Below are 54,203 nucleotides of genomic sequence, written 5' to 3' on the forward strand. Positions count from 1 at the left end.
CAACTGCCCGCCGCCGTCCAGGTGCCGGCCGGCCACACGGTCGCCATGGAAACCGTGGGCGTGGGCGAGATCACCTACCAGTGCAGCCCCAAAAAAGACATGGCCGGCCAGTTTGAATGGGTGTTTGTAGGCCCCGACGCCAGGCTGAACGACCGCGGCGGCAAACAGGTCGGCAAGTACTACGGCCCGCCCGCCACCTGGGAAAGCCTGGACGGCTCCAGAATCACCGCCACCCAGCTCGCCGTGGCTCCCAACGGCGCCGGCAACATCCCCACCCAGCTCGTCAAGGCCAACCCGGCCATGGGCAGCGGCGCCATGAGCGGCGTCAGCTACATCCAGCGCGTGGACACCCGCGGCGGCGTCGCCCCTGCCATGCCCTGCGCTGCCGGCAATGCGGGCGCCAGACAGGTGGTGCAGTACCAGGCCGACTACATCTTCTACAAGGCGATGTAAGGCGGACACCTCCGATACGAGCGTAAGCAAGCAACCGGCCCTGAACGTCAGGCGGGGCTGGTTTTTTCAGTCCCACAGGCTGGCCCTGTGGGCTTTTTTGCGCCCGCCCGCACCGCTTCCGCCGCGCCTTCAGGCCCTGCGGGAACGCGCTGGCAACAAGCCTGCGCGGCGTCCTACAGCACTTGCACACACCCCGCGTTTTACTGGCAAGCGACAACGACACAACAAGCGGAGGATATTCATGAAAAGCACGCACAACATCCTGTGGGCCTATAGCAAAAGCGCAGCCGTCACCGTGGCCATGGTCACCGGCACCGCCGCGCTCATGGTCGCCTGCTCCGGCGTCGCGCCCCTGCCCAAGGAATACAGCCAGGACCAGCTTGACGCCACCATCACGGTCCCGCCCGGCAACGTCGTCGCGCTGGAAACCACCGCCAGCGGCCTGCTGCACTACGAGTGCAAGGCCAATGCCACCACCGCCGGCACCATAGGCTGGGTGCTGGTGCGGCCTGAAGCCGAGCTGCTGGACCGCACAGGCAAGACCGTTGCCCGCTACTCCGGCCCGCCCGCCACCTGGACGCATATTGACGGCTCCAGCGTCGTCGGCACCCAGGTCGCGCTGGCCCCGCGCGTGGGCGCCACCAACCTGCCGCAGCAGCTGTCCACCGGCGCACCCGGCGCCGCGCCCGGCGTGCTGCAGAACATCACCTATATCCAGCGCATCAAGACCAAGGGCGGCCAGGACCTCAGCAAGGCCTGCACCCAGGCCGATATCGGCGACAAGCTCACCAACTCCTACCAGGCCGATTACATTTTCTGGAAAGCTGCTTAAGGCAGCCCCTCCGGGCACGCCTGTGAAGGCGCGCCTCTCCGTAGTGGCCAAGCCGCCACGGAGTCCAAGCCCGCAGGCTTCCCGGCCTGCGGGCTTTTCTGTTTTTGCCGGTGTTTCCCCGCACACGCTCCCTCTGGCCGCCTACAGACGGCCCGCCGCGCCGGGGATTTACTGGGGTGTGACATCACCGTCCGCCGCCACTGGAGCCTGCCGTGAAAATCCCCATCAACGCCTCTCGCCCCTTCCCCGGCCTGCTGCGAAGCACGCTGCTGCTGGCTGCCGTCGCTGCGCTGGGCGGCTGCGCCCTGCGCCAGGCCAATCCCTACCTCGCCCAGGAAGCCATGCCGGAAACCTTGCGTGTACCCGCGGGCTACGCCGCAGTGCTCGAAGCGCAAGGCCGCGGTGAGCTGCTCTACGAATGCCAGGCCGTCAAACGTGCGCCCTATGAATACGCCTGGCTGCTGCTGTCCCGCGGCATCCGCCTGGCGGACGGCGCAGGCAGCACCGTGACCTACTACCCCGGCGCCCGCGCACGCTGGGAGCACAGCGACGGCTCCAAAGTGAGCGCGCAGGAACTCATCGAAGTGCCCGGCGACCCCCGGAACCTGCCCCTGCAGCGCGCCATGGTCGGCCCCTCCGACACCCCGGGCGCGCTCGCCAACATCCGCTACATCCAGGGCCGCCGCACCGTCGCCGGTGTGGTGGCCAACCCGCCCTGCACCTCCGCCACCCTGGGCATGCGCGTCTCCGTGCCCTATGAGGCCGACTACGTCTTCTGGCGGCCGGCCGCCTGAACTTTCAGGCCACCATCAAAAAAGCCCGCGAGAAGCGGGCTTTTTGTTGCCTCAGGCGGGCTTAGCGGTGGTAATAAACCGGTGCGGCGCGGTAGCCGGGGCCATAACCATAAGCGGGCGCCTGCACGTAGTAGCCGCCATGGTGCCTGTGGCGCGGGCCGTAGTACACGGGCTGCGGGTAATAAACCGGTGCCGGCTGCACATACACAGGGCGGGGTTGGTAATAAACCGGTGCCGGCTGCACATAAACCGGAGCGGGCTGGACATACACGGGTTGCTGGTACACCGGATAGGCGTTGGTGACGCCCACCGCCACGCCCGGAACGCCTATGCCCACGGAAAACGACACGTTGTCGCGGGCCTGGGCAGCCCCTGCAAAGCCCAGGGCGGCCACGGCCAGGGTGGCGGCGGCGCCTGCCAGGGCGAGGGAGCGGTTTGCTTTGATGGCTGTCTTCATATGGTTCTCCTTAAGCAGGGCAGGAAATGCCCATGTGCTTATTAAACGCAGGGCACCTGTAATGGCATACCGCATGCCCCGTGAAGAGAGTAGCCAAACGTAACCCTACTCGGGTAAGCCCTAAAATCAGCCAATGACCTCTCCCGCCCCCGCCTCAGCTCCTGCCGACAAAGAAATCCACAAGCCCAGCAACTTCCTGCGCCAGATCATCGAAAAAGACCTGGCCGAGGGCACCTATGCCAGCCGCCGCTGGGGCGGCAGCCCCGGGGATGCCGCCCACCATGCCGCCGGCCAGCCCGACCCCGCCAGGGTGCGCCTACGCTTTCCGCCCGAGCCCAACGGCTATTTGCATGTGGGCCACGCCAAAAGCATTTGCCTGAACTTCGGCCTGGCGCGCGACTACGGCGGCGTCTGCCACCTGCGCTTTGACGACACCAACCCCGAAAAAGAAGACACCGAATACGTCGACAGCATCGTCGACGCCGTCAAATGGCTGGGCTATGACTGGACGCAGCTAGGCGCCGACAAGGCCGACGCCAGGCCCTACCAGGCCAGCGACTACTTCGACTTCATGTACCGCGCGGCCGAATACCTGATCGAAAGCGGCAACGCCTACGTCGACGAACAAAGCGCCGAGGAAATGCGCCACAACCGCGGCGACTTCGGCCACCCCGGCACCAACAGCCCCTTCCGCGGCCGCACCCCCGCCGAGAACCTGGCGCGCTTTCGCGAAATGCGTGACGGCAAGCTCGCCGACGGCGCCGCCGTGCTGCGCGCCAAAATCGACATGGCCTCGCCCAACATCAATATGCGTGACCCGGCCATCTACCGCATACGCCGCGCCCACCACCACAACACCGGCGACAAATGGTGCATCTACCCCATGTACACCTTTGCCCACCCGGTCGAGGACGCGCTCGAGCAGATCACCCACAGCATCTGCACCCTGGAGTTTGAAGACCAGCGCCCCTTTTACGACTGGCTGCTGGACCGCCTGGCCGAAGGCAAGCTCATCGCCACGCCGCACCCGCGCCAGTATGAATTCGCCCGCCTCAACCTGACCTATGTGCTCACCAGCAAACGCAAGCTGGCCCAGCTCGTCAATGAAAATCGCGTCAGCGGCTGGGACGACCCGCGCATGCCCACCATCGTCGGCCTGCGCCGCCGCGGCTACACACCCGAAGCTTTGCAGCTGTTTGCCGAACGCATAGGCGTCACCAAAAGCGACAGCTGGATCGACTACAGCACCCTCGAAGGCGCGCTGCGCGACACCCTGGACCCGATAGCCCCGCGCGCCATGGCCGTGCTGGACCCGGTCAAGCTGGTGCTCACCAACTGGGACGAAGTCATGGGCGCGGGCAAGCTCGACGACTGCAGCGCGCCGGTACACCCCCACCATGAAGAGATGGGCAAACGCAACTTCAAGATAGGCAAGGAAGTCTGGATTGAACGCACAGACTACGAAGAGACACCGCCCAAGGGCTTCTTCCGCCTGTTCCCGCCCCACATCAACGCCAGCAAGCAGGCGATTGCCGGCAGCAAGGTGCGGCTCAAATACGGCCACGTCATTGAATGCACGGGCGCGGTGAAAGACGCCAACGGCAAGGTCACCGAAGTCCACGCCACCCTGATCCCCGACACCAAGAGCGGCACGCCAGGCTCCGACGCCATCAAGGTCAAGGGCGTGATCACCTGGGTGGGCGTGAGCGATGCCGTCCAGGCCGAAGTGCGCCTTTATGACCGCCTGTTCAGCGTGGAGCATCCCGGCACCGGCGACAAGGACTTCCTTGACGAGCTCAACCCCAACAGCCTCAAGACCGTGACGGCTTATGTCGAGCCATCACTCGCCAAGGTGCCCGCCGGCACGCGCTTCCAGTTTGAGCGGCATGGCTACTTTGTGACGGACTTCCAAGATCATCAGATTAGAGGAGAGGGTAAGCCCGTCTTCAATCGCGTGACGGGTATGAAAGACTCCTTCAGCAAATAGCACCCGCAGCCCGATGGTGTGAAAGCGGGATAGTCCTTTTCCACGGGTGCCGGCCCGCGCGGCATCCGCCGGTTTGAGCAGAACAAGAAATTGAGGGAACAAATGATCCGTTTAGCGTGCTTGCTGGCTCTTTCGATGGCCTTGACCGGATGCGACCAGATCCGCACCGTGCTTTTATCCAAGGCAGACAAAGTCAACCTGGCATTTCCCATGGCCGAGGACCTCGTCGTCGCGCAGAACAGCTTGTTTGCCTCGTTGGAGGATGGAAGTTCCAGGTCGGCGCTTGCCGAGCAGCACGCGGCCTTGCTCAAGATCAGGGGCCTGACTTGCAGCGGCACCGCGTCCATAGGCTTCTTCGACACCAGCGCCGCCATCAAGGCAAAAATCTCCGATACGGCCTGCTTTAAAGACCAGGATGCCAAACTGGCGGAATGGGTCGGCCTACAGCGCTTTGTCGCCGCCGTGCAAAAACCGGCGCTGGTCCCCTTGTCACCCTTGCAAGGCAGGGCGGTTATCGCGACGCTTCCGGAGTCGGCCGCCGGCGTCGTCGCGGCCCGAAACGCGAACGTGATTGTCCTGCGGGGCCAGCGCGCCAAATTCATGACCGTGCAGGTGCCCAACGGGAAAATCATCAACAGCTTTGATGCCCCCGCGGAAGCCTATCGCCCGCAAACCCTGTCTCCCAATGGGCGTGTACTCGCAGTCCCCGCCAGCAACAACGCCCTGTGGATGATGGATGCCGAGACCGGCGCCACGCTCTGGAAAACCACGAAGTTCAGCGATGTCGTCGCCTGGCTGCCCGAGGTTGGCGCCACCGTCCTGAACAGCACGGGCAACGCCGCCCCCATGCTGCTGGACCACACCAAGGCCACCATGGAGCCCTACCCGGTGACGGTGCAACGGCCCACCTGGTCCGTGGCCCTGGCACCGGCCACGGCCCGTTATGCGGTAGGCAACGGCCGAAACGTGGCGATCGTCGACCACGCACGCAGCGCGGAAGGTGCGGTCACTGTGTCGCTGCTGAAACAGATGACGCTCACCGGGCAAGGTGTCACGTCGTCCGCGCCGGTGCTCATGGGAAACGGCAAGAAACTCGTTTTTGTCTCCATGCGCGACCTGGGCTGGCTCAACATCGACACAGGCGCGCAGGGCGTCTGGACCACCTCCTTTCTCGGCTCCACCCTCAACAACGGGCCGGCCAAGGTATCTGAAACCGCCATTTACCTCGATGTGAACCTGCCGGGCACAAGCACCGCGGCCCGGCTGTTTGACATCGAAAAAGAAACGATTTCAGCCGTGCAAGGGGGTGACCCCAATGAAGGATTGCTGCTCTCGCTTGCGCCCCGGCAAGGTTATTTCCGCCGGGGCTCTCCGGCGGTTGTCATCGGCAGCGAGGTTGTGCCCGAGGGAGAACCCCAGGCGCTTGAAAAAATAGTCAATGATGCGCAGCTCGCCCAGCAGTTGGCCAGAATGAATGCGGAGACGCAGCAGCAGCAAATGCAGCAGCAACAGCAGCAGATGCAAAACCCGCAGCTGGCCTCCTTGCCGCCGGCCGTCCGCGAGCGCTACATCGAACATCTGCTGCGCCAGGGGCGCGACCCCAACCAGTCGGCCGTGGCAGCGGCTGCGGCGGCCGCCGCCATCAAGGGCCCGGCAACCGGCATCAAACCCCTGCTGACCGACGTGCCCGCCAACGCCAAGGTGTCGTTCATCGGTGTGTACGAAGCCGCGGTGACGACCCCGACGACGGCCGGTGGCGGCAGCCGGATCGGCGGCATACGGGTCAACGTCACGCCGGGCAGCACCCCGCTCGTGCTGGTGCTGACCAGCTACGAGCCCGTGCGCTGGACCATCAACGCCAGCAATCGCAAGATTTCGGCCATCCTTCTGTCGGGCAATGCCCAGTCCTCGGTCATCAGCCCGGACAACACGCAGGTGCTGAAGATCGGTCCGGCCTACGCCTACAAAATGGACGGCCCCGAGTACGCCCGCGTGAAGCAGGACGTCGCCCGCTATGTGTCCAACCCGGTGCAGGCTTTCCAGGGTGGCTACAAGGGGCAGGATTTTTCGGTGAATTGAGGGTCTCCCGCGCGCCTGGAATGAAACAGGCCCGGGGGGTAAGCCGCCTTCAACCGGGAGGCGGGCGTGAAAGACTTGTCCAGCAGATAAGGTTTCATCAGGCTAGATATGCGCCCATTCTTCCGCCACAGGGGTTTTAACAAGGTTCTGGTGATGGGGTGCCTGGCGCCAGCCCTGCTCGCGCCGGCCGCCAGCCACGCACAATTCGGCCGCGCCGAATTCAGCGATGCGGGCGACTTCTCCGAATCGGCCATCCTGAGCGGCGTCAAAGCCACCCAGGCCCAGTGCGCGGCCGCGGCCAACACCGTCTGGGCCGCCACGCCGCACTCAGGCGCCGAATGCCTTAAATACTGGAAGGCCGGCTTTGGCGAGGGGCCCGTCAAGCGCGCCCTGGTCTTTTTCCACGGTGATGTTTTTGTCGGCGTCGGCAGGACCAGCACAGCCTACCTGGAATTGACCAATGCCCAGCTGCAAAAGAACGCCGACGACTGGGCCAAAAAGCTGGGCGTGCCTTATATCTTTATGGGCCGGCCCGGCACGCATGGATCGTCAGGCGACCATATGCAGCGCAGGCGCGTGGACGAGTCGCTCATCATCTCCGCCGCCCTCGACGAACTCAAGAAGCGTCACGGCATTGAAGAGTGGGTGGTCGCCGGCCAGAGCGGCGGCGGGCATGTGACCGCCTCGCTGATCACCGAACGCGCCGACATCGTCTGCGCGGTGCCCACCTCGGCCCCCTCCTCGCCCCGCATACGCTGGGAAATGATGGGCCGCACCAAAGACACCACCAACTACGCCGACTCCTACGAGCCCTGGAAGTTTGTCGCCAAGGACAAGGTCAACCCGCAGCTGCGCGTTTTTGTGCTCGGCAACCCCCAGGACAAAAACGTGTTTTGGGCCTCACAGACCGTGATGGCCGATGCGCTGCAAAAGGCGCAGATTCCGGTTCAGGTGCTGCAGGGCGAAGGTACGGGGCCAGATGCGCATGGCCTCTCCAATTCGTCGCGCATTGTGGCCGGATGGTGTGCGCGGGATATGCGCACGGAGGAGATGGTGGTGCGGGCGGGTAAGGGGCTGAAGGGGTAGCCCTTCAATCCAGCAGACGCCGTCTCCGCCATCAACACCGCAATCGCCTCGGCATCCGCCTGCGTCACCGGCGTCAACACCATCATGCAAAGCCCGGCCGCACTGTCGACCAGGGAGTCATCGCCGCAGGGTGCCTTCCAGGGGCCACAGCAAGCGCCCGCCTGACACATCGAACGACGTGCCACTGATGGGTGGATTCGAAGCCCGGCAAGGTCTTTGGAAACAAACTGAAACAGCACCCCTTTTGGTGAATTGTTGCCCCTCCAATTCGACGGCCAAACGCATGGCCGCCCGTATGATCGGCCGGTTCAAATTCAAAACTCAAAAGGACGCTCCCCATGGCTGCTGCGCGCACGATCCACGCCGACCTCTGGCGGGTTTTTCTGCTGACCCTGGCATCGCTCTTTCTCATTCCGGCGGTCACGCTGGTTTTCACGCACTACGCGCTGCAGTCTGAGGACAAGGACTTCATCCAGCGCGTCAATTCCCAAATCAATGCCGCCACAAACCTGACGCAGGCACAGAAGGCGGACGAGATTGCGTTTTACGACACGCACAGGCTGTCGATGGCCTGCGCCGCCACCGGGCCGGAGAACCAGGTCTTTCACGACAAGGTCTGCAGCGCGTATTCCATGCACTGGTGGTTTCACTGGGCCGAGCGTGCCGCGTTCTGGACCTTGATCCTGGGGGCCGCGCTGCTGGTGGCGGCCGGCGTGCTGGGCGCGCTGGCCTTTGTCAACCGCGGCCTGCGTTATGCGAGCTTTGTGGCGGGTTGGCGGCTGATGACGTTTTCCAGCGCGGTGGAGGTCAGCTTGCAAAGCGCCATGCTGGTGTGGCTGTCATTCTGGCTCACGGCTTATTTCTGGCACAGCTACTACATCAAGCTGGTGGGCCTGGCCGGCATCATGGCGGCCCTGGCGGTTTTTTATGCCATCTACACGCTCTTCAAAAAATTGCCATGGGGCAACACCATTGAAGGCGAGCTGCTGCTTGAGGCCGACGCCCCGCGCCTGTGGGACCGCATTCGACAGCTGGCGGGCCGCGTCAAGACATCCCCGCCGGACCAGATCATTGCGGGCATCGACAACAACTTTTTCGTGACCGAAGCACCCTGCACGGTGGCCGGGCAGACCCTGACGGGCCGCACGCTGTTTGTGAGCATTCCGCTGCTGCGGGTGCTGGACACCGCCGAGGCCGATGCCGTGCTGGCGCACGAGCTGGCCCACCTGGGCGGCGGCGACACGCGCAGCAGCGCGGCGCTGGGTCCCAAGCTCAACCAGTTTGACCTCTACACCTGGCAAATGCGCAGTGGCGGCTTGACCATCGTGGCGCACTACCTGCTGCGCCTGTACCGCATGGTGTTTGAATTCGCGCTGGCACGCGACAGCCGCGAGCGCGAGTACACCGCCGACCGGGTGGCCGCGAAGCTGACGGCGCCGCAGTCCATCGTGCAGTCGCTCATCAAGATCTCGGCCTACTCCAGCTACCGCAACACCGTGGAACGCAAGCTGTTTGAGCAAGAGCAACAGCACACCGGCGCGCTGGGCATTGCCGGCTTTGTGGCTGAGGGCCTGCACCCGTATGCCCGCTCGGGTGAATTTGTGACGGCCATGAAAACCGCCGCCGTGCCGCACCCCTACGACACGCACCCGCCGCTGGCCGAACGCATGCGCAATGTGAACCACAAGGTGGATGAGGGCAGCTACGCCGCCATCGTGACCACCGCGCCTCAAACCACCTGGGCCGATGACATATCGACCGCCGCCGCCATCGAGCAGCGGCTGTGGACAGACTACGAGCAGCGTTTTGCCGCCGCGCATGAGCAAAGCCTGGCCTACCGCTATGAGCCGGCCACCGAAGAAGAGCGCGCCGTCGTGCTGCGCTACTTTCCGCCGGTGTCGTTTGACCTTGGCAAGGACAGGCGCATTGACATCACCTACGAGGGCGTGCATGCCACGGCGGACGGCGGCGCGCCGCTGTCATGGGACGAGGTCAAGGGCATGACCTTCAACAACAGCAGTTTTGGCAACACGCTCACCGTCACCCACTTCGACAAGGGCATGCTGGGCGCGCGCACCAGCACGATCAAGCTCAAGGGCCTGGGCAAGCAGGAAGAGCACTTCAAGGCGGTGCTGGGGAGCTACTGGCAGCGGCACCAGATCATGCGGGCGCAGCAAAAAGCCCGCGCCGCTGAAACCGAAACGGCCTGAGACACGCGCGAGATTGAAGGGCTGGCGATCCACCGGCTTTCAGCGCTTTTCTTTTTTCAAGCGCCCGGCCCTGTCCGACATCAGCAAGGCCACGGCCTCCACATCCGCCTGCGTCACCGGCGTAAACACCATCAGGCTCAGCCCGGGCGAGCTGTCGATGGCCAAGGCCTGGTACTCCAGCGTGATGGCTCCGACGCCGGGTCGTTCAATCCGTTTGCGGCCTACCCAGTGGCTGCGCATCTCGTTCTCGGCCCACAGGCGGCGAAAGTCCGCGCTGCTGGCCTGGAGTTCGGCCGCGAGGGCGGCGGCTTCGGGGCAGTCGCCGGCGCGTGCCGCATCGATGCGAAAGGATGCGACGGCGTAGCGTGCGTCGGTTTCCCAGTCGGGCAAGCCTTTGCGCACGCGGGGGATGCTGAACAAACGCCTCAGCAAATTGCGTTCGCCGGGCTCCAGCGCGGGGTAGTCGGCCAGCACGGCCAGGGCTGCCGCGTTCCAGGCCACGATGTCCCAGGCCGGCGTCTTCACGATGGCCGGGCTGGTGGGCATGGCATCGAGCACGCGCTGCAGCGCGGGTGTGACCGCCGCTGAAGACCTGGGCTTGAGCGGCGGCGGGCGCTGCTGGGCCAGCAGGAACATGAACTCGCGGCCGGCGCTGTCCAGCTCAAGCGCGCGGGCCAGGCGCTCCAGCACTTCGTCCGAAGGCGGGCCGCCGCGCCCTTGTTCCAGCCAGGTGTACCAGGTGACGCTGACGTTGGCGCGCGTGGCGACTTCCTCGCGCCTGAGGCCGGGCGTGCGGCGCCGGCTTGCGGCTTCGGGCGTGGGCGGCAGGCGCGCGCGGCGGTCACGCAGGAAACCGCCCAGCGTGAGAGGCTGGGCCGGCAGGGTGTTAGTGCTCATACCTGTATACGCTCACGGCTTTTTCAAATTCGATGAAGAGCGGATTATCGGGACTCATTTTTTTAAGGGAGTTCAGTATGCGTGTTTTTGTGACGGGAGCGACGGGTTTTGTGGGGTCCGCGATTGTGCGTGAATTGCTTTCCGCAGGGCACCAGGTGCTGGGGCTGGCGCGCAGCGACGCGGCGGCCGATGCCCTGCGGAAAGCGGGTGCGGCGGCACACAGGGGCGAGCTGGCGGACACGGCCAGCCTGGCGGTGGGCGCGCAGGCCTGCGACGGTGTGATCCACACGGCCTTCCACCACGATTTTTCAGCCCACGCGGCGGCGGCCGAGATGGACAGGCGGGCGATCAAGGCACTGGCCGGCGTGCTGGAAGGCTCCGGCAGGCCTTTTGTGTCGACTTCGGTCACCATGCTGCTGGCGCATGCGCGCCCCGCGACCGAAGACACAGCGGTTCCCGCGGACTCAGCGAACCCGCGCGCCGGGGCGGAGGCCCTGATGGGGGCCGCTGCCGGCCGCGGTGTGCGCGCGAGTGTGCTGCGGCTGCCGCCTTCGGTGCATGGCGCGGGTGACTATGGTTTTGTGCCGGCGCTGGTGGCGATTGCGCGCCGCAAGGGTTTTTCGGCGTATATCGGCGAGGGCGCGAACCGCTGGCCGGCGGTACACCGGCTGGACGCGGCACGCCTCTTCCGGCTGGCGCTGGAAAGCGCCCTGCCCGGCAGGCACCTGCATGCCGTGGCCGAGGAAGGCCTGCCCTTGCGTGCGATTGCCGAAGCCGTGGGCGCGGGGTTGGGTGTGCCGGTGCGCAGCATCAGCGCCGATGAGGCACCGGCCCACTTCGAGTGGCTGACGCGCTTTGTTGCGGCCGACAACCCGGCGTCGAGCGCGCTGACGCGCAGTTCGCTGGGGTGGCAGCCGCAGGAGGCGGAACTGCTGGCGGACATACGGGACGGGGGCTACTTCGCTTGAAAAGGGGCAGGCCTGGGGTTTAATCACCCCATGCCTCAACCCAACTTCAGCCCCGCGGCAGACCGCAACAAGCAGCCCATTCTTGATGTGCTGCTCAAGGTCCTGCCCGTGCAAGGCAAGGCCCTCGAAATCGCCTCAGGCACAGGCCAGCATGTCGCCTGGTTTGCCGCGAGCCTGCCGCAATGGACATGGCAGCCCACCGACGCCATGCCGGCCGCGCTGGATTCGATTGCGGCCTGGGTGGCCGAGCAGGGTTTGCTGAATGTGCGCCCTGCCCTGGTGCTCGACGTCATGGCCTCCGAATGGCTGCCGGGTGATGCGAAGTTTGACCTGATTTACTGCGCGAATATGCTGCATATCTCGCCCTGGGCGACGTGTGCCGCGCTGATGCAGGGTGCCGCACGTCATCTAACGCCGGGCGGGGTGCTGGTGACTTACGGGCCGTATCTGGAAGACGATGTACCTACGTCGGAAGGCAATCTCTCATTCGACCAAAGCCTGCGCACGCAAGACCCGGCCTGGGGCATACGCCGCAGGGAAGATGTGGAGCAGCAGGCCGCGCGCGCCGGCTTGCGCTTACTGGAGCGGCATGCAATGCCGGCCAATAATTTGCTGCTGGTCTGGGGCCGAAGTTCGTAAGGGAGCCGCACATCGGCCCCTGGCCGGCTTCAATCTGGCAAGAAGTGTGCGGGTATTGCCTGCGGCCTAAAATCCACACATGACCCGCCTGAACATCTGCTCCTTGCGTCGCCAGCAGACGCCAGCACTTTCCTAAGCCCGGCGGTCCGCTCCCTCCTTTTCAGCGCAACCATCCACCGCCGGGCACCCGCCCAGCGCGTTCGCGAACGCCTTTCACAGCCGGCGTCCGCATTGATGGAGTGCAGCCATGCATGCAATGGTTCACGGCGAGCGCACGCTTACCGACATTGATTACGCCCGTCTCAGCAAACTGCTGAGCCAGCAGCGCCCCGGCCACCTGGCCGATTGGTTCGAAAGCGCGGAGGTGACAAGCGCCCGCGCCGCGCCCGGCGACCTGGTGACGATGAATTCGCGCGTGGAAATCGTGGATGCGCACACGCACCACCGCCAGGTCCTCACCATCTGCTACCCCGGCGACGCCGAGCCCGCCGCCGGCCTGATCTCCGTGCTGTCGCCCGTGGGCAGCAGCCTGCTGGGCTTGAGGGCCGGCGACACCGCCAGGTGGCTCACGCCCCACGGCGAGGGCTGCGCCGCGCAGATCGCGGCCATCCAGTACCAACCCGAAGCTAGCGGCGACTACACCCGCTGATCCATTCACATCCGCAATCCACCATCCGCCGTCCGCGGTTTTTTGAAAAAAGAAAGGAGTTCCCCCATGTCCCCTCGTTTCATTCTTGCCGTCACCGACTTCTCGCATCAGGGAACCCATGCGATGGACCGGGCGGCGCTGCTGAGCGCCGAGCACGGCGCCGTGCTCACCCTGGCCTACCTGGGCCATCCCAAAGAAACGCCACCGGCTGATGCGGCAAACCGGCTCGACCAGCACGCACGGCAGCTCTCGCAGGTGCACGGCATCAAGGTGCGTGCCGTGAGCCGCCTTTCCCACACCGTCCAGGAGCTTTTGCCCGAGGCCAGCGCTGCCGACCTGGTGGTGTGGGGCACCGCGCGGGTGCGCAGCCTGCGGTCCTTCTTCCTGGGCCAACCCGTCGATGAACTGCTGCGCCGCGCCCAGCGGCCGGTTCTCTTGGCGCGCCGCCGCGCCGGGCACCCCTATCGCAAGCTGCTGGTCGCGGTCGATTTCTCGCCAGCCTCGCCTTCCCTGGTGGACGTGGGCTGCGCCATCAGCAAGACAGCGCCGGTCGAACTCTTCCACGCGATCAACACGATCAACGAACGCAAGTTGAGGCAGGCTGAGGTTTCGGAGCGCGACATCAAGGTCTACCGCGAGCAATGCCTGGGCTACGCACGGGACCGGATGGTGTGGCTCACCGATTCCTACGACGCGAGACGCAATCGCGTGCGGTCGGCCATCGGGCGCGGAGACCCCTCGTTGCAGGCTCTGGTGCAACAGCAACGCAGCGGCTCGGATTTGATCGTTGTGGGCAAGCACCCGGCCTCTGCCTTTTCGGATCGGATGTTCGAGAGTGTCTCAGCCCGGATCGTGAGCTTCTCGGCCGGCGATGACACGCGCAGCGATGTGTTGATCGTGCCGCACGGCTGGCAACCCGCGCTGGGCACATCGGCCGCCGCCCGACTGGCGGCCGGGCAAGCCGGCGTGCGACGGATCCGGGCCGGCGCACCGAAGGCACCTGCCGGGCCGAACCCGGCGGCGCTGCATGCCAGTGCCTGACGGCCCGGTGAGGCGGCAAACATCCTGCCACCACCAGGTCGGCGTACCGATTCGAGCGCTCCTGCGGCTGCTGGTGTGCGGCCGGCCCTAGGCCCGCAGGATTTTTTCCATCGCTTTTCCTTTGGCAAGCTCGTCCACCAGCTTGTCCAGGTAGCGTATTTTTTGCATCAACGGGTCCGCGACCTCTTCGACGCGTACACCGCACACCACGCCCTTGATCAGCGAAGCATTCGGGTGCATGGCGGGGGCCTGGGCAAAAAAGGTTTCGAAATCGTTTTGCTGTTCCAGCTGCTGGCGCAACCCTTTTTCGTCATAGCCCGTCAGCCAGCAGATAACCTGGTCGACTTCTTCCTTCTTGCGGTTTTTGCGCTCCACCTTCTGGATATACAGCGGATAGACCTTGGCAAACGCCATCGAGAAGATCTTGTGCCTGGGCATGGTCATTCCATCACTCCCTCATTCGTTCACTCGTTCTCGGCTTCCAGCGAGGTCTTCAACCTGCCCAGCGCCTGGTCCCACTGCTGGGCAATCAGGTCCAGCGAGCGGCGGGCTTCGTCGAGCTGCTGCGGGTCAAACTGCCACAGCCGCTCGCGCCCCACTTTCACATGGTGCACCAGGCCCGCGTCGGCCAGCACATGCAGGTGTTTGGTTACGGCCTGGCGCGTGATGTCGGTGGTGGCGGTGAGCTGCGAAATCGAGACCGCACCGCCCACGCAGAGCACGGCCACCAGGCGCAAACGGGTTTCATCGCCCAGGGCGGCAAACACGCCCGCGGGGCCGGGCTGTGGCGAGGGCGGTGTTTCGGCGGGCCTGGAACTGCTTTTATTGCGAAGCGACATATTTCTCGATGTTAGCCATCTGGCCTTGCCAGCCGCCGTCGTTCATGCGGAAGGCCTGGTCGCGGCGCGCCACGGGGATCTTGTCAAAGCCGGATTCGACCACGCAGAGCAAGGTGCCGCCGTTCACCGGCTTGAGGGTGAATTCCACAAGGGTGGTGGGCTCTTTCGAATAGTCGACGGCCGGGTCTACCGCATAGGGGTGCCAGCGGTAGGAAAAAAGTGTTTCAGGCTCCACACGTTCAATGAACACATCGAACAGCACATGTTCATAGCCCGCGATGGTGATGTGGCCCTGCACCTGCTGGCCGGCGGTAAAACGCTTGCCCTTGAGCGCCACGCCGAACCAGCTGCCGAATTCCTCGGCGTTGGTAAGCGCCTTCCAGACCCTGGAGGGCGCGGCCTTGATGTGGACGCTGCGTTCGATGCGGTCGGTGGATGAAGTCATATGCAATCTCCTGGTTGCATTTATTTTGCACCGGGAAATCCGTTTATGCAACATATTGGTTGCATGATTTTGTCCCCAATTGCAAGCAATTGCAGCCGCCGTGGCGCAAAGTGGTTGTTCGCCTACACGAGCCTGGGGAAATCGCTGCTCAAATCAAAGCGTACGGGCTTGTTTTGTGTTTGTGACCGCCCGCTTTCCCACCCCCCCCATCCAGGAGACAGCCATGCCCCAGTTCGCCATGATTACCGGTGACGTGACCTACACACCGGGTGACGGTGCCCCGATTGAAATCCCGCGTGTGCGCATTGAAGTTGCGCTGGAACCCGACAGCGCCACCCTGAGCTGGGACGCCGGCGACGGCGTGGCCGCGGTGACGGCGATTCCGCGCATCCAGTTCGACGACTACGTGCGCGAGGGAAAAATCACCATGACGCCGCAATAATGGCGCCATGCATTTCCCCTCTTCACCGATCACGATTCCTTCACACCTGAGCCGCCGCGCCGTGCTGCTGGCCGCCGCGGCCGGCTGTGCCCTGCCCGCCTCCTTGCTGGCCCAGGCGGCACCCTCACCCGACGGCCCCTGGCCGCGTGCCTCGCAGGTGCCCGGCGGTGTGGCATGGCTGCCGCTGGGCCCGGCCGCGCAGCGGCCCCTGGCGTTTGCGGGTGAGCTGCCTTTGCTGGTGCTGGGCGATGCGGCCGGATGGACGGCGCTGCTAGGCATTGCGCTTTCGGCCGCGCCCGGCGAAGCCAGCATCACGGTGCAGGCCGCCGACGGCAGCCGGCGCGATATCGCTTACACCATCGCGCCCAAGCGCTACAGCGAGCAGCATCTCAAGGTCGAGCCGCGCACGGTGGACTTGTCTCCCGAAGATTTGGCGCGCTACGAGCGCGAGCGCGCGCACCAGGACGTCGTCATGGCGACTTTCAGCGAGCCCCTGCCACAAGGCCCGCTGCGTATGCGGGTGCCGGTGCCGGGGCGGCGCTCCAGCTCCTTCGGCCTGCGCCGCGTCTTCAACGGCCAGCCGCGCAATCCGCACAGCGGCATGGACATCGCGGCCGCCACCGGCACACCGGTGCTGGCACCGCTGCCGGCGCGGGTGATAGATACGGGCGACTATTTTTTTAACGGCAACACGGTGTGGCTGGACCATGGCGGGGGCTTGCTGTGCATGATGTGCCATTTGAGCGCGATTGACGTGAGGCCGGGGGACACCCTCAAAACCGGTGAGCGCCTTGGAGCGGTGGGGGCTACCGGCCGGGTGACCGGGCCCCATTTGCATTGGGGGGTGATGCTCAACCGTTGCATGGTTGATCCTGCGCTGTTCCTTGCTGCCTGATCGAAGCACGTCTTGCTACGGCGGCGGGGTCTCCTCTGAGTCCTGTTGGCCGGGGGTAGCCCGGCAGCTACTCACTTTTCTTTTGCTTCGCCAAAAGAAAAGTAAGCAAAAGAAAAGGCGACCCTGGTTGCTGCGTCCCTCCGCTGCGCTACGGGCAACCTGCGGTGCTCGGTCCAGCCGGGGTCTCGCTAAACTCGCTACGCTGCGCTTCGCTCAAACAACGCGATCCCTGATCCGCCTGAACCTCCGCTCCTCGGCGCATCCACAAGGGGTGGGGAAGGAATACCAAATCCAAATACCAAATACTTGAAGAAACAAGGACTCGCCTTGGCGAGTCCTTGTTTGTATTGGTATTGATTTCTTTGTCTTCTGTCCCCGCTCCCGATTGCCCCGTCCTGGCTGGGCCGAGGAGCGCAGAGACAAGCGGATCAGGGCCGGCGTTGTTTGAGCCGAAGGCGAGTTTAGCCGGACCCCGCTTGGCTCGAGCACCGCAGGTTGCCCGAAGCGAAGCGTAGGGACCCAGACTGCGGGTCGCCTTTCTTTTGCTTACTTTTCTTTGGCGAAGCAAAGAAAAGTGAGTCGCCGCCGGGCGACCCCGGCCAGCCACTCTCAGCAAAGAGCACAGAAGAGCTGGAGCGCGCAAACCGGCGCAAGAGACCCGGTTTCTGGACACCCCTCTCTAACCAACTAGGTCGCCCTCACTAGCCAAACCCGGCAAGATAAACCCATCGTTAAAGCCCTAAACAAGGAAAACACCATGAGCGCCAAAAACCTCTCCACCGTTGCCAACGACCTGATCGAGTCCTACGGCAATACCGCCCTCAACGTCATCCAGGCTTACCGCGCCGGCGGTGAGCGTGTGGTCAGCCTGCTGGAGCAGCGCTGGAACCAGGCCCTGAAACAATCGCGTACCGAACTGACGGCTGAAACCGCGAAAAACGCTTCGGCCGCGCAGGCCGCTTTCAGCGCCTACTACACCAAAGGCCTGTTGCTGACGACCAGCGGCGCCGAACAAGTCGTGAGCCAGCTCGTCAAAGTGGCTGAAGCCGGCGTGGAACGCGCCGCCGCCAACGCCAGCCTGTTTGAAGAAAAAACCGGTGTGACCACGCTGAACACCCTGGCCCAGGCTACCGCGCCCGGCGCGCTGGCCTTGAGCAAGCTGGCCGCACAGATCGAGCAAAAGAGCGCCGAACTGGTGGGCAAGATTGCCGGTGACAGCAAGCCCGCGGCCAAGCGCAGCTCGGCTTTTCGCCGCGCCAAGGCAGCCTGATAGACAGCGCCCTGCGCTTCAAGCAAAAACCCCGGCCAGCGCATGCGCTGGCCGGGGTTTTTTCATGGCCTTGCGGCCTTGGCGCCTAACTTTTAACCGCGCGGGTTGATCAGGCGCTCGACTTCATCGCGCAGGGCGCCCAGCTGGGCACGCAGGTCGCGGCGCTCCTGCGGGGTCAGCACACCGTCGGAACGGTAGGCCGCTTCGCGGTTTTCAATCTCCTGCTCGCGCGCCTGCAAGCGGCCGGCTTCGCGCAGGCTCAGGCGGTGGCTGCGCACGCCCTCGTCAATGCGCTGGCGGATGTTGAACTCCTGGCTGTCGATGCCGCCCATCCTGTCGGCGGGGTAGGCGACGGCCACGGTGCGGTTGTTGGCAATGGCGCGCTCAACTTCTGCACTGAGCTGGGCCATGTCGGCGCGCAGCTGCTGGCGCTCCTGCGGCGTGACGCGGCCGTCGGCCTTGTAGGCGGCTTCGCGATTCTGTATCTCGCTGTCGCGGCGGTACAGCACACGCGCTTCCGAGGGCGTGATGCGGCCGGACTGCAGGCCCTCGCGTATGCGCTCGCTGACGGCCTGCTGCGCCCTGTCTATGCCCGGCGTCTGCGGAGCCGGTGCATACACCACCTGGGGCGGGTAAGAAGGCGCAGAAGAGCCGTAAGGGCCTTGCGGCTGCGCCATGGCCGGCGCGGCGGCCAGGCCCGCGGCCAGCGCGGTGGCCATAAGGGATGCGGTCAAGAGTTTCGATGTCATGGGGTCTCCTTTGCTCAATGAATGAACCGGCAAGCCCTGAGGAGGAAACTTGCTTTCCGAAGCACCGGCCCGGAGGGGCTCGGGTGCTTCAGTGCTTTCATCGTGGAGGCCGAACGTCAAGCCCGTGTAATGCGCAGGTAGGGCGGATGTAATGAAGCCGGGGTTTTACTTCCTGTTTACCTCACCGCATGCCGGGGTATCAGGATGTAGCAGCGCTTACAGGTCACGCGGCATATCGCCCTACTGGCTGAGCGGCAAATCATCCACCGTCGCGAGGTAGCGGCTGACTAGCTCAAAAAAGCTGTCGTAAAACGCGTCCGAGGAAATCGTGACACTGCCGACTTTGACCATGGAATCGTTGCTCGACGAGAAAGGCAGGGACACCGAGCCTATGGCGCCCACGCCCAGGCTGGCGGAGTTGTTGCTCTTTTTGAGCTGGTAGCTGTCCTGCAGCGCGGTGACAAAACCCAGGCTGATCTTGCCGTCGGCGCTTTCGGGCGCGCAGACCACACGTATCACCATCTGCAGATGCGCCTCGGCCTCGGGCTGGAAGCTCTTCTGGCCTTCGACCAGGTCGACCCTGGCGGTGTTGATGATGTAGCCCTGGCTCAGCAGCGCGCGGCGCGCGGCCTCGCAGGTCTGCTCGGGCCTGGCGTCGAAAAGCCGCGAATAGGTGGCGGTGGAACCGAACTTTTCCTGCAGCGGGAAGGACTTGACGGTGCTGACGCAGGCCGTGAGCAGGCAGGCAAAGCCCAGCACTCCCACAAGCAGGGCTGCGCGCGGAAAAACCTGGCGATGCATCTGTGGCGGTTTCAAATTCAGTACGCTCCTTGCAACTTGAAACAGGGCTGGACGGGGCCCCTCCTGCTTTAGTTTAGCGGCCTGTCACTGGCCCAGGTAGATCTGGAAAATGATCCCGGTGTTATTGGCAACCAGTACATAGTCGCCGCCGGTTTGCACCCAGTGGTAGCCGGGTGGCGGCGCGCTCAGGCGGTGGCCGCGCCAGTCGTCCACCCAGTAGCCGCGGTCGCGGTACTGCACGGGCAGGCGGCCGCCGCGGTAGAAATTATGGTCGGGGCCCGCGCCGCGCCCTTCGGCCTGCGCGTGCGGCGGCGGGCCGTGGCGGTGGTGCTTGTCGGCCTTGTGGTGCCCGCGCCCGCCTTTGTTGCCGTGGTCATCGCCATGGTCCTTGGCCATCGCAAGCCCGCCGAAGGCGAGAGAGGCCGCGGCCAGGGCGGCCATCAAGGTTTTGTTGATCATGGCAATCTTTCGTGGTGAAGAGCTTCGATTGTTCTCCCGCGAAACGCCGACGCGCGTAGGCGAAGTACCCGTCTTGAGGCACAGCTTCTCAGCCTTTACCCGCTGCTTGCCATGGTTTTTCCCGGGTATGGGCCGGCAGGCGCGACGCTTGAAATGCCATATGCCCATCCCCAATTGCAGGAAATGTCCGACCCACTCCACATCGTCTGCCCCCACTGCCACACCACCAACCGCGTGCGCGAGGACCAGCTGGCCAGCGACCCGAACTGCGGCAGCTGCAAAAAGGCGCTGTTTGTGGCCCATTCGGCCGCGCTCGACGAAGCGGCTTTTGACAAACACATCAGCCGCAACCAGATCCCGGTGCTGGTCGATTTCTGGGCGCCCTGGTGCGGCCCCTGCCGGCAGATGGCACCGGCCTATGAACAGGCCGCCGCGCAGCTGGAGCCGCGCGTGCGCGTGGCCAAGGTCGACACCGAAGCCGTGCCCAACCTGGGTGCACGCTTCAACATCCGCAGCATTCCCACACTGGCGCTGTTCCAGAACGGCCGCGAGGTGGCGCGCCAGGCGGGCGCGATGGGAGCGGCGGATATTGTGCGTTGGGTAAAGGCGAATTTGCGCTAAGGCCGGGCTAGCTCTTCGCCTTTGCGGCGTGCAGTCACTTGGTTAGACTGCACCCATGCTGATCATCCCCTCGCTGAGCCGCAAACAGACCTTTCTGATCGCCGTGGCCATCATCGCCGGGCTCGCGGTCATCCTTTCGATGTTCTCGCGCTCGCTGCTGCCCGCACCGCCGCGGCAGGTGCAGATGACGACGGGCGCGGTGGATGGCGCGGCGCACCAGTTCGCGCTCAAGTACCAAAGCTATTTAAATGCCAACGGCGTAACGCTGGAGCTCATGCCCTCGACAGGCGCGGTGCAAAACCTGGAGCGCCTCAACGCGGGCACGCCTGTGGGTTTTGTGCAGGGCGGGCTGGGCCTGCTGCAGCTGGATTCGCAGGAGCCGGAGTCGAGCACGCCGCTGCGTTCGCTGGGCGTGGTGGGTTACGAGCCGGTCTGGATGTTCGCTTCGCCAGCCTTGGCCAAAACATTGAGCAAGGGCCTGGGCCCGCTGGCGGGTAAAAAGATTGCTGTCGGCGTGGAAGGCAGCGGCACACGCAAGGTATCACTCGAGTTACTGCAAACCTACGGCGTCACGCCGGCCAATGCCACGCTGGGCACGGGCGGCGGGGTGGCCGCGGCCAAGGCGCTGCTGGCGCGCGAGATCGACGCGCTTTTCCTGATAGGCGCGCCGCAAACACCGGCAGTGCAGATGCTGCTGGGCAAACAGGATGAGGCCCACCTGGTGTCGATTGAGCACGCCGAGGGACTGACGCGGCGCCTGCCCTATCTGTCGCTGGTCACGCTCAAGGCCGGCTCGGTGGACCCGGCGCAGGACCGCCCGCGCCAGGACATCACCTTGCTGACAACCACGGCCAACCTGGTGATCCACAAGGACCTGCACCCGGCCCTGGCCTATCTGCTGCTGGAGGCCGCGCGCGAGGTGCACCGGGGCCCCACGCTGCTGAACAAGCCGGGCGAGTTCCCGAACCCGCGGGCCACGGAGTTTCCGCTGGCCGACGAGGCGGCGCGCTATTACAAGGACGGCCGGCCGTTTCTGCAGCGCTACCTGCCCTACTGGGCGGCCAATGCCTTGCAGCGCCTGCTGCTGGTGCTGCTGCCGCTGGTGGCGATCGCGATCCCGGTGTTTCGCGTTGTGCCCAGGCTGTTTGAGTTCAAGGAAAAGAACCGCCTCTACCGCCGCTATGGCGCGCTGCTGGAGATGGAGCGCGACCTCACCTCACGCCGGCTCAATGCCGCGGAGATCGCCGAGGCCACCGCCAGGCTGGACAAGATAGAACACGATGTGAGCCACATGAAGTTCGCGCTGGATTTTTCGGACCGGGTCTATACGCTGCGCCAGCATGTGGACTATGTGCGCCGCCAGCTGCAGGCCCATGGCGAACCTCCGCCGGCCTAGCGGCAGGCGTTTTCCGCTAAGCCGCACTCACCGCGCGCTCCGGCACCGGGATGGCCGCGGTCGGCAACTGGTAGTGCTTGTCGTCAAACAGGTCTATGCCGCACATCAGCGATTCGGCCCAATCGAAGAACTGGCCTATGGCCGGACCCTCCAGCGGCGCGCCGTGCTGCGGCACCAGCATGCGGATGTCGAGCTGGCGCGCCATGCGCACCCACAGGCGCAGCACCTTGTTGGACACCATGTAGCGGCGGTGAAAGCCCTCCATCAGGCGTAAATGCCCCTTGAGGTCGCTCACCGGCACCTGGGCGCCCTGGCCCGAAGTCATGGAGACGCCCAGGTCGCCCGTGAAAAGAATGCGGCTGACGGGGTCATAGAAATGGAAGTTGCCTTCGGAATGCAGAAAGTGGGCGGGCAGCAGCCACAGCTCGTTGCGGCCCAGCGGCAATCGCCCGCCGCCGTCGGCCACGCCGATCACGCGCTGGTCGGTCTTGCCGACCTTGGTGAAATGCGGCACAAAGCGCTCCCATACGCGCGAGATCACCAGCTGCGCAGGGGTGGAGGTCAGCCAGCGGTCCAGCGAGGCAATGATGTCGGGGTCGGCATGCGAGGCGATGATGTAGGACAGCTTTTGCGGGCTGAAGTGGCGCGACATGCCGAGGAAAAGCTCATTGAAGGCCAGGTTGCCGCCCGGGTCTATCACGGCGCCGGTGCCGTTGTCGACAATGAGAAACTGGTTGGCCTGCACGGCCTGGTTGTCCTCGTCGACAAGGTCGGTGAACATCAGGCAGGCATGGCGGCTGTCGCGATAGAGTTCAATAGGCATAAGAAGGCCGGCGCAGCGCCGCGTTGGGAAAACCCCGGACTTTAAAAGGCCTGGGCGTGTGCGCGCTTGATGCAGGTCAAGCGCTGGCAGAATCCGCGTATCACCGCCGCACCAGGGAACAGTTCATGCCCACTCGTCACCCCTCCTCTTCCATGCTCCAACGCCGGCTGCTGCTGGCCGGCATGGCCTCGGCGCTCGCGCTGGCGGCCGGCTGCTCCAAAAAAGCCAAACCGCAGGGCAAGACCCTGCCCAAGGAAGCCGTGCTGCTGTGCCTGGGCGACTCTTTGACCTTTGGCTACGGCGCCGCGGCAGGCACCGGCTACCCGCAGCAGCTCGAACAAATGACCGGCTATGTAACCAAGAACGCGGGCCTCAACGGCGACACCGCCGAGGGCGCGCTGGCGCGCCTGCCCGGCTTGCTGCAAGAGAACACACCCGGCCTGGTGTTGATATCGATAGGCGGCAATGATTTTTTACGCGGCCTGCCGCTGGAGCGCACACGCGCTGCACTCAAAAGCCTGGTGCAGACGGCAGCCGCCGGCGCCCAGGTGGTGCTGATCGCCCAGCCCAAGCCGGTGTTCATCGCAGCCGCCACGAATTCGCTGAGCGACCATGAGGTGTATGCCGAGGTGGCAAAGGAAACCGGCACGCCGCTCTTCAGCGGCGGCTGGTCGTATGTGTTGTCGCGCAGCGAACTGCGGTCGGACCAGATCCATGCGAACGCCGAGGGGTATAAGGTTTTTGCCGAACGCTTGGCGGCGTGGCTTAGGGAAATGAAGTTTTTGGCCTGAGGTTCTGGGCCGGGTCTTGCTCCGGCTGGCGCGCTCTGCCTCCTCACCCTCCTCCTTCCTCTTCTTAGTTCAGCTGGCCGGGTCTCGCCCCGGCGGGCGAGGCACTTTTCTTTGCTTCGCCAAAGAAAAGTACCCAAAAGAAAGGCGACCCGCAGTCTGGGTCCCTCCGCTGCGCTACGGGCAACCTGCGGTGCTCGAGCCAAGCGGGGTCCGGCTAAACTCGCCTTCGGCTCAGACAACGCCGGCCCTGATCCGCTTGTCTCTGCGCTCCTCGGCCCAGCCAGGACGGGGCAATCGGGAGCGGGGACAAAAGACAAAGAAACAAACCAAGACAAACAAGGACACGCCGTGGCGTGTCCTTGTGGTTTTGGGTATTGGTATTTTTTTCTCTCACCCCTTGTGTATGCGCCGAGGAGCGGAGGTTCAGGCGGATCAGGGATCGCGTTGTCTGAGCGAAGCGCAGCGTAGCGAGTTTAGCGAGACCCCGCCTGAACCGAGCACCGCAGGTTGCCCCGGAGCGAAGCGCAGGGGACGCAGACACCAGGGTCGCCTTTTCTTTGCTTACTTTCTTTTGGCGAAGCAAAAGAAAGTGAGTTGCCGCCGGGCAACCCCCGGCCAGCCGCTCTCAGCAGAGGAAAGAGGAAGAAGAGCGCGCCAGCCGGAGCAAGACCCGGCGCCTAGCCGCGCCCTCGGCGATCACCCCGCATCATCCGCTCCACCTGGTCGCGCAAAGCGGCCACCTCGTTGCGCAGCTGGCGGCGTTCCTGTTTGGTCACCACGCCGTCGGACTTGAAATTGGCTTCGTGGCGCTCGATCATGCGTTCGCGGCCGTGCAGCCTGCGCGCCTCGCGCTCGCTGATTCGCCCGGTGCGTACGCCCTCGTCGATGCGCTGGCTGATGTTGAACTGGCTGTTGTCCACGCCGGGAGTGCTGGAGTTGTAGCCCGGCTGGCCGACGACCACGTTGTTGGCGATCTTGCGCTCGACTTCAGCGCTCAGGCCTTCCAGGTCGGCCCGCAGCTGCTGGCGCTCCTGGGGCGTGGCATTGCCGTCGGACTTGTAGCGGTTCTCGCGCATGGAAATGTCGCGGTCGCGCGCGTACAGCTCCTGCGCCTCGGACGGCGTGATGCGGCCGGCCTGCATGCCTTGCTGGATGCGCGCGCTGATGGCCTGCTGCGCGTTGTCAATGCCCGGGGTGTTGGTGTTTTGCGCCACGGCCACGGTCGGGGCCATGCCCAGGCCGGCCAGCAAGGCGCTCGCCAATAAAGAGGAGGTCAACAGTTTTGATGTCATGGGGTTCTCCTGCTTTCTGGATGGAATGGCCAGCAACCCTGAGGGGGCTGCTTGCGGTGGCCGAAGTGCCATCCCAGGGTCGGGCAAGCGGCTCCCGGAGCTGCTCTGCTGAATCGCGGCCTTTCAAGGGCTGTTATGCGATCCAGTGCACAAAGTGTTCACCCGCGCAGGGGCGCACCGTGTAAGGCAATCGAACCTTTAACCGGTACGGATGTCGCGTCCGCGAGCGCGGACAGGCGCCGGGCGGCCTCAGGCGTCACCCAGCCCTATAGGCGCCGGTGCCTCCATGACGATGCGCGAGAAGAGCCGGTCATATACCGGATCCACCCCATGCCGGCCGGCGAGCGGGTCGCGGTTTTGCAGGAAGGCCGCATCCAGCTCCTTCCAGTCGGCCTCACTGAGCACCTTTTCCGCTTCCGGCAGGATGACCGATTCTTCCAGCCGCATGTGTTCCAGGTAGAAGTCCACATAACGTTTGCAATGCAGCTCAAAGTCGGATTTACGCGGCTCGCCCAGCAGTTCCCAGGCCAGCAGCAGGTGCTGCAGTTCGCGCACGGCCTTCTCGCCGTTCATGTGGTCGCGCTCCAGCCGTTCCACGACGGGCATGACTCCAGGCGCCAGGCGCACCACGCGTGGAAACAGCAGGTTCGATTCTTTCGGGTGATGCAGGCGCTCGGGGAACTCGTCGATGTAAAACAGCATGGCCCGCAGCACGTCAAAAAACTTCTGCGCGTGGTCGCCCGGGCCGCGCGCCACCATCATGGGCATGGAGCGCAGCATGGCGGAAAGGGAGGCGTGCTCATCGAGGATGATTTGCACGCAGGCATGTTTGTGAATGGCGGCCTCCGGTGGGTGATTACCGCCAAGCATGCCTGCCGGCACCGCCGCCGGCCTTGACGAAGATCAAGCATTCGCCACATCGCAAAGCCGAGGCGCCGCCGGATGCCTCAGGCCATGAAGGCGCCCGGCACCGGTGCCTCGCCCATCGCCTGGCGCAACACGGCCCAGTGCATGGCCTCATCGCCCAGAATGCTGGCCGCCGCCCGCGAGAGATCGCGGTTGCCGAACAGCGGGACGGCCGCGAGGTAGGCGCTGACCGCGCCCTGCTCCAGTTGCGCGGCGAACTTGAGCACGTCTAGCTGCGTCTTGAGCTGGTCCACCGGGAAGTTGTACTGGGCCTTGGCCGTGGCGGGCTTGCCGCCCAGCTTTTCGACGGTGGCCGCCAGCAGGGCGGCGTGCGCTTTGTGGTGGCCCTGGAAGGTCACGGCCAGGTCCAGCACCGGCTTGGCCAGCAGATTGCTTTCGGCGCCCAGCTGGTAGGCGGCGATGGCTTCCAGCTCGGAGCCCAAGGCCTTGTTCAGGATCTGGACGTCGCCGGCCTTGGCGTCACCCGCCTTGGCGGCCAGCGCATCCCGGCCGGCCAGCAGCGCGACGGCCGCGCCCGAAAGCACCAGGCCGCCGGAGCGGCCGAGGAACAGCCGCCTGGCGGCAAGAGGGGTGGGCATATGAAAAAACGACATGGCAATCTCCAGTGGGGTGAATGGGCGGGGGAACAGCTTGTGGTGTGTTTGCCGGCATCAAGGGCGGAAAGACCCACGCTCCCGGGCAATCAGGGCCAGCACGCCGTCGACCACGCGGTCGCAGCGCTCGCCGGCAAAAGAGAACGCATCGGCGATCGCCATGTCGATGTCGCGCGACAGGCCTTCGCGCAACAGGCTGCGGGCACGAAAGAAGCGGGAACGCACCGTGGCTTCGGGAATACCCAGCGCGGCGGCGGCTTCCTCCACGCTCATTTCCTGCACGCCCCTGAGCATGAAGACGGTACGAAACGTGTCGGGCAGGGTGTCTATGCGCGCCTCGATCTGCCGGCGCACCTGCGCGCGCATGGCGATCGACTCGGGTTGCTCGTCGGAATTGGCCGGCATGAACGTCTCCGCGGTGTCGCCCTCCTCTTCCGTCGGTACGGCCGCATGCAGCGGCACAACCTGTGCGCCCTTGCGCCGCAGGCGGCCCAGCGCCTCATTGACGACGATGCGCACCAGCCAGGTCGACAGTTTCGCGTCGTCGCGAAAACCCTCCAGTGCGCTCCAGGCCTGCAGGTAGGCTTCCTGCAGCGCGTCCTGCGTGTCGTCGTCGCTTTTGAGGATGCTGCGCGCGGTGCGGAACAACAGGCGGTTGTGGCGCCGCATGATCTGCGCGAAAGCCAGGTCATTGCCGGCGGCGGCCAGCTTGGCGAGTTCGGCGTCGGTGCTGGCGTCCAGCGAATCGGGGGCAATGGCGGCAAGGGGCTTCATGGCAATTTGCGTGTATGCCCATTAGATGGCGGCGCAAGCGCCGGCGTTCCGGATTTTTTCGCAGGCACGCATGCCGGCCCCTGGCCGCACGCGAACGGGAACCCGACAAAACCCCAATCAGGGTCTGTGCCCGGCGGCAACTAGCACCAAAATCGTGGTCGATGCGGCGCTGCGATGCTCGCCTGAGGCGGCCCGGCTTGTCAGCCCTCGTCAGGCTCCGCGGACCTTGGCGGCCGCGGGATTTTCTTGAACTTGATGAGCCGGTTGGTCTCTATCTTGTCTTTTTTGACCTGCCGCTCGGCATCCAGCAAGCGGCCCGCGGCCAGCCATTCAGCGAACTCGGCGGGCGTCTCCAGCGTGATGCGGCCCAGGGTGGCGGCGCGGAATTCGTGGATCACGATTTCGGCGGCTTTTTGCAGGTTGACGCGGCCCTTGGCCAGCACCGCGCCGCGTTTGCGGCCTATCGCCTCGAGCAGTTGCTCATCGGTGATGCCGGGCGCCACTTCCACTTTGTAGCGCGCCTCCAGCAGGCCGGGGTAGTGCTTGATCAGGTAGTCGAGCAGCTCCAGCCCGACTTCCTCCTCATCAAAGGCGTTGCGGCCTATGGCGCCGCTGGCGGCCAGGTTGTAGCCGCTCTTGGCAACGATGATGCGCGGCCACAGCATGCCGGGCGTGTCCCACAAATAAAAGCCGTCGGCCAGCACCAGGCGCTGCTCGACCTTGGTGATGCCGGCCTCGTCGCCGGTCTTGGTGGCGCGCTTGCCGGTCAGGGTGTTGATGAGTGTGGACTTGCCGACGTTGGGAATGCCGCAGATCAGCACGCGCATGGGCTTGACCATGCTGCCGCGCGTGGGCGCGAGCGCGTGGCAGGCGTCGATGAGGCGGCGCGCGGGCGTGGTTTCGCTGGCGTCGAGCTCGATGGCGCGGGTGTTGGGCAGGCTGTTGTAATGCTCCAGCCACAGCGGGGTGCGCGTCGGGTCGGCCAGGTCGCGCTTGTTGAGCACCTTGAGCGCGGGCTTGCCGCTGGTGAGTTCAGCCAGCATGGGATTGGCGCTGGAGCCGGGCAGGCGCGCGTCCAGCAGCTCAATGACCACATCAATTTCCTTGATGCGCTCTTGAATGGCTTTTTTGGTCAGGTGCATGTGACCGGGAAACCACTGGATGGCCATCGGGAATCTCTCTTTTTGTTTGCTTGCTTGCGGGTTCAGGGCCAGGGACCTCCAGGCCCCTGCGATCCCCCAATTGTCGCCGCTGCGGCCCCAGGGGCCGCCGTGCCGCAAAATAGGCGGCCTTCACCCCTCCCATTTTTTGTTAATAAGTGCTTAATGGCTCCCCGGCACGATAGCTGCTTGGGACAAGCGGGCCAGGGGCAACCAGGCCAGCCACAACAACAGCGACCGAAAGAGGCTATTCCTGTGCACCTGCTGCTGGTAGAAGACGACACCATGCTGGCCGAAGCGGTGTGCGACGCCGCGCGCCAGATCGCCTGGACGGTGGACCATGTGGGCGACGCCCCCTCCGCCCGGCTGGCGCTGGCCGACCATGTGTATGAGGCCGTGCTGCTGGACCTGGGGCTGCCCGGCGATTCGGGGCTGACGGTGCTGCGGGCCCTGCGCGGGCGCTACGACGTGACGCCGGTGCTGATCCTGACGGCGCGCGGCCAGCTCAGCGAGCGCATCCAGGGGCTGGACGCGGGTGCCGACGATTACCTCGTGAAACCCTTCCAGGTCGACGAACTCTGGGCGCGGGTGCGCGCCGTGATGCGCCGCAGCCAGGGCAAGGTGGTGCCGGTGCACACTTATGGCGACATCAGCCTGGACCGCAGCAAGCGCGCGGTGACGCGCGCCGGCGTGCGCGTAGCCCTGAGCGCGCATGAATACCGCACCCTGCTGGCGCTGCTGGAGCGGCCCGGCCATGTGGTCACGCGCGACCACCTCGAGGACGTGGTCTACGGCAACACCACGGCGATCGAAAGCAACACCATCGCGGTCTTCATCCACCAGCTGCGGCGCAAGCTGGGCGAGCACCTGATCACCACGGTGCACGGCCAGGGCTACATGATCGGCGAGGCCAAGCCGTGAGCTGCCGCCTCGTCAGGTCGCTCAAGGGCCGCGTGCTGCTGGTGCTGGGCATCACCATCACGCTGTGCTGGGCCGGTGCGCTCACCGTGCTGGTGGTGTACACCCTCAGCGGCCAGACCAGCCACTGGGACAGCAAGCTGCAGGCCATAGGCACCAAGATACTGCTGGCCATCCCCAGCGGCGCGAAGCTCAAGCCCTCCTTCAGCCACAGCCTGCAATTGCGCGACGACTCCATTTCGCGCGACGTCAACCTGACCTTCCAGGTGTGGACGGAGCGCAAGAACCTGATCGTGCGGGCGCCGGATTCGCCGCGTGTCCCGCTGCTGCCGTCCTTCACCGACGGTTTTACCAGCGCCACCGTCGACGGCGAGCGCTGGCGCATCTTCTCGGTGTCCGACAGCACGGGCGAGGTCAGCGTGCAGGTGGCCATGCGCCATAGCGTGATCGACCAGGAAATACGCCACAAGATCTTCGGCGCGCTGGGCTTCGTGACCGCCTTGCTGGGCGTCGCCGGCCTGCTGATGTGGTTTGCCATGGGCAAGTCGCTGCAGCCCCTGACGGCGATCCAGGCGGCGGTGCGCCGGCGGCGCAAGTTCGACCTCACGCCGCTGCCGGTGGCGCAGCTGCCCACCGAGATCCGGCCGCTGGTCGAGTCCTTCAACCACCTGCTGGACCAGCTGGACCAGGCCATGCAGGGCGAGCGGCGTTTTATCGGCGACGCGGCCCACGAGCTGCGCACGCCCCTGTCGGCGCTGCAGGCGCAGGCCCAGGTCGCCTTGCGCGCCAGCACGCTGGAGGGCAAGGACGCCGCCCTGGTCAAGCTGCTGGCCGTGGCCGAACGCAGCACGCGCCTGTCGGACCAGCTGCTGGACCTGGCGCGCATGGACGCGGGCGTGCACGCGCCGCAAAAAAGCCTGGCCGAGCTCAGCGAGCTGATCCTGCACGTGAGCCAGGAGTTTGACATGCAGGCGCAGCAGCAGCGCCGCGCCATCATCCTGGCGCTCACGCCCTGCCCTATCGAATGCGACGTGGACGAAATCGGCATCCTGCTGCGCAACCTGCTGGACAACGCACTGCGCTACACCACCGAGGGCGGGCGCGTGAAGCTCAGCTGCGGCTACCGCGAGGATGCTGAGGGGGCCGGCACGCGCCGCGTCTGCCTGGAAGTGGCCGACGACGGCCCGGGCGTGCCCGAGGCCGAGCACCAGGCGATCTTCCGGCGCTTTCACCGCGTCGCGGGCAACGGCGGGCGCGGCAGCGGCATAGGCCTGTCCCTGGTGGCCGGCATCGCGCAGTTGCACGAGGCCGCCATCGAGACCGGGACCGGCCTGGACGGCAAGGGCTTTAGCGTGCGGGTGCTGTTTCCGCTGCCCGCGGCAGGCGCGGAGCCGGCCTCAGGCGTGCAGGACGTGATGCCTGCGCAGCCAGCTTAAGCCCCGTATCCAGCTGCGCCAGACGATTTTCCGGATCAGGTAGCCCACGTCGGTGGATTCTGCGGTTTGCATGGCTCATGGCTCCTTCTGCTTGTCCGGGCCGCCAGGGATTGACATGCGGGGCCGCGGCCCGGTATGGGCCCCGCAAGGTTTCGCCGCGCCTTAGAAGCGGTAGAGGTAGCCGACACGCACACCACTCTGGCTGGAGCGGTCGACCAGCGGGCTGTCCTTGATGCTGGAACCGAGCCTGGTGGTGCTCAGGTCCAGGAACAGGCTCTGGTTCGGTGCCAGCGCATAGCCCACACGCAGCCCGGCTTCCAGGTTGACGGCCGAACCGCCCTGGTAGAAGGGCCGGCCGGCCCGCACCTCGGAGGCGTTCACGCCGTAGTAGTAGGAAACGTATTTGTCGTCGAGCCGGGTCGCGGCCAGGCGCGGCGTGATGTCGAAGCTGCCCGCCTGGAAGCGGCGGTCCACCGTCAGCCTCAACTTCGTGCCCTTGCTGTTGCCCGAGGCGTCGCCCAGCAGCTCGGCCGAGAGATTGGCGATGTCGTTGCGCCAGATGGCGGCGCCGCCCAGCCAGATGCCGTCCTTGCGCTCATCCATGCCGGCCAGGAAAGGCGAGTCCGAGGCATCGTAGCCGTCCATCGAGTAGCGCGCGCGCAGGCGGAAGGACACCGGGCCGGCCGAGGGCAGCTTCACATCCAGGCCAAGGCCGGCGACGCTGATCCATTTGTTTTCGTAGCTGAGCAGCGGGAGCAGCCGGGTCTTGTTGTCAAAGTCGCGATAGGGTTTACGCTCCATGCCGACCCCCAGGCCCAGGCCCCAGGAGGATTCGCCCTCGGCCTGTGCGGGCTTGGACTGCGCGCCGGCCGGCTGCGCGAAGGCCGCCATCAGGAACAGCGAAATGAGCGGCAGCGAGGCCTTGGCGGCTGCGCCGCCCGGCCGGCCCGCCGCTTTCGGGGCGGTGGATCGGGGGGCGCGCGAAGCCGGCTTGGCGGCGGGTTGCGATGGGCGAGAGATCATCTTCAGGTTCTCCAGGTTAAAAAACAGTTGAAAAGCGGTGGGGCGTCAAAGCCCGAAAAATTCACAGGCAGCCTTTGGCGCGTCCAACGCAGTGGTCTTGCGCCCCAGCAGCCGCGCGCTGCGGCCACGGGGGTGCGGAATGACGTGGCCGCCGCCACGCACCGAGTACAGGACCACCTGCGGCTGCCGGCCCGCGGTCCAGGTCTGCCTGACCACGCGCGTGCGGTCGGTGGGCTGCCCGGGCGCGAGTTCCACGGTCTGGGCCAGGTGGGCGCCATTGAGCCGGGCAAAGTAGTCCGCCGAGGCGCGCGAGGACAGCACTTCACCGCGGTCGCCGAAACCGAACAGCGTGACGCGCCCGCCGTCATAAGGGTTGATGGGATCGTCGGTGCCGTTGACGATCATGGCGGGCACGGGCTGGCCAAGTGCTTCGGCGATGGAGCTGCCCGGCGCCGGCATATTGGCCGCGACCACGGCGATGGCCGCGATGCGCCCGGGCATCTCCTGCGCCAGCCGGAAGGCCATGTGGCCGCCGCCCGAATAGCCGAAGACGAATACACGCGCGGTGTCTATGCTTCGCTCGGCCGCCACGCTGTCGATCAGTGCGGCGATGAAAGCCTTGTCGTCTATGCCCCGGGCCCGCGCGCGGTGGGAGGCCGCCTTGCGGCCGTCGTTCCAGTGTTTACCGAAGGCCTTGGGATAGACCAGCGTGAAGCGGCGCTGGCCCGCCAGCCGTTCAAAGGCGAAGCCCGTGCTCTTTTGCATGGCCGCGGCGGTCTGGCCCGAGCCGTGCAGCACGATCACCAGCGGCGAATGCGGCTGCAGGTATTGCGGCGCGTGAAGCAGGAAGGAACGCTCATGCCCGCCGACCTGCACGGTGCGCGCGCGGGTGTCGAAGACCGCGTCAAGCGGCGCACCCACAGGCGCATGCAGCCAGAAAAAAGCCAGGCTGCCGGCCAGCAGGAGCAGGAGTACCGCCGACAGGACGGCAAGCGTCTGCAGGCCCTGCATCATGCGCGCACCGAAACCGGCGGCAATCCCGGTGTATGTACCCAATCCAGCATCAGCGCCCTTTCAGCGTTTTTTTGTAATGGCGAAAACGTTCCGCCATGGACTGAGCGAATGATGGCGATGCGGATTTAAGGACTTGTTAGCGGTATTAAGAAATCGTTAAGCACGGGATATTCGCGTGGCAAGCCACTTGCGCCTGCGTGGCTATAGAGGGGTACGGCGCGATGGAGGACAATCGGGGTATCGCGGCTGCGGGCCCACCGGAACGCAGCAACGCGCACCGGGGCCGCGAGCAAGCCGCCCCGCAACCCCACCCACACATCGAGTCCCCATGCCCTTACCCGCCGCCCCTGAACAAAAACCCGTGGTTCCCGCCCGCCGCCAGGCCGCCGCCGACCTCAAGGCCAACAACGAGGTGTTGATCAAAGGCATTCTCTGCACGCTGATAGGTTTGGGCGTGCTGGTCTCGCCCTACTTCATCACCTCGCCGGGCATGCAGGGCATCGTCGCCAAATCCTCGCTGGTCGGCTGGTTCGCGCTGGTGCTGGGCTGCGCCTTTGTGGGCCTGTATCTGCGCCGGCGGATGGCGACGCCCGTCAAGGCCTGACACGGCGCTTCCCCGGGCCCATGCCGGACAACACCGACCGCGACGCCGCGCTGGCGATGTTTGCCGACTTGCAGCGGCGCGCCGCCGCCGCCGGCATCACGCTGCGGCAACCGCCCTCCGAGCCCGACAGCTGCTGCGGCCGCGGCTGCAACGGCTGCGTGTGGGAAGGCTGGTATGAGGCGGTGGACTACTGGCGCGAAGAGGCGCTGCTCAAGCTCGCGGGCTGAACGCAAGGCGCCAGGCCGCGGCCAGGGGGTATCAGATCGCCACGGCCTCGCGGCCCGGCATGCCCAGGCGTTCGGCCGAGACATACTGCTGGCGGTAAATCTCGAAGGGCATGGTGTCCGAGGCTTCGATTTTCTTTTGCGCCTGGATGGACTCCTCGGTCAGCGCCGCGAAGTGCGCGAGTTCGTCCGCACCCAGGGGCAGCGCCTGCAGCAGGGCCTGGGTTTTCTGCGACTGCGCGCGCGCGAACCCGACGAAAGAGTTGCCGTGCTCGCCGGCCATGGCCGCCAGCACCCGGGCCGAGGGCAAGGTGGACGGGTCGAGCAAGGCGGCGCTGGCGGCCGTCAGCGTATCGCTGTACTGCGTGCCGCCGTGCGCGGCGTCCAGCGCGGCGGCAATGGGCGCGCATTGCGCCAGCACCTCGGCGCCCCAGCCTGTCAACAGGACCTCCTGCCCGCCCCGCTTGAGCTTGAGGCCGGGCTCGCGGCCGCGCGCCGCGGTCTGGTGCTGGTTGTGCTTGAGTTCGGCGATTTCCTGCGGCGTGTCGTTCGGGCTGTCGCTGAGCAGGCAGTGCAGCAAAAACACGTCGAGAAAACGCATGGTCTGCGCATTGATGCCGACCGGCTCGAAAGGGTCCAGGTCCATCAGGCGCACCTCGATGTACTCGACGCCGCGCTCGCGCAGCGCATGCAGCGGGCGCTCGCCGGGGTAAATCACGCGCTTGGGGCGTATGGTGCCGTAGAACTCGTTTTCGATCTGCAGCAGCGTGGTGGCCAGCTGGTTGTAGTCGCCGCCCGGGTTGCGTATGCCGACCGCCTCGTAGGCCGGGTAAGGCCGGGTCAGCGCGTCCTGCAGCGAGGCGCCGTAGCCGTCCAGGCTGTTGTAGCTCACGGCCAGCGAGGCCTGCGCATCGCTCTGGTAGCCCAGGCGCCCCATGCGCAGCGAGGTGCCATGGGGCATGTACATGGTGCTGCCGCTCAGGGTCTGCAGCTCATGCTGGCGGCCCTCGACAAAACTCGAACACACGGCGGGCGAGGCGCCGAACAGGTAAAGCAGCAAAAACGCCTGGCGGCGGAAGTTGCGGATCAGCGCGAAATACTGCTCGCTGCTCACATCGGGCAGCGACCAGTTGTAGTGGATGCCCGAGATCGTCTGCATGCGCCGGCCGTAGCGGTGCGACAGGCCCATGCGGTAAACGCTTTTGGCGCGCCCGACATTGGACGAGCCGAAACGCGCGATGGGAATGGTTTCGTCGGTCGGCAGGCCGCAGGGCATGCTGGACACCCAGAGCATTTCATCGCCCAGCGCCTTCATGGTGCGGTAGGTGAACTGGTGCAGCCGCGTGAGTTCCTGCAGCGCGGCTTCGGGGTTTTTGTGCGCGCCCGTGACCAGTTCCACCTGCGACTCGCTGAAATCGGTGGTGATGGTCGGGTGCGTGAGGGCCGAACCCAGGGCGGCGGGATGCGGCGTCAGGGCCAGGCCGCCGCCGGGCTGGGCGCGCAGGCTTTCCTTTTCGATGCCGCGGCGCATGCCCTTGAGCCGGTCCGGGGTCAGCGCTTTCAGGCGGCCCTGTAGCGCGCCCGCGGGCGCCTGCAACTTGGTCATATCGTCATTCCCCCAGGTTCTTGAAACTGGCTGGAAGTTATCACAGCCCGCCGCTTTGCGCTGGCCCGCGCGGGCTTGCCAGCACAGGCCGGGTGGGGTCTGGCGGCCCGGCCGGCAGGCCGGCCGGATTTCAGACAGGCACGCTGCGCGTTTGCGGCACAAATACACACTTTAGCCATTTGAATGTGGAAAGCGAGCGACGCGGCCAGGCTTGGCTGTCGAAACTTCCTTGACTTGTTGGTCAAGCTGGACGACGATAAAAAACATTCAGTAACACCTATGTTTCAGATCACAAACCTCCAAAAATCTTTGATTCTTCGAGGGAAATTCTCCTGAAACTGCGACGAGTGCGCGCCAAAATGAAAAAATTGATAACTTCGCTGTTTGGCGGATCACGCCATGGGAATGCGGCCAAACACACACCCACCTCGAGCCGGGACAACCCGCTGACCATTGAGGACGGCTCGGACAACGCCACGCGCCGCCAGCTGGTGCAGGTGCTGCTGCGCGATGCGCTGCGCAAGTACGGCATACCGCCGCGCTGGATCGACTGCCAGATGCTGCTGGTGAACAGCCGCAGCAAGGGCCAGGGCATGTATGTGCGACTGGTGGTGCGCGAATGGGACGAGCGCCTGATGGACTATGCCTACGCCTTCCAGAACGCGCTCATGGTCGAGATCACCCGTTTTGAACCCCAGGCGGCCCATTGGCTGCACGGCATTTCATGGCAGCTGGACATCGCGGACACCTGCCCCTACCGCAGCATGCCCGACAAATCCTACTGGGCCGACCCGGTCGCCGCCAAGCCCGCTCCCCGCGTGGCGCCGCCGCGTGCCGGCCAGCCCCTGATCCAGCCCGTCGCCGCGGCCAGTGCGCCCATGAGTGCGGCCGCCGCGGCAGCCGCCGCCGCGCCCATACTCGCGTCACTGGCCCAGGCCCAGGCGCCGCAAACGCCGCAGCCGCCGCAAGCGGAACAAGCCGCGCTGGTCGCGGCCGCACCCACGGCTCCCGACGGCGATGCCATGAAGGACCTGGAACGCCTGTTTCGCATCCGCGACCAGGAACTGGGCATCAAGGCCGATGGCGCCATCGGGCCGGTCGGCTACGAAGCCACCCAGCCTTCGCCGCTGTAAGGCTGCAAGGCCGCTCCTGATAAAAACACGGCCGCCACACTCTGTGGCCGCCCGCGCGAAGCCGCCCTCGCTTCGCGCCGCATGACATCGCGCACGATTTCCAACAATCAAAGTCCGGCAGCGGACAATTGACCCGCTCGGGCGTGGCGGCCTCCAGTACGGTCCAGATGTTTCCCCCCAACATCCGGATCAGCCGCCATGAATTTGCAGCACCAGGCTGCGGCCGCCCCTGCCGCGACCAGTCCCAAGCGCCTAGCCAACACCCCCTTACAAACCACCCCGCAAGCCGGCGCGCGCCCCTTGCCAGCCCGCCCGCGGCCGCGCGGAATCACCCTGGTCGAACTGCTGGTGGCCCTGGCCATCATCGCGATTGTGGCGGGCTTCGCGATCCCCTCCTTCCTGGGGCTGGTCGCGAGCACCCGTGTCTCTTCAACCGTCAACGCCTTCGTCGCCGACACCCACTATGCCCGCAGCGAAGCCATGCGGCGCGGAAAAACCGTCACCCTCTGCCGAAGCGCCGATCCGGCGGCGAATCCACCCAAATGCTCCGGCGGTGACGGCGCGGCCGCCGGCGGCTGGCGCGAGGGCTGGTTTGTTTTTACCGACCAGGACAGCGACGGCGCCTTCGACAACGGCACGGACACCGTGGTACGCATCCAGGAGGCTTTCGCGAACGCCGGGAGTTTCCTGGCGGTCAACCACGCGGGCAGCCCCGTCAACAACCGCAACCACATCAGCTTTGACGCCACCGGTCGCGCCGTGGGCCTGCAAAGCCGCTGGCTGGTGCAGGCGGCGGGTGCTCTGGCCAGCAACAGCAGCTACACCCGCACCCTGTGCATGAATATGGTGGGCCGGGTGCGCGTGCTGGCGGGCGAAGTCCCCTGCGCCTGAATGCCCGGGCGCCCAACAGCACGCCGGCAGCTGGTGTACGCTTGGGGCCAATGAGCCCTCCACCTGCCTCCACCGCATCTACCGCCCCCGCACAAGCCCGCCCCCAGGATTCCTCGTCACTCGTTGACTCGCGTTATGCCGTGATGCGGCTGATGGTCACGCTGGCCCTGATGACCGTGGGCGCCTGCGGCATGTACGGGGTGGCCGTGGTGCTGCCGGCGGTTCAGGCCGAGTTCGGCGTCACGCGCGCCGATGCTTCCATTCCCTACACCTTGCTGATGATAGGTTTCGGCGTGGGCGGCGTGATGATGGGCCGGCTGGCCGACCGCTTCGGCGTGATGGTGCCGCTGCTGATAGGAGCGACGGGACTGGGCCTGGGGTTTGCGCTGGCGGCCATGGCCGGCAACATATGGATGTTCTCGCTGGCGCATGGGCTGCTGATCGGCTTTCTCGGGTCGGCCGCCACCTTCGCGCCGCTGCTGGCCGACACCTCCCTGTGGTTTCTGCGCCGGCGCGGTTTTGCCGTGGCGGTATGCGCCAGCGGCAACTACGTGGGTGGCGCGATCTGGCCGCCCATCGTGCAGCATTTTGTGGAAAGCGTGGGCTGGCGGCAGACCTACCTGAGCCTGGGCATTTTCAGCTTTGTGGCCATGGCCGGGCTGGCCCTGCTGATGCGCAAGCGCCCGCCGGTGGCCGTGGCCTCCAGCGTCGGCAGCAGCGGCCTGCCGGCGACCGCCAGCAGCATGCCTTTCGGCTTGAGCCCGGGCGCGGCGCAGACACTGCTGTGCGTGGCCAGCGTGGCCTGCTGCGTGGCCATGGCCATGCCCCAGGTGCACATCGTGTCTTACTGTACCGACCTGGGTTACGGCGCGGCGCGCGGCGCCGAAATGCTGTCGCTGATGCTGGCCTGCGGCGTGGTCAGCCGCCTGGTGTCGGGCGCAATCTGCGACCGCATAGGCGGGCTGCGCACCTTGATACTGGGCTCGGTGCTGCAGGGCATCGCGCTGCTGCTGTTTTTGCCTTTTGACGGACTGGTGTCGCTGTACGTCATCGCCGCGCTGTTCGGCCTGTTCCAGGGCGGCCTCGTGCCGGCCTACGCCATCATCGTGCGCGAATACTTCGAGCCGGCAGAGGCCGGCGCGCGCGTGGGAACGGTCATCATGGCGTCGCTGCTGGGCATGGCGCTGGGCGGCTGGATGTCGGGCAAGGTGTTTGACCTGACCGGCTCCTACCACGCGGCTTTTCTCAATGGCGTGGCCTGGAACCTGCTGAACTTCAGCATCGCGTTTTTCCTGCTGTGGCGCGCGCGGCGCATGGCGCGCGATGCGCGGACGGCCCAGCCGGCGTGAAGATTTCGTTGAGGCCTAGGCCAGGACCTTTAACAGCCACTTTTCCAGATCAACGATTTCCTGGGGGCACACCGAATGCTCCATCGGGTACTCATGCCACTCGACCGGGTAGCCCATGGCCGTGAGCGCATCGCGCGTGGCGCTGGCGCGCGGCAGCACGACCACGCCGTCATAGCTGCCATGGGCCAGGAAGATGGGCACATCCCGGTTGGCGGCGCTGCGCTCACCAGCGGTCTTGTCGGCCAGCGGCAGGTAACCCGACAGCCCCGCGATGCCGGCCAGCCGCTCGCCGTGGCGCAGGCCCGTCATCAGCGCCATGGCGCAGCCCTGCGAGAAACCCGCGACCACGATGCGGCTGGCGGGAATGCCGCGCGATGTTTCATGGGCGATCAGCGCCTCGATATCGGCCTGCGACTTGCGCAGCCCGGCCTCGTCCTGCCGGCTCACCAGGTCGGCGCCCAGCAGGTCGTACCAGGCCGGCATGACGTAGCCGCCGTTGATGGTCACGGGAATCGACGGCGCGCTCGGGAACAGGAAGCGGACAGGACCCACGCTGGAGAGATTGAGCTGCTCGGCGATCGGCACAAAGTCGCGTCCGTCCGCCCCCAGGCCGTGCATGATGAGGATGGTGGCGACGGGGTTGTCGCCCGTCTGGGCTTCAAGGACTTCGAGTGGCATGGGGTGATGGATCCAGGTGGTTCAAGGTTCAAGTAACAGCTGCCGGGAATTTTAGGCGCGTCCGCCCGCCCGCCCTCTTTTCGTTTAAGTCCAGCCTAAGCTGACCCGCGAACAATGGTTTCCAGCCGCACTGAACACCTGGCGCCTGAAGCCTGCTACGGTGTGATGGCAACATGAAACAGTGCGTCCACTTGCCACCCTGAAAAAGCCCAACCATGCTGACCGTCACCGAACTGATCCACGCGATTGACGAAGGGACCCTGCAGGACGCCGACAGGCGAAGTTTGCTGGCGGCCGCGACCGGCATTGCCGCCGGCGCCGGCCTGCTGGCCGCCGCCTATCCCTTTGCCGCCAGCCTGGCGCCTTCTGAAGCGGCGCGCGCCGAAGGCGGTCCGGTGCTCGCGGATATTTCCACGCTGGCAACGGGGGAGCTGCGCACAGTGGCCTGGCGCGGCAAACCCGTCTGGCTGATGCGCCGCAGCGACGAGATGGTGCGCGCGCTGCAACAGGCCAACCCGGCATTGGCGGACCCGCAGTCCAGGCGCTCCGAGCAGCCCAAATCCTGCGCCAACGCGACCCGTTCCGAGCGCCCTGCAATCCTGGTGGCGGTGGGGGTGTGCACCCACCTGGGCTGCTCACCGAGCCTGCGCCTGGACGACAGCGCGCTCAATGCCGAGCTGCACGCGCCCGGCGGATTTTTTTGCCCCTGCCACGGTTCCCGCTTCGACCTGGCCGGCCGCGTGGTGAAAAACGTGCCGGCACCGACCAACCTGGAGATTCCGCCCTACCAGTTCATCGGCGATTCGCAGCTGCAGATCGGCTAGCGGCTACGGGCAAGCGCCCTTGTGAGCGGCCCCGCGGCTTGCTAGTATTTCCCGTCAGCATTTTCTGACGCAGGTGGAGATTCCCATGAAGCTCATCATTGCCGCCGTGGCGCTAGCCACATCCTCACTGGCTTTGGCCCACAACTGCCCCAACGAAATGAAAGCCATAGACGCCAAGCTGATGACCAACCCCAAGCTGTCGCCCGCCGACATGAGCAAGGTCAAGGAACTGCGCGCCGACGGCGAAAAATTCCACAAGGAAGGCAAACACGACGACTCGATGAAGGCGCTGGGCAGCGCCAAGAAGATTCTCGGCATCTAAGACCCTGTTCCTGGCCCCGCGATAATTCCCCTGCAGGCCGCCGTCACGCGCGGCCTCCAGGAGAAACAGCATGACTTCCTTGACGGGCCTGGGCTTCTACCAGGTCGACGTGTTCACCCATGAAGCGCTGGCCGGCAACGGCCTGTCGGTCTTCCTGCCCGAAAGCCCGCTGCCGGCGCGCACCATGCAGCGCCTGACGGTGGAGATGCGGCAGTTTGAAAGCATTTTCCTCACGCCCGCCGGCCCAGGCCGCCGCTTTGAGGCGCGCATCTTCACCATGGAGGAAGAGCTCGATTTCGCGGGCCACCCGCTGCTGGGCGCGGCCGGCCTGCTGCACCACCTGCATGCCGCCGGGCAGCCGTGCGCCGACTGGACCCTGATGCTGGGCACGCGCGCGGTCGCGCTGTCCACCACGCGGCTGGAAGGCGCGGCGGCCACCTACGACGCCCGCATGAACCAGGGCAAAGCCACCTTTCAGCCGCCGCTGGGCCGCGCCGAAAGCCAGGCCTTTCTGGCCGCGCTCAACCTCGACGCCTCCCAGCTGGACATCCGCTTTCCGCTGCAGGTGGTGTCGACCGGCCTGCCCTACCTGCTGGTGCCCGCGGCCGGCGGCCTGGACCGCGCGCGCGTCGTGCACCCGGCCTTCGAGGCGCTGCTGGCCACGGTGGGCGCCAAGTTTGCCTATGTGTTCGACGTCGCGGCGCGCGAAGGCCGCACCTGGGACAACGCCGGGTTGGTGGAAGACATCGCGACCGGCAGCGCGGCCGGCCCCGTGGGCGCCTATTTGATGCAGCATGGCGCAGCGGCGGCCGGCGAGCTCATCACGCTGAAGCAGGGGCACTTTGTCGGACGCCCCAGCAAGATCATGGTGCAGGCCGATGCGGCCGGTGACATCATGGTCAGCGGCGGCGTCGTGGTGCTGGCGCGCGGCGAAATGGTTTAGCGCCGCGCATCCGCGGCAGCGCCGGCCGCGTACCCGCTGCACGGCTGCTTGCGGCATGATGCGGCAAGGCGCTGGTTTTTGGCACGGCAGCCGCGCACGCCGGCGGCAACAGAGGAGGCAAGCATGAAGACGCATTCACACCCGGCCCTGGCGCACTGGCGCTGCCTGCTGGCCGCTTTCGCGGCGGCCATGTTGCTGTGCGGCGCGGCCCATGCCGACCCGCTGGCGCCCGCCGACGAGAAAGGCGTGCGCGCCGCCGTGGAGGGGCAGCTTGCGGCCTTTGCCAAAGATGACGCGGCCAAGGCGTTTTCATTTGCCGCGCCCAATGTCCGCAAAACCCTGGGAACGGCCCAGGCCTTCATGGCCATGGTGCGCCGCGATTACCCGGTGGTGTACCGCCCGGCATCGGTCGCCTTCCTCAAACCCGACGGCAAGGATGACCAGGCGGTCCAGCGCGTGCAGATGGCCGACAGCAGCGGTGTTTCGTGGCTCGCGGTTTACAGCCTGGAACGGCAAAGCAACAAAGCGTGGCGCATCACGGGCTGCGTGGTGGTCGAAAACAGGGGCCGCATGGCCTGAGGCATGGGCGCCGACTGGGCGCCCCGCTCCCCGCTCCGGGGGAAAGTCGCGGCAAGGCCTTGCCGGCCAACGCCGCCGCGTGCAAAGAACCCGTCGCACGGGCCGCGCCCCAAGGCAGGAAGCCGATACATGGATTACAGCGGGTTACCGCGCGCGCACCACCAACGGCTAAGGTGGCTGGTACTGCTGCGTTGCGGCGCTTCGGAACCCACCCATGAACATGATGCCTGCCAGCCCTTCGCTGGAATTCCCACGCCTGCCGGTTGAACCGGTGTCCCTCCCTCGCAGGCAAGACCAGCCGGCGCCGCGCCAGGCGCGCGCGTTTGAAGGCACCACGCTGCCGCGCGAATCGTCCTTGAAAACCAGGACCTGCTGCCCCGCCTGCCTTTCAAGCTCGCTGGCCGTGGTCTACCAGGAGCCCTACACCGGCCCCGGCATGCAGGCCTATCTGGCAAGGCACTATGAAGGCCATGCGTCCAGGACGGCCGATGCGGGCGTCTATGCCCTGGCCCGCTGCGAGGACTGCGGCATGGTCTTCCAGCAGCAGGTGCCCGACGAGGCCTTGCTGGGCGAGATCTACAACGACTGGGTGCCGGGCACCGAGCTGGAGCGCGAACACCGCAACTACAGCCTGGACGAATACCGTTACCTCGCTGAACAGGTGCAGTTCATCATCCAGCACTTCGGTCTGCCGCCGGGCGAGCTCGATGCGCTGGACTTCGGCTTTGGCTGGGCGCACTGGTCCAGGATGGCCATGGGCTTCGGCTGCAATGTATGGGGCGTGGAGCTGTCCGAGGAGCGCGCCGAGTACGGGAGGTCCGTGGGCTTGCGCGTCGTCGGCCTGGACGACCTGCCGCCCAGGCGTTTTCGTTTCATCAACACCGAGCAGGTCTTCGAACACCTGACCGAACCCCGGCAGGTGCTCGAAAAACTGCGCGACGCGCTGTCGGGCGACGGCGTCATCAAGATCAGCGTGCCCAATGCGGCGGCCGCGCTGAAAAAAATCGGCCAGAGCAAAAATTTCGGTGCGCTATCGGCCGGCGAGCAGATGCCGATTGCCCCGCTGGAGCACATCAACGCCTTCAGCCACGACTCGCTGGTCGCCTTCGGAAAAGAGTTTGGCCTCAAGCCGCTGCGGCCCAGTCTTTACCGGCTGTACAACAGCGCGTCTGGCCTGCTGCAGGCCAGGAACCTGGTGCGGGCGATTGCCAGGCCGGTGTACCGGCATATTTTTCCGCGCACCACCTTTGTGTATTTTGTGCGGGCCTAGGGCGGCGCACCCCTGCAGGCCTCACGCGGCGTGTTCCGGCTGAAGCCTGCGCCCTCACAGGTTCTATTACAAGTATTTACACTTATCGACTTCAAATCACTCTCAAGTGATTTGCATGCTTTTTCATTCTTAAAACTACACAAATAGGCTTTTTTGCAAGTCTATTTCATGAAAAAGTTCCGCTTTTCAAGAGGTGACCGCTTGACTTGTCAAAGCCAGAAGAGGAGCATATAAAACACTTTGTAACATTTACCATTCCCGCGGGTGAATGGAACAAACAAGACGATTTCGGCTTGAGCGGGATGAGGGGAAGCAACATGAACATACGGCATTTATTCGGCCTCAACGGCCACCCAAAAACAGCCCCCGCCAGCACCCGGCCCGCGCATGAGGGTCCCTCCACGATTGAGGACGGTTCCGCCAATGCATTGCGCCGCCAGCTGATCCAGGTCTTGCTGAAAGACTCCATGCGCCGGCACGGCATTCCGGCCGGATGGCTGGACTGCCAGATGCTGCTGGTCTCCAGCCGCAGCCGCGGCGAGGGCATGTATTTGCGCATCATCATCAAGCACTGGGACATACGCCTCTTGACCTACGCGCTGGCCTTCCAGAAGTCCTTGATGGTGGACATCACCCGCTTCGAGCCGCATGCCGAGCAGTGGCTGTACGGGATCTCGTGGCAAATCGACTGCGGCGACAGCTGCCCCTATACCTCGCTGCCCGACCGCCATGTGTGGGAAAGCCCCACGGCGCACCCGATGGCGGCGGGCGGCGACATCAAGCAGGACATCGCGCACATCTTCGCGATCCGCGATGCCGACATGCTGGTGCGCGGCGCGGACGCCGCCTATCCCCCCAGCATCTACGACAAGACGCAACCGCAAAACCTGCGCAGGCACTGAGCCGCCGCAGCCCCTGGCCGCCACGGCTCCCCACGGCTCAATAGCTGCCGATGTAATCCTTCTTGCCCACTTCCACGCCGTTGTGGCGCAGGATGGCATAGGCCGTGGTGGTGTGGAAAAAGAAGTGCGGCAGGCCGTAATTGAGCAGGTAGGACTGGCCCGTGAAGCGTTTTTCCTTGGGCGTGCCGGCCTGCGTGACGATCTCGCGCACGGCGGCATCGTCGAACTTCGCCGCGCCCAGCCCCTCGATAAAGGCCAGTATGGTGTCTATGCGCGCCTGCAGCTCGGCAAACGTGGTTTCCTTGTCCTCGATCTTGGGCACTTCGACGCCGGCCAGCCGGGCCGACACGCCCTTGGCGAAATCGCTGGCCACCTGCACCTGGCGCAGCAGGGGGAACATGTCGGGATAAAGGCGCGCCTGCAGCAAGGCATTGGGGTCTATGTTTTTGGCGGCCGCATGGGCTTCGGCCTTGGCCAGGACGCCCTTCAGGCCGCCCAGCATCTGCTTGAAGACGGGAACGGAGGTGGTGTACATGCTGCTGGTCATGGGGAATGCTTTCTGTGTGGAATGAAAAGTGGTGGCGCGATGCCGCGAGACGCATTCTCGCCGGCTTCGGTGACGGGCGCCCGCCGCCCCGCCAATTCCGCCCAACGTTTTGCGCCTACTCTTACATTTCAGCGCAGCCCTTGTCTTTTATGCTGATGGCCGCGTAGGACGCCACCGCAACACGCACCGCGCGTATGCGGGAAGCCCTAACATCAAAAAGCCATGGCCGCATCCCGCGGCCGGCGCTGTCATCGTGAGGTAGCCATCATGTTCACCCTCCCCAAAACCCTGATCGCCGTGGCGGCGGCCAGTGCCGCGCTGCTGTGCGGCGGCCTGCTCCAGGCACAAACCGCCAAGGCCGGCGCGACAAGCACTGCCGCCGGCAACACCGAAGGCGCCCGGCTGGCGGCCCATTACAGCGCCTTTGCCGGCTCCCCGGAAAATGCCCGCGCCCTGGTTGACGGGCTTCGCACCAGCACCCCCATCACGCTGGGGCCCAGCCTGACCGGCCCCAACGCGACGGCGCCCGCAGCCAGCCTGTCGCCCGCAACAGGCAAGATGGGCTACGGCAACATCAACATCGCGCTCTCGCTGACCAAAACCTCGCTGGCCAAACAAGGCATCAGCAATCCGACGCCGGCGCAGCTCTCTGCCGCGCTGGGCGGCGTGCTGGGCCAAAGAAGCCAGGGCCTGGGCTGGGGGCAAATCGCCAAAGGCATGGGCGTGTCGCTGGGCTCGGTCGTCAGCGCTTCACACACCGACAAGAGCGGAAAAAAAACCGACCATGCCAAAACAGACACTGTCGCCAAAGCCGACATCGCGGGCAAGGGGCTGGGCGCCGGCAGGGACTCGGGCCATGGCGGAAAAGGCAGTGGCAATGCGGGCGGTAATGGCAATGGCGGCGGCAACGCGGGCGGAAACGGTGGCGGCAATGGAGGCGGCGCCGGTGGTGGTGGCGGGAAAAAATAGCGCCACCGCAGTCGCTTAAGCCCGCCCCGCATCCCTGCGGGCATCAAGAGCCGCCGGAGTCCTCGGATTCCGGCGGCTTTTTTGATTCCGGCCGGCACACGCCTTGGCGGGACGGCGCGCGCGGCCCGCCGCAAAATAGTATGCTGTCATACAATTTTTGCCGCCCCGCCCGTCCTTCAAAGGTCTTGCCATGAACGCCCCCCTCCCCAGCTCCGCCCGCCAGTCCATCCAGGCCGCCGACCTCGCCGCCCTGCCGCTGATTGAAAAATGGGTGTCCTTTGCCTCCGTCTCGCGCGACAGCAACCTGCCGCTCCTCGACTGGACCCAGGCGCGGCTGGAAGCCCTGGGCATTGAATGCCGCCGCACTTATGACGACAGCGGCAAGAAGGCCAACCTCTGGGCCACCCTGCCCGCGGAAAACGGCGAAACCAAGCTGGGCGGCCTGGTGCTCTCGGGCCATACCGACGTGGTGCCTGTGGACGGCCAGCCCTGGGACACCGACCCCTTCGCCGCGCAGGTCATAGGCGACAAGCTCTACGGCCGCGGCGTGACCGACATGAAAAGCTACGGCGCGACCGCCCTCATGATGGTGCCCGAGCTGCTCAAGCGCAAACTCAAGCGCCCGGTGCACCTGGCTTTCAGCTACGACGAGGAAGTCGGCTGCATAGGCGTGCGCCGCCTGATCGCCGACATGGTGGAGCAGGGCTACCAACCCGCCGGCTGCATCGTCGGCGAGCCCACCGGCATGCAGGTGGTGATCGCGCACAAGGGCAAGCATGCCTACAAGACTTCGGTGCGCGGCTTCGAGGCGCACTCCTCGCTGACACCGCTGGGCGTCAACGCGGTGGAGATCGCCTGCGAATTCGTCGCCCACCTCAAGTCCATGCACCGCCGCCTGGTGGCACAGGGCCCCTTCGACCCGATCTACGACGTGCCGCACACCACCATCCACACCGGCGTGATCGCCGGCGGCACCGCGCTCAACATCATCCCGCGCGACTGCGACGTCACCTGGGAGATACGCCACCACCACATGAATTCGCCGGTCGAGCTGTTCAACGAAGCCAAGGCCTTTGCCGACAGCCTGGTGCCGGCCATGCAGGCCGTGGCGGCGGACACCGGCATCAGCCACAAGCTCAATTCGGTGCTGCCCGGTTTTGCGACGGACGCCGGCAGCGAGATCGCGCAGCTGTGCTTCCAATGCGCGGGCGTGGATGCCAACTCGGGCGCCGGCAAGGTGTCCTTTGGCACGGAAGCTGCATTGTTCCACCAGGCCGGTGTGCCGACCATCGTGTGCGGCCCCGGCCACATCGCGCAGGCGCACCAGCCCAATGAATGGGTCACGCTGGACCAGCTCGCCTGGTGCGAACGCTTTATGCGCCGCCTGGCCGACGAGATCTGCGTGAACTGAAAACCCGACCCGCAAAAGCAAGCACAAGCACCCCTCACCGAAAGAAAACATTCCATGATGCAACGCCGAGATTTCCTGGGCACCGGCCTGGCCCTGGCCGCGGGCAGCGCCCTCGCCCAGTCCAACACCAAGATCGTGCGCATCGTGGTGCCCTTCGCGGCGGGCGGCGTGCAGGACTTGCTGGCGCGCGCCATGTCCACCGAGCTGGGAACGGCGCTGGGCCAGACCGTCATCATCGAGAACCGGCCGGGCGCGGGCGGCACCGTGGGCACAGGTTATGTCGCCAAGTTGGCGCCCGACAGCGGCGCCATGGTGCTGGGCGCGGCCAGCCACAACATCGCCGGCTCTCTGTACACCAAGCTCAGCTACGACCCGCAAAAAGACTTCGCGCCCATGGCGCACATAGGCACGGCCGATTACGTGCTGATGATCCATCCCGACGTGCCCGCCAAGACCGCGGCCGAGTACATACGCTATGCCAAGGCCAACCCCGGCAAGCTCAACTACGCCACCGCCGGCATCGGCAGCGCCACCCACCTGTCCATGGCCTACTTCAACGGCCTGGCCGGCATCGATGTGGTGCATGTGCCGCTCAAGGCCACGGGCGAGGCGATCAACGAAGTGATCTCGGGCCGCGCGCAGGCCGTGATCGCCGCCAGCATAGGTGCACTGGCCTTCGCCAGGGACAGCCGCATACGCCTGATAGGCGTGACCTCGCCCAAGCGCTCCAAATACCTGCCCGAGGTGCCGACCATCGCCGAAAGCGGCCTGCCCGGTTACCAGTTCGATTCCTGGTTCGGCCTGCTGGGCCCCGCCGCCACGCCGGCGGCCGAGGTCAACCGCGTCAACGCGGCCATGGCCAAGGTCCTCAAGGACCCCGTGGTGCTGGAGCGCCTGGACAAGCAGGGGATTGAACCGCTGGCCATGAGCAATGCCGATTTCGCGAAACTGCTGGCGGTCGACTACAAGCGCATGGCGGAAGTCGTGAGGGCTTCAGGCGCCAAGGTCGAATAGACAGCGAAGTGGCGGCCTGGGCGGCAGGCACGGTCCGCCGAAGCGTGGCATGATAAATGCGTCATCCGTTCGCTGTTTGAAAGTCGCTTCATGCGGCTTTTTGTTTGCGGGGAGCACGAGACGCCTGACCAAGGGCGCAGTTGCGATGAAAGTCTGATACATGACCTGGTCCCTCATCGCGCGCGATTCATCGGGCGCGTTTGGCGTGGCGGTTGCCAGCAAATTTTTTGCCGTGGGCGCGCTGTGCCCGCACGCCCGCAGCGGCGTGGGCGCCCTGGCCACGCAGGCGCTGGTCAATCCCTTGTATGCGGCGTCGGCGCTGGACGGCCTGGCCTTCGGCCAGTCTCCCGACTACATCATCAAGCGCCTGACCTCGGCCGACGAAGGCCGTGACCACCGCCAGCTGCACCTGATAGGCGCAAACGGCCAGGCCGCTGGCTATACCGGCAGCGCCTGCATAGACTGGTGCGGCCACAGGGCGGGCGTCGGCTATTCGGTCGCCGGCAACATGCTGGCCGGCCCGCAGGTGATTGAAGCCACGGCTCTCGCCTATGAGGCCAATGCCCAACTCCCGTTTGCCGAACGCCTGATTGCCGCGCTCGCCGCCGGCGAAGCCGCGGGCGGCGACAAGCGCGGCAAGCAGGCCGCGGCACTCCTTATCTTCACCACCGAGGACTACTGCGCGCTGGACATCCGCGTGGACGACCATGCCGAGCCCCTGCAGGAACTGCGCCGCCTCTACGACAAAAGCCTGGAGCGCTACCAGCCTTTCAGCAGCTGCCTGCCCTCGCGCCGCAGCCCGGCCGGCATCACCGACCGCGCGCTGATCGAGGCCGAGATCGCGCGCTTTCACGCCCGGCGCAGCGGAGCCGCCGAATGACGGCTTTGCTGGAAGTCAGCGGCCTGCGCACCAGCTTCAAGCTCGAAGGCGGCGGTGAATTCACCGCCGTGGACGGCATCAGTTTTTCCGTGGATTCGGGCCGCACGCTGGGCATCGTCGGCGAATCGGGCTGCGGCAAAAGCGTGACCTCGCTGTCCATCATGGGCCTGCTGCCCAAGGGCCAGGGCCGCGTCTCGGCGGGCTCCATCCGCCTTGAAGGCACCGACCTGGCGACGCTGGGGCCGGAGGCCATGCGCGCGCTGCGCGGCAACCGCATGGCCATGATCTTCCAGGAGCCCATGACCTCGCTGAACCCGGCCTTCACGATTGGCGACCAGCTTATCGAGGGCATACGCTGCCACCGGGACATCAGCGCGGCCGAGGCCAGGGCCCACGCCATAGCCATGCTGCGCCGCGTGCGCATCCCCTCGCCCGAGCAGCGCATCGACGAATACCCGCACAAGCTCTCGGGCGGCATGCGCCAGCGCGTGATGATCGCCATGGCCCTGGCCTGCGAGCCGCAGCTGCTGATCGCCGACGAGCCGACCACCGCGCTGGACGTCACCATCCAGGCGCAGGTGCTGGACCTGATGCGCACGCTGCGCGAGGAAACCGGCACCGCCATCATCCTGATCACCCACGACCTGGGCGTGATCGCCGAGCTGGCCGACGATGTTGCCGTGATGTACTCCGGCAGGATCGTGGAGCGCGCGCCCGTGGCGCGGCTGTTCGCCGAGCCGCAGCATCCCTACACCATAGGGTTGCTCGGCTCCATCCCCAAGCTGCACCTGGCGCAGGAGCGGCTCAACGCCATCGAAGGCCAGGTGCCCACGCCCATGACACGCATGGACGGCTGCCGCTTCGCGCCGCGCTGCCCTTTTGCCGTCGACAAGTGTTTGCAGGAGGTGCCGCCTTTGATGGACATGGGTGAGGGCCACGAGGCCGCCTGCTGGCGCGCGCCGCTGGATGCGGACACCTCAACCCGGCGCGGCACGCATGCCGTGTCCAGCGAGGTGACGCCATGAGCGCGCTGCTGAAAGTCGAAAACCTGGTCAAGCATTTCCCGGTGCGCCCGCACCTGTTCAGCCGCTCCAAAGCGGTTGTGCATGCGGTGGACGGGCTGAACTTCGAACTCAACGCCGGCGAGACCATGGCGCTGGTGGGCGAGTCGGGCTGCGGCAAATCCACCGTGGGCCGGCTGGTGCTGCGGCTGCTGGAGGCAACTTCGGGCCAGGTCTGGTTTGACGGCGAGGACCTGATGGCGCTGCCGGCCGGCCGCCTGCGCGCCAAACGCCGCGAGCTGCAGATGATTTTCCAGGACCCGTATTCATCGCTGAACCCGCGCATGACGGTGGAGCAGGCCCTGGCCGAGCCGCTGGCCCTGCACGGCCTGGCGCGCGGGCGGCACCGCGAGCGCGCCGCCGAGCTGCTGGACCTGGTCGGCCTAGCGCCGCAATACCTGCAGCGCTACCCGCATGAGTTTTCCGGCGGGCAGCGCCAGCGCATAGGCATTGCCCGGGCGCTGGCGGTGGAGCCGCGGCTCATCGTCTGCGATGAGGCGGTGTCGGCGCTGGACGTGTCCATCCAGGCGCAGGTGGTCAACCTGCTGCAGGACCTGCAGCGGCGCCTGGGCCTGGCTTATGTGTTCATCGCGCACGACCTCGCGGTGGTCAAGCACATCGCCTCGCACGTGGCCGTGATGTACCTCGGGCAGATCGTCGAATACGCCGACAAGCAAAGCCTGTTCGCGCAGCCCCGCCATCCGTATACACAAGCCCTGCTTTCGGCGATCCCGGTGCCCGAACCTGGCCTCAAGCGCGAGCGCACGCTGCTGCAGGGCGACGTGCCCAACCCCATTACCCCGCCCTCGGGCTGCCGCTTCAGGACGCGCTGCCCGCATGCGCGCGAACGCTGCGCCGAGGAAGTGCCGGCGCTGCGCTCGCACGATGGCCACGCCGTGGCCTGCCATTTCTGGGAAGAGATCAAGGCACCGGCCGGCATCACGGGCGGCGCCGTCGTGAACGAGAGGCTGCTCCGGCTCCAGGCGGCTTTTCATGCGCAAGCGGCCTGATGGAGACCACGATGTTCACCCCTGGCTCACCAATCCCCGGCGCAAGGCAGCCATCCAAACCACCGACAACCGTGAAGGAATAACCATGAGCAAGAAAATCCTGCTGAGCCTGGCGCTGGCCGCCACCGCCTGCGCCACGCAAGCCCAAACCCTGCGCATAGGCCTGGCCGAAGACCCGGACGTGCTGGACCCGACGCTGGCGCGCAGCTTCGTGAGCCGCATTGTGTTTTCCTCACTGTGCGACAAGCTGGTCGACATCGACGAAAAGCTCAACATCGTGCCGCAACTGGCCACGTCCTACCAATGGTCGGCCGACAACAAGGCCTTGACCATGAAGCTGCGCAGCGGCGTAACTTTCCATGACGGCGAGAAGTTCGACGCCGCCGCGGTGAAGTTCAACATAGACCGCCACAAAAACCTCGCGGGCTCGAATCGCCGCGGCGAACTCGCGCCTGTGACCACGGTGGACGTCATCGACGATCTCACCGTGAAGATCAACCTGAGCGCACCCTTCTCGCCGCTGCTCAGCGTGCTGGCCGACCGCGCCGGCATGATGGTTTCGCCCAAGGCCGCGCAGGCCGCGCCCACCAACTTCGGCACCAGGCCGGTGTGCTCGGGCCCCTTCAAGTTCACCGAACGCGTGGCGCAGGACCGCATCGTGCTGGAGCGCTATGCCGGCTACTGGGACAAGGCCAACATCCACTTCGACAAGGTCGTGTTCCAGCCCATCGTCGACGCCACCGTGCGCCTGGCCAACCTGCGCTCCGGCCAGCTGGACTTCATCGAGCGCGTGGCGCCTTCGGACATCGCCTCCATCAAGGCCGACAAAAAACTCGCCTTCACGCGCATCACCGAGCTGGGCTACCAGGGCATCACCATCAACACCGGCAAGAGCGACCAGGCCCAGAAAAACCCGCTGGGCCGCGACCCGCGCGTGCGCGAGGCCTTTGAGCTGTCGCTGGACCGCGCGGGCATCGTGCAGGTCGCGATGGACGGCGAAGCCACGCCGGGCAACCAGTGGGTGCCACCCGCCAACAGCTTCTACGCCAGGAATGTCCCCATTCCCAAGCGCGACATCGCGCGCGCCAAACAGCTGCTGAAAGAAGCGGGTGTGCCCAACCCGAGCTTCACGTTGATGACGCCCACCACGTCCGATGCCCAGCGCGTGGCCCAGGTGGTGCAGGCCATGGCCAAGGAGGCAGGCTTTGATGTGAAGATCCAGTCCACCGAATTCGCGACCTCGCTGAACCTGGCCGACAAAGGCCAGTTCGACGCCTATGTGCTGGCCTGGAGCGGCCGCGCCGACCCGGACGGCAACCTGTTCAGCTTCTACGGCTGCAAGCAGCCGCTGAATTACAGCGGCGAATGCCGGCCGCAGTGGGACGATTTGCTGAACCGCTCGCGCAACACGCTGGACACGGCAGGCCGCATCAAGGTCTTCGCCACCCTGGCCGCCGAGGCCGAGAAGGTCAAGCCCGTGATCTACCTGTTCCACCGCAACTGGCTGTGGGCCTACAACAAGAAGATCACCGGCATGCGCGCCGTGCCCGACGGCCTGGTGCGGCCCCAGGGCCTGAAGATGTAAACATGTAACGAGTCAAGCAGGCAGCCACCACCTTTCATGCTCCAGTACTTTCTCAAGCGGCTTGCCGCGATCATCCCGACGGTGTTTTTTGTCACCGTCATCATCTTCGGGCTGCAGCAGCTGCTGCCCGGTGATGCTGCGTCGGTCCTGGCCGGCGAAAACCAGGATCCGGAAGTGATCGCCTACCTGCAAAAAAAGATGCACCTCGATGAGCCGCTGCCGGTGCGCTACGCCTACTGGATCTCCGGTGTGTTCCACGGTGACCTGGGCGAATCCATGCGCATCCAGCAGCCGGTGCTGGACCTGATCAAGGAAAAGCTGCCGGTCACGCTGCAGCTGGCGGCCATGGCCATGCTCATCGCACTGCTGATCGGCATACCGGCCGGCATCGTCTCGGCCGTGGGCAAGGACTCGGCCTGGGACTACCTGGCCAATGTGATCACGCTGTGGGGCCTGTCCACGCCCAACTTCTGGCTGGGCATTTTGATGATCCTGGTGTTTTCGGTGCAGCTGGGCTGGCTGCCGGCCTCGGGCTACGTCAGCCCTTTTGAGGACCTCGGGGCCAACCTGGCGGCCATGATCATGCCGGCCTTTGTGCTGGGCAATGCGATTGCAGCCGTTCTCATGCGCCATACGCGCAGCGCCATGCTGCAGGTGCTCAATGCCGACTATGTGCGCACCGCGCGTGCCAAGGGCCTGAACGAGCGCCGCGTGGTGCTCAAGCACGCGCTGCGCAATGCGCTCACGCCCATCATCACGCTGGGCGCGCTCGAGTTCGGCACGCTGCTGTCGGGCGCGGTGCTGACCGAGCAGGTGTTTTCGATTCCCGGTTTCGGCAAGCTGATCGTGGACGCGGTGTTCAACCGCGACTACGCGGTCGTGCAGGGCGTGGCGCTGTTCACCTCCAGCGTCTATATCCTGCTCAACCTGCTGGCCGACCTGGCCTACTTCGTGGTCAACCCGCGGCTCAGGGGCTAAGGCATGAGCGCCGTCCTTCCCGCAGCCGTTCCGCGCGAGGCCACGCCGGCGCGGCGCGCGCTGCGCCGCCTGATGCGGCGCCGCGGCGCCATGCTGGGCCTGGCCATCGTGGTGATTTTTGTGCTGCTGGCGCTGTTCGCCCCGTGGATCGCGCCCTACGACCCCGTCGCCACCAGCTGGAGCGCGGTGCGCAAGCCGCCCAGCCTGCAATACCTGTTCGGCACCGACGAAATCGGCCGCGACGTGCTCTCGCGCGTGGTGTGGGGGGCGCGCGCCTCGCTGCTGGCGGGCCTGGTGTCGGTCTGCATTTCGATGGCGCTGGGCGTGCCCATAGGCCTGCTGGCGGCCTACGTAGGCGGCTGGACGGACAGCCTGATCTCGCGCTTTACCGACGCCATGCTGGCCGTGCCATTCCTGATCCTGGCCATCGCGCTGGCCGCCTTCCTGGGCCCCAGCCTGAGCAACGCGATGATCGCCATCGGCGTGTCGGCCACGCCCATCTTCATACGCCTGACGCGCGCCCAGGTGCTGGCCATGAAGGTGGAGGATTTTGTCGAAGCGGCGCGCGCCGTGGGCAACCCGCACTGGCGCATCGCGCTGCGCCACATCCTGCCCAATGTGCTGCCGCCGCTGATCGTGCAGGCCTCGCTGGCCATTGCCGCG

58 protein-coding genes (2 of these 58 running past the window's edge) are annotated in these 54,203 nt (G+C 65.6%); 39 read left to right on the forward strand and 19 right to left on the reverse strand.

Annotated features, from left to right (window positions below):
- The 3 genes from AC1DUN_RS08770 to AC1DUN_RS08780 all read left to right on the forward strand — a co-directional run.
- Positions 1-453 carry the 3' portion of a DUF3455 domain-containing protein gene (locus AC1DUN_RS08770; RefSeq protein WP_477713618.1) on the forward strand. It extends 111 nt beyond the left edge of the window, so 453 of the gene's 564 nt are visible here — the last part of the coding sequence; the start codon falls outside the window, past its left edge; the stop codon is at positions 451-453.
- A gap of 241 nt (positions 454-694) precedes the next feature.
- On the forward strand, positions 695-1,285 hold the full coding sequence (locus AC1DUN_RS08775; protein ID WP_477713619.1) for a DUF3455 domain-containing protein: 591 nt from the start codon (positions 695-697) through the stop codon (positions 1,283-1,285).
- A 212-nt stretch (positions 1,286-1,497) separates the two neighbouring features.
- A complete protein-coding gene (locus AC1DUN_RS08780) occupies positions 1,498-2,079 on the forward strand; it encodes a DUF3455 domain-containing protein (RefSeq protein ID WP_477713620.1) in 582 nt (193 codons plus the stop codon).
- A 61-nt stretch (positions 2,080-2,140) separates the two neighbouring features.
- Here the strand turns inward: AC1DUN_RS08780 and AC1DUN_RS08785 are convergent, their stop codons facing one another.
- Positions 2,141-2,536, reverse strand: coding sequence for a hypothetical protein (locus AC1DUN_RS08785; protein ID WP_477713621.1), 396 nt, complete (start codon positions 2,534-2,536; stop codon positions 2,141-2,143).
- A 133-nt stretch (positions 2,537-2,669) separates the two neighbouring features.
- On the opposite strand from AC1DUN_RS08785, the gene AC1DUN_RS08790 reads away from it, so the two are divergent.
- The 4 genes from AC1DUN_RS08790 (at position 2,670) to AC1DUN_RS08805 (ending at position 9,898) form a co-directional block, all read left to right on the forward strand.
- Positions 2,670-4,523, forward strand: coding sequence for a glutamine--tRNA ligase/YqeY domain fusion protein (locus AC1DUN_RS08790; RefSeq protein ID WP_477713622.1), 1,854 nt, complete (start codon positions 2,670-2,672; stop codon positions 4,521-4,523).
- Positions 4,524-4,658: 135 nt separating this feature from the next.
- Positions 4,659-6,602 carry a hypothetical protein gene (locus AC1DUN_RS08795; RefSeq protein WP_477713623.1) on the forward strand — a complete coding sequence of 648 codons (1,944 nt, stop codon included), beginning with the start codon at positions 4,659-4,661 and terminating at the stop codon, positions 6,600-6,602.
- A 108-nt stretch (positions 6,603-6,710) separates the two neighbouring features.
- Complete coding sequence (locus AC1DUN_RS08800) at positions 6,711-7,688, forward strand: alpha/beta hydrolase family protein (protein WP_477713624.1); 978 nt, start codon at positions 6,711-6,713, stop codon at positions 7,686-7,688.
- A 338-nt stretch (positions 7,689-8,026) separates the two neighbouring features.
- On the forward strand, positions 8,027-9,898 hold the full coding sequence (locus tag AC1DUN_RS08805) for a M48 family metallopeptidase (protein WP_477713625.1): 1,872 nt from the start codon (positions 8,027-8,029) through the stop codon (positions 9,896-9,898).
- 39 nt (positions 9,899-9,937) lie between these two features.
- Here the strand turns inward: AC1DUN_RS08805 and AC1DUN_RS08810 are convergent, their stop codons facing one another.
- Positions 9,938-10,795: a helix-turn-helix transcriptional regulator gene (locus AC1DUN_RS08810; RefSeq protein ID WP_477713626.1), complete on the reverse strand. Its 858-nt coding sequence runs from the start codon at positions 10,793-10,795 to the stop codon at positions 9,938-9,940.
- 77 nt (positions 10,796-10,872) lie between these two features.
- Here AC1DUN_RS08810 and AC1DUN_RS08815 point away from each other — a divergent pair, with 77 nt between their 5' ends.
- From AC1DUN_RS08815 to AC1DUN_RS08830, 4 genes are all read left to right on the forward strand, one after another.
- On the forward strand, positions 10,873-11,763 hold the full coding sequence (locus tag AC1DUN_RS08815) for an SDR family oxidoreductase (protein ID WP_477713627.1): 891 nt from the start codon (positions 10,873-10,875) through the stop codon (positions 11,761-11,763).
- Positions 11,764-11,793: 30 nt separating this feature from the next.
- Positions 11,794-12,402 (forward strand): DUF938 domain-containing protein, encoded by a 609-nt coding sequence (locus tag AC1DUN_RS08820; protein WP_477713628.1) that lies wholly within the window; start codon positions 11,794-11,796, stop codon positions 12,400-12,402.
- 247 nt (positions 12,403-12,649) lie between these two features.
- Positions 12,650-13,051, forward strand: coding sequence for a GreA/GreB family elongation factor (locus AC1DUN_RS08825; RefSeq protein ID WP_477713629.1), 402 nt, complete (start codon positions 12,650-12,652; stop codon positions 13,049-13,051).
- A 66-nt stretch (positions 13,052-13,117) separates the two neighbouring features.
- Positions 13,118-14,092 carry a universal stress protein gene (locus AC1DUN_RS08830; protein WP_477713630.1) on the forward strand — a complete coding sequence of 325 codons (975 nt, stop codon included), beginning with the start codon at positions 13,118-13,120 and terminating at the stop codon, positions 14,090-14,092.
- Positions 14,093-14,179: 87 nt separating this feature from the next.
- On the opposite strand, the gene AC1DUN_RS08835 is transcribed toward AC1DUN_RS08830, so the two are convergent.
- From AC1DUN_RS08835 to AC1DUN_RS08845, 3 genes are read right to left on the reverse strand one after another with little or no spacing between them, the layout of a single operon-like run.
- Positions 14,180-14,536 carry a DUF2200 domain-containing protein gene (locus AC1DUN_RS08835; protein ID WP_477713631.1) on the reverse strand — a complete coding sequence of 119 codons (357 nt, stop codon included), beginning with the start codon at positions 14,534-14,536 and terminating at the stop codon, positions 14,180-14,182.
- 20 nt (positions 14,537-14,556) lie between these two features.
- Complete coding sequence (locus AC1DUN_RS08840; protein WP_477713632.1) at positions 14,557-14,931, reverse strand: ArsR/SmtB family transcription factor; 375 nt, start codon at positions 14,929-14,931, stop codon at positions 14,557-14,559.
- Positions 14,915-15,376 carry an SRPBCC family protein gene (locus tag AC1DUN_RS08845; RefSeq protein WP_477713633.1) on the reverse strand — a complete coding sequence of 154 codons (462 nt, stop codon included), beginning with the start codon at positions 15,374-15,376 and terminating at the stop codon, positions 14,915-14,917. The genes AC1DUN_RS08840 and AC1DUN_RS08845 overlap by 17 nt, the downstream gene beginning before the upstream one ends.
- A 223-nt stretch (positions 15,377-15,599) precedes the next feature.
- Between AC1DUN_RS08845 and AC1DUN_RS08850 the strand changes: the two genes are divergently transcribed.
- From AC1DUN_RS08850 to AC1DUN_RS08860, 3 genes are all read left to right on the forward strand, one after another.
- Entirely contained in the window at positions 15,600-15,818 is a 219-nt protein-coding gene (locus AC1DUN_RS08850; RefSeq protein WP_074577239.1) for a hypothetical protein, read from the forward strand.
- Positions 15,819-15,825: 7 nt separating this feature from the next.
- Positions 15,826-16,713, forward strand: a complete 888-nt coding sequence (locus tag AC1DUN_RS08855) for a peptidoglycan DD-metalloendopeptidase family protein (protein ID WP_477713634.1) — start codon at positions 15,826-15,828, stop codon at positions 16,711-16,713.
- A 757-nt stretch (positions 16,714-17,470) separates the two neighbouring features.
- Positions 17,471-17,983, forward strand: a complete 513-nt coding sequence (locus AC1DUN_RS08860; protein WP_477713635.1) for a hypothetical protein — start codon at positions 17,471-17,473, stop codon at positions 17,981-17,983.
- A 92-nt stretch (positions 17,984-18,075) separates the two neighbouring features.
- Here the strand turns inward: AC1DUN_RS08860 and AC1DUN_RS08865 are convergent, their stop codons facing one another.
- The 3 genes from AC1DUN_RS08865 to AC1DUN_RS08875 form a co-directional block, all read right to left on the reverse strand.
- Entirely contained in the window at positions 18,076-18,732 is a 657-nt protein-coding gene (locus tag AC1DUN_RS08865) for a hypothetical protein (RefSeq protein WP_477713636.1), read from the reverse strand.
- A 240-nt stretch (positions 18,733-18,972) separates the two neighbouring features.
- Positions 18,973-19,533, reverse strand: a complete 561-nt coding sequence (locus AC1DUN_RS08870; RefSeq protein ID WP_477713637.1) for a DUF2242 domain-containing protein — start codon at positions 19,531-19,533, stop codon at positions 18,973-18,975.
- A gap of 84 nt (positions 19,534-19,617) precedes the next feature.
- Complete coding sequence (locus tag AC1DUN_RS08875; RefSeq protein WP_477713638.1) at positions 19,618-19,992, reverse strand: RcnB family protein; 375 nt, start codon at positions 19,990-19,992, stop codon at positions 19,618-19,620.
- A 183-nt stretch (positions 19,993-20,175) separates the two neighbouring features.
- On the opposite strand from AC1DUN_RS08875, the gene trxC reads away from it, so the two are divergent.
- Both trxC and AC1DUN_RS08885 read left to right on the forward strand, forming a co-directional pair.
- Complete coding sequence (trxC, locus tag AC1DUN_RS08880) at positions 20,176-20,613, forward strand: thioredoxin TrxC (RefSeq protein WP_477713639.1); 438 nt, start codon at positions 20,176-20,178, stop codon at positions 20,611-20,613.
- 55 nt (positions 20,614-20,668) lie between these two features.
- The gene (locus tag AC1DUN_RS08885; protein WP_477713640.1) at positions 20,669-22,009 is read left to right on the forward strand and encodes a TAXI family TRAP transporter solute-binding subunit; all 1,341 of its coding nucleotides are present in this window, start codon (positions 20,669-20,671) and stop codon (positions 22,007-22,009) included.
- Positions 22,010-22,025: 16 nt separating this feature from the next.
- Here the strand turns inward: AC1DUN_RS08885 and AC1DUN_RS08890 are convergent, their stop codons facing one another.
- A complete protein-coding gene (locus tag AC1DUN_RS08890) occupies positions 22,026-22,832 on the reverse strand; it encodes an oxygen-binding di-iron domain-containing protein (RefSeq protein ID WP_477713641.1) in 807 nt (268 codons plus the stop codon).
- A gap of 125 nt (positions 22,833-22,957) precedes the next feature.
- Here AC1DUN_RS08890 and AC1DUN_RS08895 point away from each other — a divergent pair, with 125 nt between their 5' ends.
- A complete protein-coding gene (locus AC1DUN_RS08895; protein ID WP_477713642.1) occupies positions 22,958-23,623 on the forward strand; it encodes a GDSL-type esterase/lipase family protein in 666 nt (221 codons plus the stop codon).
- 677 nt (positions 23,624-24,300) lie between these two features.
- Here the strand turns inward: AC1DUN_RS08895 and AC1DUN_RS08900 are convergent.
- The 5 genes from AC1DUN_RS08900 to ylqF form a co-directional block, all read right to left on the reverse strand.
- Positions 24,301-24,915 carry a hypothetical protein gene (locus AC1DUN_RS08900; RefSeq protein WP_477713643.1) on the reverse strand — a complete coding sequence of 205 codons (615 nt, stop codon included), beginning with the start codon at positions 24,913-24,915 and terminating at the stop codon, positions 24,301-24,303.
- A gap of 249 nt (positions 24,916-25,164) precedes the next feature.
- Positions 25,165-25,785: a hemerythrin domain-containing protein gene (locus tag AC1DUN_RS08905; protein ID WP_477713644.1), complete on the reverse strand. Its 621-nt coding sequence runs from the start codon at positions 25,783-25,785 to the stop codon at positions 25,165-25,167.
- A gap of 77 nt (positions 25,786-25,862) precedes the next feature.
- Positions 25,863-26,435, reverse strand: coding sequence for a ferritin-like domain-containing protein (locus AC1DUN_RS08910; protein ID WP_477713645.1), 573 nt, complete (start codon positions 26,433-26,435; stop codon positions 25,863-25,865).
- Between the two features lie 57 nt (positions 26,436-26,492).
- The gene (locus AC1DUN_RS08915) at positions 26,493-27,209 is read right to left on the reverse strand and encodes an RNA polymerase sigma factor (protein WP_477713646.1); all 717 of its coding nucleotides are present in this window, start codon (positions 27,207-27,209) and stop codon (positions 26,493-26,495) included.
- Between the two features lie 200 nt (positions 27,210-27,409).
- Complete coding sequence (gene ylqF / locus AC1DUN_RS08920; RefSeq protein WP_477713647.1) at positions 27,410-28,378, reverse strand: ribosome biogenesis GTPase YlqF; 969 nt, start codon at positions 28,376-28,378, stop codon at positions 27,410-27,412.
- Between the two features lie 246 nt (positions 28,379-28,624).
- Between ylqF and AC1DUN_RS08925 the strand changes: the two genes are divergently transcribed.
- Positions 28,625-29,290, forward strand: a complete 666-nt coding sequence (locus AC1DUN_RS08925) for a response regulator transcription factor (protein WP_477663499.1) — start codon at positions 28,625-28,627, stop codon at positions 29,288-29,290.
- On the forward strand, positions 29,287-30,723 hold the full coding sequence (locus AC1DUN_RS08930; protein WP_477713648.1) for an ATP-binding protein: 1,437 nt from the start codon (positions 29,287-29,289) through the stop codon (positions 30,721-30,723). Before AC1DUN_RS08925 ends, AC1DUN_RS08930 begins: the two co-directional genes overlap by 4 nt.
- Positions 30,724-30,885: 162 nt before the next feature.
- Here the strand turns inward: AC1DUN_RS08930 and AC1DUN_RS08935 are convergent, their stop codons facing one another.
- Entirely contained in the window at positions 30,886-31,746 is an 861-nt protein-coding gene (locus AC1DUN_RS08935) for a MipA/OmpV family protein (RefSeq protein WP_477713649.1), read from the reverse strand.
- Positions 31,747-31,791: 45 nt separating this feature from the next.
- Positions 31,792-32,802 carry a CE1 family esterase gene (locus tag AC1DUN_RS08940; protein ID WP_477713650.1) on the reverse strand — a complete coding sequence of 337 codons (1,011 nt, stop codon included), beginning with the start codon at positions 32,800-32,802 and terminating at the stop codon, positions 31,792-31,794.
- Positions 32,803-33,088: 286 nt separating this feature from the next.
- On the opposite strand from AC1DUN_RS08940, the gene AC1DUN_RS08945 reads away from it, so the two are divergent.
- Together AC1DUN_RS08945 and AC1DUN_RS08950 are read left to right on the forward strand one after the other, a co-directional pair.
- The gene (locus AC1DUN_RS08945) at positions 33,089-33,364 is read left to right on the forward strand and encodes a hypothetical protein (RefSeq protein ID WP_477663503.1); all 276 of its coding nucleotides are present in this window, start codon (positions 33,089-33,091) and stop codon (positions 33,362-33,364) included.
- 20 nt (positions 33,365-33,384) lie between these two features.
- Positions 33,385-33,591 (forward strand): oxidoreductase-like domain-containing protein, encoded by a 207-nt coding sequence (locus AC1DUN_RS08950; protein ID WP_477713651.1) that lies wholly within the window; start codon positions 33,385-33,387, stop codon positions 33,589-33,591.
- Between the two features lie 31 nt (positions 33,592-33,622).
- On the opposite strand, the gene gshA is transcribed toward AC1DUN_RS08950, so the two are convergent.
- A complete protein-coding gene (gene gshA, locus AC1DUN_RS08955) occupies positions 33,623-35,194 on the reverse strand; it encodes a glutamate--cysteine ligase (RefSeq protein WP_074577283.1) in 1,572 nt (523 codons plus the stop codon).
- Between the two features lie 359 nt (positions 35,195-35,553).
- Here gshA and AC1DUN_RS08960 point away from each other — a divergent pair, with 359 nt between their 5' ends.
- The 3 genes from AC1DUN_RS08960 (at position 35,554) to AC1DUN_RS08970 (ending at position 38,567) form a co-directional block, all read left to right on the forward strand.
- Positions 35,554-36,327: a hypothetical protein gene (locus AC1DUN_RS08960; protein WP_477713652.1), complete on the forward strand. Its 774-nt coding sequence runs from the start codon at positions 35,554-35,556 to the stop codon at positions 36,325-36,327.
- A gap of 198 nt (positions 36,328-36,525) precedes the next feature.
- The gene (locus AC1DUN_RS08965; protein WP_477713653.1) at positions 36,526-37,218 is read left to right on the forward strand and encodes a GspH/FimT family pseudopilin; all 693 of its coding nucleotides are present in this window, start codon (positions 36,526-36,528) and stop codon (positions 37,216-37,218) included.
- A gap of 50 nt (positions 37,219-37,268) precedes the next feature.
- Positions 37,269-38,567 carry an MFS transporter gene (locus tag AC1DUN_RS08970; RefSeq protein ID WP_477713654.1) on the forward strand — a complete coding sequence of 433 codons (1,299 nt, stop codon included), beginning with the start codon at positions 37,269-37,271 and terminating at the stop codon, positions 38,565-38,567.
- A gap of 15 nt (positions 38,568-38,582) precedes the next feature.
- Here the strand turns inward: AC1DUN_RS08970 and AC1DUN_RS08975 are convergent, their stop codons facing one another.
- Positions 38,583-39,245 carry an alpha/beta hydrolase gene (locus tag AC1DUN_RS08975; RefSeq protein ID WP_477663509.1) on the reverse strand — a complete coding sequence of 221 codons (663 nt, stop codon included), beginning with the start codon at positions 39,243-39,245 and terminating at the stop codon, positions 38,583-38,585.
- Positions 39,246-39,460: 215 nt separating this feature from the next.
- Between AC1DUN_RS08975 and petA the strand changes: the two genes are divergently transcribed.
- From petA to AC1DUN_RS09005, 6 genes are all read left to right on the forward strand, one after another.
- Complete coding sequence (gene petA, locus AC1DUN_RS08980) at positions 39,461-40,069, forward strand: ubiquinol-cytochrome c reductase iron-sulfur subunit (RefSeq protein ID WP_477713655.1); 609 nt, start codon at positions 39,461-39,463, stop codon at positions 40,067-40,069.
- Between the two features lie 85 nt (positions 40,070-40,154).
- Positions 40,155-40,391, forward strand: a complete 237-nt coding sequence (locus AC1DUN_RS08985; protein WP_413330853.1) for a hypothetical protein — start codon at positions 40,155-40,157, stop codon at positions 40,389-40,391.
- Between the two features lie 70 nt (positions 40,392-40,461).
- Complete coding sequence (locus AC1DUN_RS08990) at positions 40,462-41,334, forward strand: PhzF family phenazine biosynthesis protein (protein ID WP_477713656.1); 873 nt, start codon at positions 40,462-40,464, stop codon at positions 41,332-41,334.
- 123 nt (positions 41,335-41,457) lie between these two features.
- Complete coding sequence (locus AC1DUN_RS08995) at positions 41,458-41,913, forward strand: DUF4864 domain-containing protein (RefSeq protein WP_477713657.1); 456 nt, start codon at positions 41,458-41,460, stop codon at positions 41,911-41,913.
- 214 nt (positions 41,914-42,127) lie between these two features.
- On the forward strand, positions 42,128-43,183 hold the full coding sequence (locus AC1DUN_RS09000; protein WP_477713658.1) for a class I SAM-dependent methyltransferase: 1,056 nt from the start codon (positions 42,128-42,130) through the stop codon (positions 43,181-43,183).
- 317 nt (positions 43,184-43,500) lie between these two features.
- A complete protein-coding gene (locus AC1DUN_RS09005) occupies positions 43,501-44,085 on the forward strand; it encodes a hypothetical protein (protein ID WP_477713659.1) in 585 nt (194 codons plus the stop codon).
- Positions 44,086-44,122: 37 nt separating this feature from the next.
- Here AC1DUN_RS09005 and AC1DUN_RS09010 read toward each other — a convergent pair whose 3' ends face one another.
- Complete coding sequence (locus AC1DUN_RS09010; RefSeq protein ID WP_477713660.1) at positions 44,123-44,632, reverse strand: DUF1993 domain-containing protein; 510 nt, start codon at positions 44,630-44,632, stop codon at positions 44,123-44,125.
- A 267-nt stretch (positions 44,633-44,899) separates the two neighbouring features.
- Here AC1DUN_RS09010 and AC1DUN_RS09015 point away from each other — a divergent pair, with 267 nt between their 5' ends.
- The 9 genes from AC1DUN_RS09015 to AC1DUN_RS09055 all read left to right on the forward strand — a co-directional run.
- Positions 44,900-45,601, forward strand: a complete 702-nt coding sequence (locus AC1DUN_RS09015; RefSeq protein ID WP_477713661.1) for a hypothetical protein — start codon at positions 44,900-44,902, stop codon at positions 45,599-45,601.
- Between the two features lie 190 nt (positions 45,602-45,791).
- The gene (gene argE / locus AC1DUN_RS09020) at positions 45,792-47,012 is read left to right on the forward strand and encodes an acetylornithine deacetylase (RefSeq protein WP_477713662.1); all 1,221 of its coding nucleotides are present in this window, start codon (positions 45,792-45,794) and stop codon (positions 47,010-47,012) included.
- A gap of 54 nt (positions 47,013-47,066) precedes the next feature.
- Positions 47,067-48,026: a tripartite tricarboxylate transporter substrate binding protein gene (locus AC1DUN_RS09025; RefSeq protein ID WP_477713663.1), complete on the forward strand. Its 960-nt coding sequence runs from the start codon at positions 47,067-47,069 to the stop codon at positions 48,024-48,026.
- 160 nt (positions 48,027-48,186) lie between these two features.
- A complete protein-coding gene (locus AC1DUN_RS09030; RefSeq protein WP_477713664.1) occupies positions 48,187-48,906 on the forward strand; it encodes a DUF1028 domain-containing protein in 720 nt (239 codons plus the stop codon).
- On the forward strand, positions 48,903-49,931 hold the full coding sequence (locus AC1DUN_RS09035) for an ABC transporter ATP-binding protein (protein ID WP_477713665.1): 1,029 nt from the start codon (positions 48,903-48,905) through the stop codon (positions 49,929-49,931). Before AC1DUN_RS09030 ends, AC1DUN_RS09035 begins: the two co-directional genes overlap by 4 nt.
- Positions 49,928-50,977 carry an ABC transporter ATP-binding protein gene (locus tag AC1DUN_RS09040; RefSeq protein ID WP_477713666.1) on the forward strand — a complete coding sequence of 350 codons (1,050 nt, stop codon included), beginning with the start codon at positions 49,928-49,930 and terminating at the stop codon, positions 50,975-50,977. The genes AC1DUN_RS09035 and AC1DUN_RS09040 overlap by 4 nt, the downstream gene beginning before the upstream one ends.
- 85 nt (positions 50,978-51,062) lie before the next feature.
- A complete protein-coding gene (locus AC1DUN_RS09045; protein WP_477713667.1) occupies positions 51,063-52,562 on the forward strand; it encodes an ABC transporter substrate-binding protein in 1,500 nt (499 codons plus the stop codon).
- 36 nt (positions 52,563-52,598) lie between these two features.
- Entirely contained in the window at positions 52,599-53,540 is a 942-nt protein-coding gene (locus AC1DUN_RS09050) for an ABC transporter permease (protein ID WP_477713668.1), read from the forward strand.
- A gap of 3 nt (positions 53,541-53,543) precedes the next feature.
- Positions 53,544-54,203, forward strand: partial view of an ABC transporter permease gene (locus AC1DUN_RS09055; protein ID WP_477713669.1) — the 5' portion only. Its footprint extends 213 nt past the window's final position; only the first 660 of its 873 coding nucleotides appear in the window; it begins with the start codon at positions 53,544-53,546; its stop codon lies beyond the right edge, outside the window.

Source organism: Polaromonas sp. P4_F6, from assembly GCF_056401275.1.

Bases quoted from the DNA above. Each gene is read 5' to 3' on its own strand.
- AC1DUN_RS08775 (WP_477713619.1), top strand. From the start codon at position 695: ATGAAAAGCACGCACAACATCCTGTGGGCCTATAGCAAAAGCGCAGCC.
- AC1DUN_RS08785 (WP_477713621.1), bottom strand. From the start codon at position 2,536: ATGAAGACAGCCATCAAAGCAAACCGCTCCCTCGCCCTGGCAGGCGCC.
- AC1DUN_RS08790 (WP_477713622.1), top strand. From the start codon at position 2,670: ATGACCTCTCCCGCCCCCGCCTCAGCTCCTGCCGACAAAGAAATCCAC.
- AC1DUN_RS08795 (WP_477713623.1), top strand. From the start codon at position 4,659: ATGGCCTTGACCGGATGCGACCAGATCCGCACCGTGCTTTTATCCAAG.
- AC1DUN_RS08800 (WP_477713624.1), top strand. From the start codon at position 6,711: ATGCGCCCATTCTTCCGCCACAGGGGTTTTAACAAGGTTCTGGTGATG.
- AC1DUN_RS08805 (WP_477713625.1), top strand. From the start codon at position 8,027: ATGGCTGCTGCGCGCACGATCCACGCCGACCTCTGGCGGGTTTTTCTG.
- AC1DUN_RS08810 (WP_477713626.1), bottom strand. From the start codon at position 10,795: ATGAGCACTAACACCCTGCCGGCCCAGCCTCTCACGCTGGGCGGTTTC.
- AC1DUN_RS08815 (WP_477713627.1), top strand. From the start codon at position 10,873: ATGCGTGTTTTTGTGACGGGAGCGACGGGTTTTGTGGGGTCCGCGATT.
- AC1DUN_RS08820 (WP_477713628.1), top strand. From the start codon at position 11,794: ATGCCTCAACCCAACTTCAGCCCCGCGGCAGACCGCAACAAGCAGCCC.
- AC1DUN_RS08825 (WP_477713629.1), top strand. From the start codon at position 12,650: ATGCATGCAATGGTTCACGGCGAGCGCACGCTTACCGACATTGATTAC.
- AC1DUN_RS08830 (WP_477713630.1), top strand. From the start codon at position 13,118: ATGTCCCCTCGTTTCATTCTTGCCGTCACCGACTTCTCGCATCAGGGA.
- AC1DUN_RS08835 (WP_477713631.1), bottom strand. From the start codon at position 14,536: ATGACCATGCCCAGGCACAAGATCTTCTCGATGGCGTTTGCCAAGGTC.
- AC1DUN_RS08840 (WP_477713632.1), bottom strand. From the start codon at position 14,931: ATGTCGCTTCGCAATAAAAGCAGTTCCAGGCCCGCCGAAACACCGCCC.
- AC1DUN_RS08845 (WP_477713633.1), bottom strand. From the start codon at position 15,376: ATGACTTCATCCACCGACCGCATCGAACGCAGCGTCCACATCAAGGCC.
- AC1DUN_RS08850 (WP_074577239.1), top strand. From the start codon at position 15,600: ATGCCCCAGTTCGCCATGATTACCGGTGACGTGACCTACACACCGGGT.
- AC1DUN_RS08855 (WP_477713634.1), top strand. From the start codon at position 15,826: ATGCATTTCCCCTCTTCACCGATCACGATTCCTTCACACCTGAGCCGC.
- AC1DUN_RS08860 (WP_477713635.1), top strand. From the start codon at position 17,471: ATGAGCGCCAAAAACCTCTCCACCGTTGCCAACGACCTGATCGAGTCC.
- AC1DUN_RS08865 (WP_477713636.1), bottom strand. From the start codon at position 18,732: ATGACATCGAAACTCTTGACCGCATCCCTTATGGCCACCGCGCTGGCC.
- AC1DUN_RS08870 (WP_477713637.1), bottom strand. From the start codon at position 19,533: ATGCATCGCCAGGTTTTTCCGCGCGCAGCCCTGCTTGTGGGAGTGCTG.
- AC1DUN_RS08875 (WP_477713638.1), bottom strand. From the start codon at position 19,992: ATGATCAACAAAACCTTGATGGCCGCCCTGGCCGCGGCCTCTCTCGCC.
- trxC (WP_477713639.1), top strand. From the start codon at position 20,176: ATGTCCGACCCACTCCACATCGTCTGCCCCCACTGCCACACCACCAAC.
- AC1DUN_RS08885 (WP_477713640.1), top strand. From the start codon at position 20,669: ATGCTGATCATCCCCTCGCTGAGCCGCAAACAGACCTTTCTGATCGCC.
- AC1DUN_RS08890 (WP_477713641.1), bottom strand. From the start codon at position 22,832: ATGCCTATTGAACTCTATCGCGACAGCCGCCATGCCTGCCTGATGTTC.
- AC1DUN_RS08895 (WP_477713642.1), top strand. From the start codon at position 22,958: ATGCCCACTCGTCACCCCTCCTCTTCCATGCTCCAACGCCGGCTGCTG.
- AC1DUN_RS08900 (WP_477713643.1), bottom strand. From the start codon at position 24,915: ATGACATCAAAACTGTTGACCTCCTCTTTATTGGCGAGCGCCTTGCTG.
- AC1DUN_RS08905 (WP_477713644.1), bottom strand. From the start codon at position 25,785: ATGCTTGGCGGTAATCACCCACCGGAGGCCGCCATTCACAAACATGCC.
- AC1DUN_RS08910 (WP_477713645.1), bottom strand. From the start codon at position 26,435: ATGTCGTTTTTTCATATGCCCACCCCTCTTGCCGCCAGGCGGCTGTTC.
- AC1DUN_RS08915 (WP_477713646.1), bottom strand. From the start codon at position 27,209: ATGAAGCCCCTTGCCGCCATTGCCCCCGATTCGCTGGACGCCAGCACC.
- ylqF (WP_477713647.1), bottom strand. From the start codon at position 28,378: ATGGCCATCCAGTGGTTTCCCGGTCACATGCACCTGACCAAAAAAGCC.
- AC1DUN_RS08935 (WP_477713649.1), bottom strand. From the start codon at position 31,746: ATGATCTCTCGCCCATCGCAACCCGCCGCCAAGCCGGCTTCGCGCGCC.
- AC1DUN_RS08945 (WP_477663503.1), top strand. From the start codon at position 33,089: ATGCCCTTACCCGCCGCCCCTGAACAAAAACCCGTGGTTCCCGCCCGC.
- AC1DUN_RS08950 (WP_477713651.1), top strand. From the start codon at position 33,385: ATGCCGGACAACACCGACCGCGACGCCGCGCTGGCGATGTTTGCCGAC.
- gshA (WP_074577283.1), bottom strand. From the start codon at position 35,194: ATGACCAAGTTGCAGGCGCCCGCGGGCGCGCTACAGGGCCGCCTGAAA.
- AC1DUN_RS08960 (WP_477713652.1), top strand. From the start codon at position 35,554: ATGAAAAAATTGATAACTTCGCTGTTTGGCGGATCACGCCATGGGAAT.
- AC1DUN_RS08965 (WP_477713653.1), top strand. From the start codon at position 36,526: ATGAATTTGCAGCACCAGGCTGCGGCCGCCCCTGCCGCGACCAGTCCC.
- AC1DUN_RS08970 (WP_477713654.1), top strand. From the start codon at position 37,269: ATGAGCCCTCCACCTGCCTCCACCGCATCTACCGCCCCCGCACAAGCC.
- AC1DUN_RS08975 (WP_477663509.1), bottom strand. From the start codon at position 39,245: ATGCCACTCGAAGTCCTTGAAGCCCAGACGGGCGACAACCCCGTCGCC.
- petA (WP_477713655.1), top strand. From the start codon at position 39,461: ATGCTGACCGTCACCGAACTGATCCACGCGATTGACGAAGGGACCCTG.
- AC1DUN_RS08985 (WP_413330853.1), top strand. From the start codon at position 40,155: ATGAAGCTCATCATTGCCGCCGTGGCGCTAGCCACATCCTCACTGGCT.
- AC1DUN_RS08990 (WP_477713656.1), top strand. From the start codon at position 40,462: ATGACTTCCTTGACGGGCCTGGGCTTCTACCAGGTCGACGTGTTCACC.
- AC1DUN_RS08995 (WP_477713657.1), top strand. From the start codon at position 41,458: ATGAAGACGCATTCACACCCGGCCCTGGCGCACTGGCGCTGCCTGCTG.
- AC1DUN_RS09000 (WP_477713658.1), top strand. From the start codon at position 42,128: ATGAACATGATGCCTGCCAGCCCTTCGCTGGAATTCCCACGCCTGCCG.
- AC1DUN_RS09005 (WP_477713659.1), top strand. From the start codon at position 43,501: ATGAACATACGGCATTTATTCGGCCTCAACGGCCACCCAAAAACAGCC.
- AC1DUN_RS09010 (WP_477713660.1), bottom strand. From the start codon at position 44,632: ATGACCAGCAGCATGTACACCACCTCCGTTCCCGTCTTCAAGCAGATG.
- AC1DUN_RS09015 (WP_477713661.1), top strand. From the start codon at position 44,900: ATGTTCACCCTCCCCAAAACCCTGATCGCCGTGGCGGCGGCCAGTGCC.
- argE (WP_477713662.1), top strand. From the start codon at position 45,792: ATGAACGCCCCCCTCCCCAGCTCCGCCCGCCAGTCCATCCAGGCCGCC.
- AC1DUN_RS09025 (WP_477713663.1), top strand. From the start codon at position 47,067: ATGATGCAACGCCGAGATTTCCTGGGCACCGGCCTGGCCCTGGCCGCG.
- AC1DUN_RS09030 (WP_477713664.1), top strand. From the start codon at position 48,187: ATGACCTGGTCCCTCATCGCGCGCGATTCATCGGGCGCGTTTGGCGTG.
- AC1DUN_RS09035 (WP_477713665.1), top strand. From the start codon at position 48,903: ATGACGGCTTTGCTGGAAGTCAGCGGCCTGCGCACCAGCTTCAAGCTC.
- AC1DUN_RS09040 (WP_477713666.1), top strand. From the start codon at position 49,928: ATGAGCGCGCTGCTGAAAGTCGAAAACCTGGTCAAGCATTTCCCGGTG.
- AC1DUN_RS09045 (WP_477713667.1), top strand. From the start codon at position 51,063: ATGAGCAAGAAAATCCTGCTGAGCCTGGCGCTGGCCGCCACCGCCTGC.
- AC1DUN_RS09050 (WP_477713668.1), top strand. From the start codon at position 52,599: ATGCTCCAGTACTTTCTCAAGCGGCTTGCCGCGATCATCCCGACGGTG.